Origin of the sequence: Emergencia sp., from assembly GCF_048465375.1 — a bacterium.
In the GTDB taxonomy this organism is placed as follows: Bacteria; Bacillota; Clostridia; order Peptostreptococcales; family Anaerovoracaceae; genus Senimuribacter.
In genome coordinates this window covers 170,718-228,388 of the sequence record NZ_DBFWLQ010000020.1, presented here as the reverse complement: position 1 = coordinate 228,388, position 57,671 = coordinate 170,718, and the positions used below count along the sequence as shown (strand labels likewise).

General features: G+C 45.8%; 56 protein-coding genes and 1 pseudogene (1 of these 57 only partly in view). 49 read left to right on the top strand and 8 right to left on the bottom strand.

Features of this window, described 5'->3' with window-relative positions:
* Positions 1–264: 264 nt before the first annotated feature.
* Positions 265–1,017 (bottom strand): gamma-glutamyl-gamma-aminobutyrate hydrolase family protein, encoded by a 753-nt coding sequence (locus ACMQ5W_RS14020; RefSeq protein ID WP_419025702.1) that lies wholly within the window; start codon positions 1,015–1,017, stop codon positions 265–267.
* Positions 1,018–1,165: 148 nt separating this feature from the next.
* Between ACMQ5W_RS14020 and ACMQ5W_RS14015 the strand changes: the two genes are divergently transcribed.
* The 4 genes from ACMQ5W_RS14015 to ACMQ5W_RS14000 all read left to right on the top strand — a co-directional run bounded on the left by ACMQ5W_RS14015 (position 1,166) and on the right by ACMQ5W_RS14000 (position 3,014).
* Positions 1,166–1,453, top strand: a complete 288-nt coding sequence (locus tag ACMQ5W_RS14015; protein ID WP_419025701.1) for a Mor transcription activator family protein — start codon at positions 1,166–1,168, stop codon at positions 1,451–1,453.
* Positions 1,450–1,815: a hypothetical protein gene (locus ACMQ5W_RS14010; RefSeq protein WP_419025700.1), complete on the top strand. Its 366-nt coding sequence runs from the start codon at positions 1,450–1,452 to the stop codon at positions 1,813–1,815. Before ACMQ5W_RS14015 ends, ACMQ5W_RS14010 begins: the two co-directional genes overlap by 4 nt.
* 198 nt (positions 1,816–2,013) lie before the next feature.
* Positions 2,014–2,430, top strand: coding sequence for a helix-turn-helix domain-containing protein (locus tag ACMQ5W_RS14005; RefSeq protein WP_419025699.1), 417 nt, complete (start codon positions 2,014–2,016; stop codon positions 2,428–2,430).
* Positions 2,427–3,014, top strand: coding sequence for an ATP-dependent Clp protease proteolytic subunit (locus ACMQ5W_RS14000; protein WP_419025698.1), 588 nt, complete (start codon positions 2,427–2,429; stop codon positions 3,012–3,014). Before ACMQ5W_RS14005 ends, ACMQ5W_RS14000 begins: the two co-directional genes overlap by 4 nt.
* Positions 3,015–3,117: 103 nt before the next feature.
* Here the strand turns inward: ACMQ5W_RS14000 and ACMQ5W_RS13995 are convergent, their stop codons facing one another.
* Positions 3,118–4,086, bottom strand: a complete 969-nt coding sequence (locus tag ACMQ5W_RS13995; RefSeq protein ID WP_419025697.1) for a hypothetical protein — start codon at positions 4,084–4,086, stop codon at positions 3,118–3,120.
* Positions 4,087–4,842: 756 nt separating this feature from the next.
* Here ACMQ5W_RS13995 and ACMQ5W_RS13990 point away from each other — a divergent pair.
* From ACMQ5W_RS13990 to panF, 21 genes are all read left to right on the top strand, one after another.
* Positions 4,843–6,213: a helix-turn-helix domain-containing protein gene (locus tag ACMQ5W_RS13990; protein ID WP_419025696.1), complete on the top strand. Its 1,371-nt coding sequence runs from the start codon at positions 4,843–4,845 to the stop codon at positions 6,211–6,213.
* Between the two features lie 183 nt (positions 6,214–6,396).
* Positions 6,397–7,521: a hypothetical protein gene (locus tag ACMQ5W_RS13985; protein ID WP_148492343.1), complete on the top strand. Its 1,125-nt coding sequence runs from the start codon at positions 6,397–6,399 to the stop codon at positions 7,519–7,521.
* A gap of 13 nt (positions 7,522–7,534) precedes the next feature.
* Positions 7,535–8,329, top strand: coding sequence for an SDR family oxidoreductase (locus tag ACMQ5W_RS13980; protein ID WP_148492344.1), 795 nt, complete (start codon positions 7,535–7,537; stop codon positions 8,327–8,329).
* A 17-nt stretch (positions 8,330–8,346) separates the two neighbouring features.
* Positions 8,347–9,591 (top strand): aminotransferase class I/II-fold pyridoxal phosphate-dependent enzyme, encoded by a 1,245-nt coding sequence (locus tag ACMQ5W_RS13975; protein WP_419025695.1) that lies wholly within the window; start codon positions 8,347–8,349, stop codon positions 9,589–9,591.
* A 76-nt stretch (positions 9,592–9,667) separates the two neighbouring features.
* Positions 9,668–10,774 carry a pyridoxal phosphate-dependent aminotransferase gene (locus tag ACMQ5W_RS13970; RefSeq protein WP_419025694.1) on the top strand — a complete coding sequence of 369 codons (1,107 nt, stop codon included), beginning with the start codon at positions 9,668–9,670 and terminating at the stop codon, positions 10,772–10,774.
* A gap of 142 nt (positions 10,775–10,916) precedes the next feature.
* Positions 10,917–11,186, top strand: a complete 270-nt coding sequence (locus ACMQ5W_RS13965) for a type II toxin-antitoxin system Phd/YefM family antitoxin (protein ID WP_419025693.1) — start codon at positions 10,917–10,919, stop codon at positions 11,184–11,186.
* Positions 11,176–11,487, top strand: a complete 312-nt coding sequence (locus ACMQ5W_RS13960; protein ID WP_419025692.1) for a type II toxin-antitoxin system RelE/ParE family toxin — start codon at positions 11,176–11,178, stop codon at positions 11,485–11,487. The genes ACMQ5W_RS13965 and ACMQ5W_RS13960 overlap by 11 nt, the downstream gene beginning before the upstream one ends.
* Before the next feature lie 90 nt (positions 11,488–11,577).
* Positions 11,578–11,916, top strand: coding sequence for a cyclic-di-AMP receptor (locus ACMQ5W_RS13955; protein ID WP_148492348.1), 339 nt, complete (start codon positions 11,578–11,580; stop codon positions 11,914–11,916).
* Between the two features lie 204 nt (positions 11,917–12,120).
* Positions 12,121–12,720 carry a TetR/AcrR family transcriptional regulator gene (locus ACMQ5W_RS13950; protein ID WP_419025691.1) on the top strand — a complete coding sequence of 200 codons (600 nt, stop codon included), beginning with the start codon at positions 12,121–12,123 and terminating at the stop codon, positions 12,718–12,720.
* The gene (locus tag ACMQ5W_RS13945; RefSeq protein ID WP_419025723.1) at positions 12,707–13,567 is read left to right on the top strand and encodes an ABC transporter ATP-binding protein; all 861 of its coding nucleotides are present in this window, start codon (positions 12,707–12,709) and stop codon (positions 13,565–13,567) included. The genes ACMQ5W_RS13950 and ACMQ5W_RS13945 overlap by 14 nt, the downstream gene beginning before the upstream one ends.
* A complete protein-coding gene (locus ACMQ5W_RS13940) occupies positions 13,564–14,265 on the top strand; it encodes a hypothetical protein (protein WP_419025690.1) in 702 nt (233 codons plus the stop codon). The genes ACMQ5W_RS13945 and ACMQ5W_RS13940 overlap by 4 nt, the downstream gene beginning before the upstream one ends.
* Complete coding sequence (locus ACMQ5W_RS13935; RefSeq protein ID WP_148492352.1) at positions 14,262–14,969, top strand: hypothetical protein; 708 nt, start codon at positions 14,262–14,264, stop codon at positions 14,967–14,969. The genes ACMQ5W_RS13940 and ACMQ5W_RS13935 overlap by 4 nt, the downstream gene beginning before the upstream one ends.
* 109 nt (positions 14,970–15,078) lie before the next feature.
* Positions 15,079–15,729: a TetR/AcrR family transcriptional regulator gene (locus ACMQ5W_RS13930; RefSeq protein ID WP_148492353.1), complete on the top strand. Its 651-nt coding sequence runs from the start codon at positions 15,079–15,081 to the stop codon at positions 15,727–15,729.
* 84 nt (positions 15,730–15,813) lie between these two features.
* Complete coding sequence (locus tag ACMQ5W_RS13925; RefSeq protein ID WP_419025689.1) at positions 15,814–16,668, top strand: ABC transporter ATP-binding protein; 855 nt, start codon at positions 15,814–15,816, stop codon at positions 16,666–16,668.
* A complete protein-coding gene (locus ACMQ5W_RS13920; protein WP_419025688.1) occupies positions 16,655–17,419 on the top strand; it encodes an ABC transporter permease in 765 nt (254 codons plus the stop codon). The genes ACMQ5W_RS13925 and ACMQ5W_RS13920 overlap by 14 nt, the downstream gene beginning before the upstream one ends.
* Before the next feature lie 316 nt (positions 17,420–17,735).
* Positions 17,736–18,155, top strand: coding sequence for an Hsp20/alpha crystallin family protein (locus tag ACMQ5W_RS13915; RefSeq protein WP_419025687.1), 420 nt, complete (start codon positions 17,736–17,738; stop codon positions 18,153–18,155).
* 212 nt (positions 18,156–18,367) lie between these two features.
* The gene (locus ACMQ5W_RS13910) at positions 18,368–19,096 is read left to right on the top strand and encodes a YczE/YyaS/YitT family protein (RefSeq protein WP_419025686.1); all 729 of its coding nucleotides are present in this window, start codon (positions 18,368–18,370) and stop codon (positions 19,094–19,096) included.
* Positions 19,097–19,195: 99 nt separating this feature from the next.
* The gene (locus tag ACMQ5W_RS13905; RefSeq protein ID WP_419025685.1) at positions 19,196–19,537 is read left to right on the top strand and encodes a nucleotidyltransferase domain-containing protein; all 342 of its coding nucleotides are present in this window, start codon (positions 19,196–19,198) and stop codon (positions 19,535–19,537) included.
* Positions 19,530–19,943, top strand: a complete 414-nt coding sequence (locus tag ACMQ5W_RS13900) for a HEPN domain-containing protein (RefSeq protein ID WP_419025684.1) — start codon at positions 19,530–19,532, stop codon at positions 19,941–19,943. Before ACMQ5W_RS13905 ends, ACMQ5W_RS13900 begins: the two co-directional genes overlap by 8 nt.
* 101 nt (positions 19,944–20,044) lie before the next feature.
* Positions 20,045–20,329: a YhdT family protein gene (locus ACMQ5W_RS13895; protein ID WP_419025683.1), complete on the top strand. Its 285-nt coding sequence runs from the start codon at positions 20,045–20,047 to the stop codon at positions 20,327–20,329.
* A gap of 2 nt (positions 20,330–20,331) precedes the next feature.
* Entirely contained in the window at positions 20,332–21,822 is a 1,491-nt protein-coding gene (gene panF / locus ACMQ5W_RS13890) for a sodium/pantothenate symporter (protein ID WP_419025682.1), read from the top strand.
* A gap of 66 nt (positions 21,823–21,888) precedes the next feature.
* Here the strand turns inward: panF and ACMQ5W_RS13885 are convergent, their stop codons facing one another.
* Positions 21,889–22,392: a hypothetical protein gene (locus tag ACMQ5W_RS13885; RefSeq protein WP_419025681.1), complete on the bottom strand. Its 504-nt coding sequence runs from the start codon at positions 22,390–22,392 to the stop codon at positions 21,889–21,891.
* A gap of 247 nt (positions 22,393–22,639) precedes the next feature.
* Here ACMQ5W_RS13885 and ACMQ5W_RS13880 point away from each other — a divergent pair, with 247 nt between their 5' ends.
* Positions 22,640–24,784 (top strand): hypothetical protein, encoded by a 2,145-nt coding sequence (locus tag ACMQ5W_RS13880; protein WP_419025680.1) that lies wholly within the window; start codon positions 22,640–22,642, stop codon positions 24,782–24,784.
* Between the two features lie 76 nt (positions 24,785–24,860).
* Here ACMQ5W_RS13880 and ACMQ5W_RS13875 read toward each other — a convergent pair whose 3' ends face one another.
* On the bottom strand, positions 24,861–25,703 hold the full coding sequence (locus ACMQ5W_RS13875) for a nitroreductase family protein (protein ID WP_419025679.1): 843 nt from the start codon (positions 25,701–25,703) through the stop codon (positions 24,861–24,863).
* 144 nt (positions 25,704–25,847) lie between these two features.
* Here ACMQ5W_RS13875 and ACMQ5W_RS13870 point away from each other — a divergent pair, with 144 nt between their 5' ends.
* Positions 25,848–26,372, top strand: a complete 525-nt coding sequence (locus ACMQ5W_RS13870) for a hypothetical protein (protein WP_419025678.1) — start codon at positions 25,848–25,850, stop codon at positions 26,370–26,372.
* A 59-nt stretch (positions 26,373–26,431) separates the two neighbouring features.
* Here the strand turns inward: ACMQ5W_RS13870 and ACMQ5W_RS13865 are convergent, their stop codons facing one another.
* Both ACMQ5W_RS13865 and ACMQ5W_RS13860 read right to left on the bottom strand, forming a co-directional pair.
* Entirely contained in the window at positions 26,432–27,820 is a 1,389-nt protein-coding gene (locus ACMQ5W_RS13865) for an MATE family efflux transporter (RefSeq protein ID WP_419025677.1), read from the bottom strand.
* A 4-nt stretch (positions 27,821–27,824) separates the two neighbouring features.
* Positions 27,825–28,244, bottom strand: a complete 420-nt coding sequence (locus ACMQ5W_RS13860) for a MarR family winged helix-turn-helix transcriptional regulator (protein ID WP_419025676.1) — start codon at positions 28,242–28,244, stop codon at positions 27,825–27,827.
* Positions 28,245–28,436: 192 nt separating this feature from the next.
* Here ACMQ5W_RS13860 and ACMQ5W_RS13855 point away from each other — a divergent pair, with 192 nt between their 5' ends.
* From ACMQ5W_RS13855 to glsA, 10 genes are all read left to right on the top strand, one after another.
* Positions 28,437–31,967, top strand: coding sequence for an ATP-binding protein (locus ACMQ5W_RS13855; protein WP_419025675.1), 3,531 nt, complete (start codon positions 28,437–28,439; stop codon positions 31,965–31,967).
* Between the two features lie 19 nt (positions 31,968–31,986).
* On the top strand, positions 31,987–32,688 hold the full coding sequence (locus ACMQ5W_RS13850; RefSeq protein WP_419025674.1) for a B3/4 domain-containing protein: 702 nt from the start codon (positions 31,987–31,989) through the stop codon (positions 32,686–32,688).
* Positions 32,689–32,830: 142 nt separating this feature from the next.
* Positions 32,831–33,274 carry a GtrA family protein gene (locus ACMQ5W_RS13845; RefSeq protein ID WP_419025673.1) on the top strand — a complete coding sequence of 148 codons (444 nt, stop codon included), beginning with the start codon at positions 32,831–32,833 and terminating at the stop codon, positions 33,272–33,274.
* On the top strand, positions 33,267–33,833 hold the full coding sequence (locus tag ACMQ5W_RS13840; RefSeq protein ID WP_419025672.1) for a TetR/AcrR family transcriptional regulator: 567 nt from the start codon (positions 33,267–33,269) through the stop codon (positions 33,831–33,833). Before ACMQ5W_RS13845 ends, ACMQ5W_RS13840 begins: the two co-directional genes overlap by 8 nt.
* Positions 33,830–35,323: an aspartate aminotransferase family protein gene (locus ACMQ5W_RS13835; RefSeq protein ID WP_419025671.1), complete on the top strand. Its 1,494-nt coding sequence runs from the start codon at positions 33,830–33,832 to the stop codon at positions 35,321–35,323. Before ACMQ5W_RS13840 ends, ACMQ5W_RS13835 begins: the two co-directional genes overlap by 4 nt.
* Before the next feature lie 12 nt (positions 35,324–35,335).
* On the top strand, positions 35,336–36,877 hold the full coding sequence (locus ACMQ5W_RS13830) for a xylulokinase (RefSeq protein WP_419025670.1): 1,542 nt from the start codon (positions 35,336–35,338) through the stop codon (positions 36,875–36,877).
* Positions 36,867–37,505, top strand: a complete 639-nt coding sequence (locus ACMQ5W_RS13825; RefSeq protein WP_419025669.1) for a hypothetical protein — start codon at positions 36,867–36,869, stop codon at positions 37,503–37,505. The genes ACMQ5W_RS13830 and ACMQ5W_RS13825 overlap by 11 nt, the downstream gene beginning before the upstream one ends.
* Positions 37,506–39,455: an aldehyde dehydrogenase family protein gene (locus ACMQ5W_RS13820; RefSeq protein WP_148492373.1), complete on the top strand. Its 1,950-nt coding sequence runs from the start codon at positions 37,506–37,508 to the stop codon at positions 39,453–39,455.
* A gap of 12 nt (positions 39,456–39,467) precedes the next feature.
* A complete protein-coding gene (locus ACMQ5W_RS13815) occupies positions 39,468–40,211 on the top strand; it encodes an NYN domain-containing protein (RefSeq protein WP_148492374.1) in 744 nt (247 codons plus the stop codon).
* 4 nt (positions 40,212–40,215) lie between these two features.
* Entirely contained in the window at positions 40,216–41,127 is a 912-nt protein-coding gene (glsA, locus tag ACMQ5W_RS13810) for a glutaminase A (RefSeq protein WP_419025668.1), read from the top strand.
* Between the two features lie 178 nt (positions 41,128–41,305).
* Here the strand turns inward: glsA and ACMQ5W_RS13805 are convergent, their stop codons facing one another.
* Positions 41,306–41,638 (bottom strand): reverse transcriptase domain-containing protein, encoded by a 333-nt coding sequence (locus tag ACMQ5W_RS13805; protein WP_419025667.1) that lies wholly within the window; start codon positions 41,636–41,638, stop codon positions 41,306–41,308.
* Between the two features lie 895 nt (positions 41,639–42,533).
* The gene (locus tag ACMQ5W_RS13800; protein WP_419025666.1) at positions 42,534–43,184 is read right to left on the bottom strand and encodes a Crp/Fnr family transcriptional regulator; all 651 of its coding nucleotides are present in this window, start codon (positions 43,182–43,184) and stop codon (positions 42,534–42,536) included.
* A gap of 139 nt (positions 43,185–43,323) precedes the next feature.
* Here ACMQ5W_RS13800 and ACMQ5W_RS13795 point away from each other — a divergent pair.
* From ACMQ5W_RS13795 to ACMQ5W_RS13740, 12 genes and pseudogenes are all read left to right on the top strand, one after another.
* Positions 43,324–44,445, top strand: a pseudogene (locus ACMQ5W_RS13795) (acyl-CoA dehydrogenase); the annotation flags it as partial.
* An 81-nt stretch (positions 44,446–44,526) separates the two neighbouring features.
* Positions 44,527–45,249 (top strand): FAD-binding protein, encoded by a 723-nt coding sequence (locus ACMQ5W_RS13790; protein ID WP_419025722.1) that lies wholly within the window; start codon positions 44,527–44,529, stop codon positions 45,247–45,249.
* A gap of 1 nt (position 45,250) precedes the next feature.
* Positions 45,251–46,447, top strand: coding sequence for an FprA family A-type flavoprotein (locus ACMQ5W_RS13785; RefSeq protein ID WP_148492378.1), 1,197 nt, complete (start codon positions 45,251–45,253; stop codon positions 46,445–46,447).
* A gap of 366 nt (positions 46,448–46,813) precedes the next feature.
* The gene (locus tag ACMQ5W_RS13780) at positions 46,814–47,428 is read left to right on the top strand and encodes a GNAT family N-acetyltransferase (protein ID WP_419025665.1); all 615 of its coding nucleotides are present in this window, start codon (positions 46,814–46,816) and stop codon (positions 47,426–47,428) included.
* A 63-nt stretch (positions 47,429–47,491) separates the two neighbouring features.
* On the top strand, positions 47,492–48,343 hold the full coding sequence (locus ACMQ5W_RS13775; protein WP_419025664.1) for a metallophosphoesterase: 852 nt from the start codon (positions 47,492–47,494) through the stop codon (positions 48,341–48,343).
* 306 nt (positions 48,344–48,649) lie between these two features.
* Positions 48,650–49,123 (top strand): complex I 24 kDa subunit family protein, encoded by a 474-nt coding sequence (locus tag ACMQ5W_RS13770; RefSeq protein ID WP_419025663.1) that lies wholly within the window; start codon positions 48,650–48,652, stop codon positions 49,121–49,123.
* A gap of 2 nt (positions 49,124–49,125) precedes the next feature.
* On the top strand, positions 49,126–51,012 hold the full coding sequence (nuoF, locus tag ACMQ5W_RS13765) for an NADH-quinone oxidoreductase subunit NuoF (RefSeq protein WP_419025662.1): 1,887 nt from the start codon (positions 49,126–49,128) through the stop codon (positions 51,010–51,012).
* 11 nt (positions 51,013–51,023) lie between these two features.
* Entirely contained in the window at positions 51,024–52,718 is a 1,695-nt protein-coding gene (locus tag ACMQ5W_RS13760) for a [FeFe] hydrogenase, group A (protein WP_419025661.1), read from the top strand.
* A gap of 254 nt (positions 52,719–52,972) precedes the next feature.
* A complete protein-coding gene (locus ACMQ5W_RS13755; RefSeq protein WP_419025660.1) occupies positions 52,973–53,659 on the top strand; it encodes a B3/4 domain-containing protein in 687 nt (228 codons plus the stop codon).
* A 683-nt stretch (positions 53,660–54,342) separates the two neighbouring features.
* Positions 54,343–54,825, top strand: coding sequence for an NADH-quinone oxidoreductase subunit NuoE (gene nuoE, locus ACMQ5W_RS13750; protein ID WP_148492390.1), 483 nt, complete (start codon positions 54,343–54,345; stop codon positions 54,823–54,825).
* A 112-nt stretch (positions 54,826–54,937) separates the two neighbouring features.
* A complete protein-coding gene (locus ACMQ5W_RS13745; protein ID WP_419025721.1) occupies positions 54,938–56,677 on the top strand; it encodes an NADH-ubiquinone oxidoreductase-F iron-sulfur binding region domain-containing protein in 1,740 nt (579 codons plus the stop codon).
* A gap of 21 nt (positions 56,678–56,698) precedes the next feature.
* Positions 56,699–57,671 carry the 5' portion of an NADH-dependent [FeFe] hydrogenase, group A6 gene (locus tag ACMQ5W_RS13740; RefSeq protein ID WP_419025659.1) on the top strand. 788 nt of this gene lie beyond the right edge of the window, so only the first 973 of its 1,761 coding nucleotides appear in the window; the start codon lies at positions 56,699–56,701; its stop codon lies off the right edge, out of view.

Here is a 57,671-nt window from a genome sequence, read left to right as displayed (position 1 = left end):
AGACAGGGGGGTATCTGATGAATCCGGTTATTTTCTCGCGGAAAATGACTCCTTCTGAAGCTGAAAAACCAGTTAGAAAGTAACTAGAGAACTGAGATTCTGTTATTTTTAGTCAATCTGCAAATACTTGATCGCGTATGACTGCCTTTAATCGTCTAATTTTATGGCAGAGTTACGCGAGAAGTCAAAAAAACGGTCAAAAAGTACAACTCTATTGTAGAAATTCAAAGCATATACCCCTATACCGTACATCTGGCGAGGCTGTTATTCTGCGTTTCTATAGCGGCAGCTTTGTACAAAGGCGGCAATCAAATTTTGCTGGGCTTTGTCTTGCTGCATATGTTCAGGATGCCACTGTACGGCAAATCCAAAGTCATAATCGGCAATTTCCAGGGCTTCAACAAAACCATCCTCGCTCTTTGCGATTGCCCGCAGTCCTGATCCAACACGGTCCACTGCCTGGTGGTGAAGGCTGTTGACAAAAGCAATGTCGCTGCCCAGAATAGCAGCTAACTGTGATCGGGAATCCAATTTGACATGGTGAGATCCGGAGTTTTTGCGCAATATATCAAAATGTTTCTCCTGCTGCATCTTGCGAATATCCTGTGTCAGTGTCCCGCCAAAGCAGACGTTGATCATCTGCATGCCTCGGCAAATCCCTAGAACCGGTCTGCCCGTATTGAAAAACGCTTTTAATATCAGCGGTTCAGCCAGATCCCGTATGGAATCTGGTTTTCCACATTTTTGCTCTCTTTGCCTGCCATATAGGGCAGGGTTGATATCTGCTCCGCCTGCAAGTAATAAGCCGTCTGCGTCCAGAGCCTCTTTGACCGCCGCTTCTGGATCGGTCAAATCGATCCATCTTATTATAACATCGGAACTATCGTCCGAAGGGCGGACTTCTCCCACGTTTTTTACAGCGACAGCATCAAGCAGGCTCTTTGTATACTTGCTCTTTAGATATTTTTCGAATAGAGTAGTTCCCGTCTCCGGTATGGCAATTACGACTGGTTTCATATGGTACTCCTTATTGTGTATTTCTATCATTCTAACACTCTTGTAAGCAAATGCAAAGGGTAGTGAATTTTACAAGGAATAATTCTATGATTTCTTCGAATTGAAGATTCATTGTAGAAAGGTGTATGATTTTGTCGAAAGAGGTGAGATGATGAACAACATGAAGCTAAACACAAATATGGAAAATCTCAGGGATATCTATAAGGAGATTGCAGAGAGAACAGATATTGATACGGCGCATAAGATTTACTGCGCCTTTGCGGGCGTTCAAGTGTGCTTTCCGAAAAACTTCTACACATCGGAGTATGTCAAATCACAAATCCGTACCCAATACGCTGCCGGAACCAGCATTAAAGAGTTGACCAGACGGTACAACTATTCAGAGCGATGGATCAGAAAAATTCTGAGTGAAGGCAGATTGGAAGATACAAAATGAAAAAAGACGTAGCTTTGATCATTGTCGCTATGCTGGTTGTATTTTCCAGCTGTGCTTGTTCCATTGGGGGAAAAGTGCCTGCTGAAGAAAATCTGGGCGCACAGGAAAGAACAGAGGGAAATTACATAAGCACAGCCAAAAAATTTACAAAAGATCTTGGAAACCAAATCTTGACTCGCATGCGGAAAGCGCTAGGGGTACGGGCTTTCCAATCTGACAATCTCGGTGAAGCCAGTGGAGGCTGTCTGAAAGATTTGACAGATGCTATTTGTAAGAAAGGGCGTACATTCGCTGGCGATATAGGCTTCGATTTTCTGTATCGCGGCTTTTGCTTATATAGTCCGTTTTCCCTGCTTCTGTAGGGCGGAACAATTCATTCGCTGCTTAACGCTGGATTACAGCGTAATTATAATACAATAAAGGGGTTTTATCGTGATAATACAAAAGCAGCGAATTGTAATTGAATAAGCGGGTGTTCTTTTATAAAATATAGCAATTTATATTAAGACCGTCTTGGTAAAGCATGTTATAATGATACAGCATTGTGAACGGGGAGTGTGATGATGGAAAACAAACAAATAATCAAAAAAGTTATTGACTATATAGAAAACAATTTGGATAGCCGACTAAATTTGGACGATATCGCTAAGGAAGCCGCGTATTCTAAATTTCATTTGAACAGAGTGTTCTTAGAGTGTGTTGGCTGCACTATCTATAAATATATTCAGATGCGCCGGCTTACCGTAGCTGCTGAAAAACTTGTTTATACAAAAGAGCCTATCATCGAAATTGCGTATGAGGCAAATTATAGCTCGCAGGAATCATTTACCTTTGCATTTCGGCAACTATACGGGTGTCCCCCGCAAGAGTACAGAAAGCAGAAAATCTACATTCCCAAAATTAATAGATTTGAGTTGAAATGTAATTTTGCTGTGCTTAATAATTGTTCAACGAAATGTGAGGTCAACGCTGCATGAGTACAGTACCGTATGTAATAGAAGAAACAAGCAGAGGGGAAAGAAGTTACGACATCTATTCCCGGCTGTTATCTGATAGAATTATTTTTTTGAGTGAGGATGTGAACGATACAATTGCCAGTTTGATCACTGCGCAGCTGCTATTTTTAGAGGGACAAGACCCGGATAAAGACATCAAGCTTTATATCAACAGTCCCGGTGGTTCGGTGACAGCAGGGTTTGCGATATTTGATACGATGAATTATATTCAGTGCGACGTATGTACGATCTGCATTGGACTTGCAGCAAGCTTTGGCGCTTTTCTGTTGGCTGCTGGTACAAAGGGCAAGCGATTCGCGTTACCAAATGCCGATATTATGATTCATCAGCCAGCTATATCCGAGGGTATGAAAGGCCCGGCTAGCGACATTAAGATCATGTCAGATTATATGCAAATGAATAAGCAGCGTTTAAATCAACTGCTTGCAAAAAATACTGGAAGGACAATCGCAGAAATAGAGCGTGATACAGAGCGGGATCATTTTATGACGGCAGAGGAAGCCAAAGCATATGGCTTAATCGATGCGGTCATTTCAAAACGATAGCAGAAGGAATACGGCAAACAGAAAAAAGGGCATCAGCGATGCTATGACAATGCAATAGAAACGCTGACGCCCTTCTCGTATTTTTAAGAAATGTCGGATGCGGTTAATACAGCTCTAATAGTTTCTTGTATTTATTAAACACTGCCAGCCAGTTCTTTCTTGCGGAATCACTCAGCTTCCAGGTTATATAAGAGTCCTTCTTTCCTACTATCTCAACTTTTACAGTCTTTTGTTTGAAAATCTTGATCAGCTTATCTAGCTGCGCAGTGTCTTTATCCTTGTAATTTGCGAGGTCGATCTTCCAATATTTATAATCCTGATATATATTTGTCGTGTAGTCTTCTTCACCGGAATCACTTGTGAGATAAGCATTGTAACCAGTCGTCATGCCTCCGCCGGTAAACCAGACAGCCTTTGGATAAAAAGTGCGTCTGCCGTAAGAAACAATCGAAGTTTTTCCCTTCATTGCCAGGCGAACTTTCCCTAGGTCACCCGTCCGGGTTATATCGATATAGGGCTGTGCACTGGCAGTCATAACATAACTCTTTTTCTCTAGGCCGGCTTTGTATGATTTTCCTGACAGTCTTGCATGCTGGCCGGAGGTTATGGTTTTGTAGGGAATGTTTTTCGTGCTGTATTTCTTAGCCTCTTTAATCAGCCTTTTGTAAGATAGTCTGGTGTCGAGATAGCCGTTTACCTCGATTTCCAAACAAGAATTTGAGGTAAAGGACAGCACATAATTGCCGGCGTCTAAATCCATCGAGATAGTCTCTTCACAATAGTCGTTTCTCTTGTATTCCTTTTTGTATATCAGCGTACCATCATCTGTTTTAAGCATGAGCGTAAAACGCCCCTCGGCGTAGAAACCCTCCATATCCAGATATAAGATACCGTCTTTCTCAATAGTGAAAGCTTTTTCATAGGTGCCGCTATCTTCGTGATCTTCCTGCCAACAAAATATGGAATCACCGTTGGTAATGCCATAGGCAGAGATTGTGAAGCCGCTGCAGGTAAAGGTAAGCGCCATAATTAGTATCAATAATCTGCTGGCATAACGTCTATATCTTTTCATATGCTCTTTCTCCTCGCTAAAACTACAATTTAACTTTATATATTAATTATACTTATTAATGCATGTAATGTAAATAGAATAGTATATATGCGGATGGCTATTTTTATAACATAGGAAATATCAAAGAACGTATTTTATGAAGGCTGATTTTTTTATGCCAGAGAGAAGGATTTATGGTATAATGAACGCATCGATTTTACAGCGTGGCTGCAAGGAAGCGTTCATTGAATCATGACGTCCGATTCTAATTTTAAAGGAATCGTCATGGTATAATAGTTCCACAATCCTACGGCGTTGCCGTTCTGCCCCAAGCTTGCTTGGCTAGGCAGAACGGACAGCGGAGTGAGCTATGCGAGCGTAGGAATATTGCGAAGCAATATGTTGCCGAGTAGCAGGAACCATTGAATCATGTGCTGCAATTGTGTTTTTAGTGGAATGCACGTGGTATAATGAACGCATCGATTTTACAGCGTGGCTGCAAGGAAGCGTTCATTGAATCATGACGTCCGATTCTAATTTTAAAGGAATCGTCATGGTATAATGGTTCCACAATCCTACGGCGTTGCCATTCTGCCCCAAGCTTGCTTGGCTAGGCAGAACGGACAGCGGAGTGAGCTATGCGAGCGTAGGAATATTGCGAAGCAATATGTTGCCGAGCCGTAGGAACCATTGAATCACGTGCCTCTATTCTATGTGCAGAGGAATCGTCATATTATAGTTTAAATAAAAATTTATTGTATTGAAATGAGGTGTTTCATGAATAATCTATTCGGAAAATCGCTGCGGTCTCAAATGGAGAAAGCGGGAATTAAGGAAAGTGAATTGGCTGATGCGCTCAGTTATGATACGACCTATATCAGCAAATGGATTAACGGAAGCAAATTGCCATCGACCAGGAATGCGGAACGAATCATCGGACAGATGGCGGATTTTTTTGCAGATCATCCCTCAAACAGCGATACTGCGGATAGAGAAAGCCAGTGGCAGAATAGTTTTAAAGCATTGAAAGCGGCGTACGCCAGTGACAGCAGTTATCTGACCTTTCAGGCACATAGCAACAATCAGATGTCATTCCTCAGCGACCAGAAGAGATTGGTGGAGCTGACACGGGATGCCTTTGTGCAGGCTATGGAAAACTACGACCACAGCATATCCATAACAGCTACTTTTGACCTCTTCCGTCTTTACGGCGGTGAATTTAAACGTTTGATGCAGGAATTACACGAAGCCGGCGTAAAGCGGGTAGAACTGAAATTGGCATTATTTCCGGAAGAACTGAAAGAGCAGTATTATTTTTACGCCGCGAATATTCTGAACATCATCGGCTATCTTGACTATATCGAAATGTCTATCGTATGTCAGAAACCAGAACAGCCCCATATTTTGGTCATCAACAATCTGCTCTGCATACAAGTCCTGTGGAATATTCAAGGAGAGTTAGCGGCGGTGTTTTCCATGGATGAAAAGATTATCGAGCAGTTTTCTCTGATGTGCGGGCAAATCCTCGAGGCATCGGAAAAACTCCTTGACCCGGCGGAACCGGAAAGCCTGAAACGGACCAATGTGCAGTTGGACTCTTATTCTGACAAACGGCAGTGGCTGTTCTTTAATGAACCGCCCGCCATGCTGTTCCCGGAAAACATCATGGACCAATTCATCAACGAAGCGCAAGACGAGGCTTATGCCAGCTATCTGATTAAACTAAAAAATATTTTTATGAAGCGCACCTGCAAATCGGAAATCGATCTCGTCCTCTATTCTTCCATGATTAACAAATACCTTTCCGACGGTAATGTCAGCGTGGGTAATGTCAGCCATCACTTGAGTGAAGAGCAGACCCGCAGCCATCTTCAACATCTCAGCGAAATCATGAAAAAGAATCCTGCCTTTGCAATTTATTTGATTCGTGATACCGTCGTACTCAGCGAAGAACTGAGAAACTGTCCTTCTATCTTTATCGACTCTTATTCGCTATATATCGAAAACTCAAAGAAGGGCTCTAATGATAATTTCCATATTTCTATGGATCCACGAATGCGCAGTGCATTCCAGCAGTTTTTCGAACGCATGCTGGGGCAGCCTTATTGTACCCGATTGACCGCAGAGGACCTGCTCAGATACCTGTAGCCATTGCAGGCACCTTTCCTCAGAGTACCATAGTTTCTTCTATATTACAGACTTGAATTTCTTGAATTCAAGTCTGTTTTTATTTTAACAAATGCATTCAAACTGGTTCAATTGAAAAGAACCGGTTCTGCACATATACTTTAATTAGAAAATTTAGAAATTTAAGAAAGAGGAGGATACGACATGGAAGACAAGAAAGTAAGTATTAGCCAAGTCATTGCTATCGGCGGGGCCTTCATGGGCTTTGTCATCGGTTCCAGCTTTGCATCAGGACAGGAATGCATGCAGTATTTCACTGGTTTTGGTCTGTTGAAGAGCGTGGGCGCAGGAATTATCGCACTTATTCTTTATGCATGGTTTGTCAGTGTGATTGTCGAAGATGGAAGATATCTCAAATTAAACAACTCAGGAAAGATGTTCAATTTCTACCTGGGAAAGTATCTCGGATTTGTACTGGAGTGGTTCACACCGATTATGCTGTTTTTCGTTTACTCGATGATGATCTCAGGAGCAGGCTCTACCTTTGAGGAATATTACGGCGTTGACGGCAACATCGGCCGCGCTATCATGATCATCGCTTCACTGGGAACTGTTTTGCTGGGACTCGACAAGCTGGTCAAAATCGTCGGCTACATCGCACCGGTTCTGCTGGTTGTCACCATGGTCATCGGCATCATGTCCATTGCAAGCAATCCAGAGGGTATCGCACAGGCGGATCAAAATCTGACAGAAGTGACAGTGAACACCAACTTCAACTTCTGGGCATTGTCAGGACTCATGTATGCAGCCTATACCGTTACGGGCGTCGTACCGTATCTGGCTGACATCGGCAAATCCACAGCGACCAACAAGAAGAACTCCATCCTGGGCGGACTCTTTGGCGGCGGCGCATTTTTAATCGCAGTCATGATTCTGAACTTCGGATTATTAGCTAACATCAAAGACGTTTACAACTTGGAGATTCCATCCCTGTTTGTAGCAGCTACCATCAGCCCGGTATTCGGAAACATCTTTTCCATTCTGCTGCTTCTGGGAATTTACACGACGGCAGTTCCAATGCTGTACACCGTCTGCAACAAAATTTCATCTAATTCAAAGAGCATGGCTTATAGAATTACGGCAGTTGTAACAGCAATCGTCAGCATTTTCGGCGGACAGTTATCGTTCTCCACGATGATCAGTATCATCTATCCGATTTCCGGATATGCAGGCATCGTCATTTTCGCTGGCATGATTTATACAAAGTACATCAAAAAGAGAAAATACGAGGACTTTGATGAAAACGACGTTCTCATTAAAAACATTTAACAGGAGGTTCATTATGAAAAAAGTATTAGTAACTGGCGGCACACAGGGTGTCGGCCTTGAAACTGTAAAGTTATTGCTGGAGCAGGGATATGAAGTACATATCACTTACCGCAAGTCCGCAGGAAAAGCAGAAGAACTGATGAAAGAAAATCCGGGAAGAGTATTCGCTCATAAACTGGATCAGGGGAATTTGGAAGAAATCGAAAAAGCTGACTTCCTCACAGAACATGAATGGTATGGCGTCATCTTCAATGCAGCGCTGGGTTCTGGTACGGTCAAAGACTATGCGGAGCAGGGCGATCCACTGAAGGCGGCCAACGATATCGCCATGATGACAGTAAACGCTCTCGGACCTCTATGGATTTACAAGAAGATTCAGCCGGTCATCGAAGCAAAGACAGAAAAAACAAAATTAGTATTCATCTCATCCGTCGGCGGCGGCATCGCATGTTTCCCAAAATTCACTTTGAGCGATGGCATGAGCAAATGCGCAGTAGCCTATCTGGCAAAACAGCTGGCGGCTGAAAATACTCATACGCCGATTGACGTATTCTGTGTCAGCCCGGGTGCCATTGAGACACCGATGTTCTATTCCAGCACTCTGAAAGGAATGTCACCAGAAGAAAGAGCTGCTTTTGATGCGGCACAGGCAAAGCAGAGACTGATTCAGCCTGGAGAAATTGCAGAACTATTAACCTTCCTTCTGAAAGATGAGTCCACGATTCTTCATGGCGGAAACATCGACGCAACCATGGGTCTGGGCACACGTCCTGGCATCCAGACAGAAGCAGGACTGGAGCATAATTAATAGGAGAGAGGTGCGAAATGTTAGAATACTTATCTGAACGTGGACGGAAGTGGGTCAGAACACTGCCTCCACTCGTAAAAGCCCATTTTGACAACTTTTATAATATGTACGACAAAGAGAAGAACCCTAATGGCTTAATCAACATGGGGACGGCAGAAAGTCATCTGGTCAATGATGAAATCTGTGATCTTCTCAGAAAGTCAGCAGAACGCATGGATCTGACAGGATACAACATCCACTACAACAAATTCGAAGGAAGCGACGAATTCCGTACTGCCATCGCAGACCACTGGCAGAAGATCATCTTCGGCGATGATGCAGATGTCACTTTGACGAAAGACAACGTGGCCACCTGTGCGGGATGTACGGTGGCGCTGGAGACACTGGCTATGCTTTTAGCGGAGCCGGGCGACGTTTTTCTGATTCCTGCTCCATACTATTCCAGCTTTGTGGACGACATCAACGAGCGTGCAGGCGTGATTCCTGTAGGCGTATGGTGCGATGAAAAATTGGATCGCAATGCCTTTGAAGAGGCTTACGAAAAGGTTACGAAAGAAGGCAAACGAGTAAGAGCCGTTCTCTTCTCTTCGCCGAATAACCCGATCGGCACTGTATATAAGAAGGAAGCTATACAAAATGTAATCGACTTTGCTATGGATCACGATATCGATGTGATTTCTGACGAAATCTACGCCCAGACTGTCTTTGATCCAGAGGCTGAGTTTGTCAGCACCATGAAACTGGTTCCGGCATCCTACCGCCACAGAGTACATGTGACCAGCAGCTTTGCCAAAGACTTCTTGTTATCCGGATTCAGAACAGGAATGTGCTTCTCCTTTAATGAGTGTATCATACAGGGATTTGCCTCCATCACCTATTATTCGTGTGTTTCTTCTCATACACAGTCACTCTTGACTGCAATGCTGAAGTCACCAGAACTTTCCAGTATCATGGATCTTTCCAGGCAGCGCCTGGCCAAGGCATATCATATTTTTGCTGACGGTCTCGCAGCAATCGGTGTACCAACCATGAAAGCACAGGCGGGAATCTTCGTTATGGCTGATTTCTCCACCTACATGGAAAAGGACGAATTTGAAGTGGAGCACGTACTGTGGGAGAAGATTTACAACGACTTGATGATCAATGTTTCCCCGGGACAGCTGTTCGGCTATAACAAGCCGGGCTGGTTCCGCGCCTGCTACGCCTTTGACGAAAACACGGTGCATGAAGCGTGCCGCAGACTGGCGACATTAAAGAAATAGAAAAAGATAGAATTAAAGAAAAGCTCTCTAGGGGAATGACTCAGGAGAGCTTTTTCTGTTAAAAGGAGAGAGACCTATGCAAATTAAGATGAACGACTATGTGGCATTGGAAAACAAACAGACATATATTACAGAAAATCCTCTGGCAGAAGTGCAGCTTCTCATCGACTGCGGCGAGGGTATCAATATCCTGCAGATTCCGCCGCACTGGCTGGAAACTTTTGCGGATTTGGATCTGGAGCGCATTAGGACTTATCCTCATACACCGAAACTGAAGGCGGAACTTGTGAAATATTGGCGGGACTGTACGGCTGTGAACCAGACCAATGTCTTCATTACAGAAGGCTCCATGGACGGTATCCGTATCGCTTGCCGCCTCTTTTTGGAAAGGGGCGATCGGGTTCTCGGAAACATTCCGACCTTTAATGCCGCAGAGAGCGAGATCAAATTAAGCGGTGCCCTCTACGATGGCGTACTGCTGGCGGCAGAAAATAATTATGTTTTTAATTGCGATGTTTTTTTGCAGAGATTGGACAGCAGGCATAAGATGGTATTTATCGACAACCCGAACAATCCGACAGGTCAGGTCATCCCCCTTGATCAGATCAGGCGGATTGCCGCTGCAGCGGCGCGGCTTGGCATCGGGGTCGTTATCGATGAAGCCTATGGGGATTACATGGCAATGGAGAATTCCGCAATCAATCTCTTAGACAGCTTTGAGAATATTGTGGTTCTGCGTACCTTTTCGAAAGGGTTTGGACTGGCGGGCATGCGGATCGGGTATCTGTTTGCCAGCGGCAGCGAGCTGGCGCAGAGTCTCTCAAAGGTGACCGATGCCTACAGCGTATGTGTATTCTCCCGTTTGATGGCGCAGGCGGCGCTGGGAGATTTGGATTTTTTGCAGCAGGTAAATGAGAAAGCAAAGGAATTGAAAGACAGATTGCGAGCGGAACCTTGGCAGAATCTGACCATTTCCGCTACAGGAGAAAATGTGCCGATCATGCTGCTGAGCCACCGAGATTCTGCGGTGGATCTGGCGGCAGCACTGGCGGAGCGTGGCATCAAAGCTATCTCTGGAAAGGAGTTCAGCGGACTGGGTAAAAACAGCGTCAGGTTCCGCATCCCGCAGGAAAAGGATTTGGCTGAAGTGATAGATGGACTGCAGGAGGTTGATGGAGAGTAGGATCTTTATTGTGGGATACTGTGGATGACTCTGCTATATACAGGCGTACCGCTATGAAATAAAAGAGCGGTTGTCGTGAGTAGTACATTGACTTGTATCAAAATAATGATATAATATTTGTATAGAAGAGGAGAGTATCATAATGCCAAAAATAAGACCGAGTGCAGATTTAAGAAATAAATATGGAGAGATATCAGACTTTTGTCACAAATATGGCGAACCTGTATATATCACAAAAAATGGAACTGGTGATTTAGCCGTAATGAGCATAGAAACTTATGAAAAACTGATTGGGAGGTATCAGCTTTATCAAATGTTGGATGCAGGACTTGAAGATATCAGGAATGGGAATACGCATCCAATGGAAGAAGTTTTTGATGATCTAGAAGAGAGAATTAAGCATGAGTTATAATGTGAATTTTTCTGACCTTGCTAGAAAAGATCTTGATAATATTGCAGATTATTATATTTTTGATTTGAAATCGCCGGATATTGCACTTAGCAAAATTCAGATGCTCAGACAAGCCATCAGCTCGTTGACAACGATGCCAGAGAGACACGGTCTCGTGGATGATGCCTATTTGGCGGCACAGGGTTATCGGAAATTTCCGATCGGTAAATATATCGTTTTTTATATCCTGGATGTAGAATGTCACAGTGTCTGGATTTCCAGAATTGTTTATGAACGAAGACAATGGCAGGATTTGCTGTAGAAAATATTATTGGACCTAGGAAAACTTGATTTAATTCTACGGCAATAAGTAGTATAATAACCTTATACATACATAAGGAGGAATTAGAGAATGAAACTGCTATTTGTCATTATATCCAAAGAAGATGTGGACCAGGTGATTTCTGGATTAAATAAAGAGGGGTTCAGAGCGACAAAAATCGCCTCTTCCGGCGGTTTTCTAAAAAAGAAAAACGTCACTTTGATGATAGGCGTACAGGAGGATCAGATGAATGCGGTCATTGATATTGTCAAGGGCATCTGCCACGAACGCCAAACCGTGGAAGTCAATATGCCGATTTTCTTCCCGAATGGAATGAACGAAGCCAGCTTTTCCGGTTATCCGGAGACAGTAGAAGTGGGCGGCGCGATCATCTTTGCCGTCGATGTGTCCCATTATGAAAAAATCTAAAAGAGGATTATAAGAGAACACCTTGGATACAAGCAAGGTGTTCTTTTGTTTTATGTCATGAATAAGAGGTGATGTTTTGCAAGTAGATCCTATTGACAGAAGCGGTTTCTCCTCCACTTGATTACATGTATTGACAAGAGTAAAATAAATGTTATAATCTATATGACTAAATAAATATAATTAGTCATATAGATTGGAGGGATTATGATGCCAAGATTTAGTAACATGGAGAGAGAAAAAATCAGGGAAAAACTGATGCAGGAAGGCGAGCGTTTGTTTACTTCATTCGGATTAAAGAAAGTGTCCATCGATGAAATCGTTCAGGCTGCCGGAATTGCAAAAGGCTCATTCTATTCATTTTACACAAATAAAGAACACCTTTACATGGATATCTCGGGAAATCTGCAGACGAAGATGTGGTGTGAAATGGATGAATTTCTAAATGAACATCGCGAATTGCCGCCAAGAGAACTCTGCAAGCAATGCTTTCTCTGGATGTTTCGTCAATTGGAGCGCTATCCCATGTTGAAACAAGTAGACAGCGAAACAGCAGAGCACCTATATCGCAAACTTCCGCCAGAAGTGCTTGAGGCACATACCCGGGACGACAGCCATGAACTGATTAAATTAGAGGAATATGGCGTTCATTTCACGTGTGGGATTGATATTGCAGCAAAAACACTGCAGACTCTTGCTGTCAGTTTGCTGAACCTGCAGCAGAATCAGACCGAGGATCGACAGATTATCATGGAAATTATTTTGGATGGCGTGCTAAAGGAGATTGTAAGTGATGAAAGTAATTGATGTGCAGGATGTATATCTGAAATACAGGGCGTCGAAGCAAGATACCATTCGGGGCATCAGCTTTGATGTCAGGGAAGGAGAAATCTTCGGCTTTCTGGGACCATCTGGGGCAGGAAAAAGCACCATGCAAAAAATATTGACAGGAACTCTCCGCGATTATCGCGGCAGTGTCCGCATTTTTGATACAGAAATGAAGTACAGGACGAGAGATTATTACGAGCATATCGGTGTGGATTTTGAATTTCCTAATTTCTATGGGAAGTTTACCGCCTTAGAAAATTTGCAGTATTTTGCTTCTCTATATTCGGGTAGAACAGTGAATCCATTGGAGCTTTTGGAGAAAGTAGGACTACACCTTGACGCTGACAAAAAAGTTTCCAGCTATTCAAAGGGCATGAAAATGCGGCTTGGATTCATACGCGCCTTATTGCATAATCCTCAGCTGCTCTTTCTTGACGAACCGACCAGCGGTTTGGACCCTGCCAATGCAAGGATATTGAAGGACATGATATTAGAACAAAAAAAATTGGGCAAAACCATCATCTTAACGACCCATAACATGCATGATGCAGAGGAACTTTGTGACCGTGTTGCATTTATCGCCGCTGGTACAGTGAAGGCTGTTGACTCGCCACATGCTTTGCGCAAGAGCAACGCGGATACACAAGTGGAATACAGCTATTTAGCTGATGGAAAAGAGCAGCTGAATGTCTGTCGGCTGTCCAAGCTGGCCTGCGCAGCGGATTTTCAATCTGCCCTGAAAGAGGGTACGCTGACGAGTATTCATTCAAAAGAGCAGACCCTGGAGGATGTATTCATATCGCTTACAGGAAGGGGATTACAATGAGATTTTTAAACGCCTTAAAAAACGATTTTCGCTTTCAAATCAGATACGGCTTTTATTTTCTATATGCCTTCTTCAGTGTGGTTTATATTGTTGTACTGCTGATAACCCCTGCAGAATATAAGCATATGACAGCATCCCTCATCATATTGACCGATCCTGCTATGCTGGGCATCTTCTTCATAGGCGGTATCTGGCTGCTGGAAAAAGGAGAGGGGCTGCATGGGTTTTGGAATATCTCACCTCTGCGTCCCCTCGAATATATATTGGCCAAGGCCATATCGCTGGCAGCTTTGTCGACCGTATCCGCCGACCTTATCGTTTTGATCGGCATGGGAAGTATGGCTCACTTCGTGGACTTGTCTTTCAGCGTCTTTCTCGGTGCAGTTATTTTTAATCTCATCGGTCTGATGATTGCATCCTATGCCCACTCAGTAAACCACTATATGCTCATCGTCTGCCTTCCTACGGCTTTTCTATCGATACCTCCGGTGCTGACTGCCTTTGGAATCACACATCCGCTTTTAGAACTTTTTCCGGGGACGGCATTGTGGCATATGATTGCAGGCGCCATTGGCATGACGAGAAGTGTAAATGACCTGACGGCAATGGTTCTTATTATCTGGCTGGGGCTGCTGTCTTTCCTTACAAATAAACGTATCGGTGCGGCTCTGCAGTCAGAAGGAGGTCAAGACGCATGAAACATACAGTAAGACTCTTTGTCATCGGATTGAGACAAATAGCAAAAGACGGGATGCTGGCTGTCATGCTTCCGGCACCGTTTCTTGTCGGGCTGTTTTTTAAGTTTGTTGTCCCATTCATCAACACGATATTGATAAGGGAGTTCTCTTTTTCTCTAACACCTTGGTATGGCCTTGTAGATGGGCTGCTAATTTGCCTGACTCCCATGTTTGCCGCAATGATTTCCGCATTTCTGCTTTTAGAGGAAAGAGACGAAGGGGTGCAAGAATTCTACCAGATTACTCCGGCAGAAGGGTACTCCTATCTGTTTGCCCGCATTGGACTGCCGATGATAGGGGCGTTTATCATCACGATAATCGTTGCGGCCCTTTTCAATCTTTCTACCCTATCGGCTGCTGTGATTCTGTCAAGTTCGCTTGTCAGCAGCTTAACGGGCGTTTTCTTAGCCATGATGGTTGTTTCCATTGCCGGAAACCGTGTTGAAGGGCTTGCAGTTGCAAAGTTGATGGGGATTAGCTTTGCAGGACTTCTTCTCATCTGGTTTGTCCCTGCGCCATATTATTATGTGATGGCTTTCCTGCCTTCCTTCTGGATTGGAAAATTACTGATAGGCGGGACGGATGTTATTTCCTTTTTGCTTGGTTTGCTTACCTGCCTGCTGTGGATTATTTTATTCACAAGAAAATTCTTGAAAAAGGTGTGACAATGTAATCATGCATTTCAATAAAATTGACAAAATCTTTAATTGACAAAAGCAAATCTGAAGGTTATAATCAGAGTAACATACATGCGTATGTACAGGAGGTGATTAGATGCCGCGACACGACCCGGACCAAAAAACCAAGCAGAATATATTGGAAACCGCTATGCGTCTTTTTGCTGAAAAGGGGCTGGAAAATGTGAACATCGAAGATGTTGTAAAGGAAGTCGGTGTAACACGGGGCGCATTTTACCATTATTTCAAATCTCGAGAAGAATTAATTGGCAGTGTTATGTATAAGTCTTTTGAAGAGGATAACCCATACCTGCTTGCTGACAAACAAGAGGGTCTGAATGCTCTCGAAAAGCTTCGCTTTGCAGCTAAACTCAGTCTACGCTCCCATATGGATATCAGCGACAGTATGAGGGCACAGATGGAGAAGCTAGCAAACAATCCTGTTGTTTTTAAGAACGAGATGGTTTTCCAAATAAATGTCATGGCTCCATATATGGAGAAGCTATTGCATGAGGGAAATAAAGACGGTTCCATGAATGTGGTTTTCCCCAAACAGGCATCACAGACGATTGCGTGGCTCACTGCCTCGTGGCTTACCCCCTATGCATTTGAAGTGTCCTATGAGGAATATGTCGATAAAGTTCTGTTCTTTGATCAACTCTCCACATCGCTTGGTGTGCCTGTAATGGATGAGGAAATGAAAGAGATTTATCTGGCAATCGGTAGGCGCGAATTTAAAAGTGAATAAGATTTCTAAAACTACTGCCTTTCTATAGGCAGTAAAATTTACACTATTTACATACATACGTATGTATATAAAAGGAGGATAATCATGACAGAAACAATAATTGAAGTATCCGGGCTGCAAAAATCCTATAAGGCAAACCATGTTTTAAAAGATGTCAGTTTTACGATTGACAAAGGTAGTATCTTTGCTCTGCTCGGCTCAAATGGTGCAGGAAAAACAACAGTTATCAAAATTCTCTCCACACTGCTGAAATCAGATGGTGGCAGTGCTGTCATTAACGGATTTGACGTAGCGGTAAATGGCGACAACGTCCGTCAGTGCATCAGCCTGACAGGGCAGTTTGTAGCGGTAGATGAAGTTTTGACAGGCAGAGAAAACCTAACGCTGATCGGACAGCTGAAACGTCTGTCAAACCTTAAAAGCACCGTAGACGAGTGGCTGTCTTTTTCCCGATTAGAAGATGCTGCCAATAGAAGGGTGTCTACCTATTCGGGAGGTATGCGGCGCAGGCTCGATATAGCGATGAGCCTTATGGGGAACCCCGATGTGCTTTTCCTTGACGAGCCGACAACAGGACTTGACCCACAGAATCGTATCGCCATGTGGGGCTTGGTAAAGGATTTAGCAAAGAAAGGGACAACTGTGGTTCTCACAACACAATATTTAGAAGAAGCTGAATATCTCGCTGATCATATTGCTATTTTACATGACGGTAAAATTATTGCAGAAGGCACACCAAAGTATTTAAAAGAAATAATGCCCGAAAGAGGGGTGCGGCTTACTTTTGACAGCGAGATAAAAGCCAATACAGCGATAAAGCTCTTGAAGGAAAATGGGATTTCTGCCGACAGCATAGAACAAAACCTGCCCTCATTAGAGGATGTATTTTTAACACTAATTGATGAAAAGAAGGAGAGAAATCAACATGAAAAAATCTAACAAAAACATATTCCTTGACACTTGGGTTATGTTTAAACGCTGTTTAACGATCTCTTTGCGAAATCCTGAAACACTCCTAACGGCAACACTAATACCATTTTGCTTAATTTTTTTATTTGGTACGATATTCGGCAGCATATCCGATGTAGGAGACTATAATTACATTGATTTTATCGTGCCGGGAATTATTTTACAAAGTATCGCGCAGGCATCTCAATACTCGGCAATGAATGTTACCGCTGACATGACAAAGGGTATCATCGACCGTTTTCGCTGTATGTCTATTTCAAAATCTGCTGTGCTGATCGGTCATACAGGTGCCGGAGTGATACGAGGTATCATTTCAAGTGTCATCATTGTGGTAACAGCGCCCATTCTCGGCTTTAGACCGCAAGCAGGGCTTTTCGGATGGCTTTTGTTTGTAGCACTTCTTTTGCTGATAAATATTACATTTACACTAATCGCTGTACTTTGTGGGACGATTTCAAAGTCAGTAGAAGGAGCAACCGGACTACTATTCCCCCTCTTTATTCTGCCTTTTATGAGTTCGGGATTTGCTCCCGTTGACACGATGCCAGGGGGTATTGGTTGGTTTGCTGCAATACAGCCTATGACATCGATGATCGATAGTTTGAGAGCCCTGACCCTTGATTTGCCTTTAGGGAATAGTATATGGCAGGCACTCGCATGGTGCACGGTTTTAAGTATCGTAAGCTTTGCTGTTTCAATGGGGACATACAATCGTAAATAAGCATAAAGGTACATCTATGGCTAATCTATGATCAGTAAAAAGAAAAATATAAAAAAATTAGCACTCACCTCTTGACAGTGCTAACAAAAGTGGTATAATAACAATTGTCAAAGGGATATAGAGTTTATAGAAAACGTGGAAATGACGGAATCAAAGATTCCTATTTCCACATGTCGCCCACAAGGGGCGACTCTTCGCAAGGTGCGTTTTTTGAAACATACGGAAATACGTCCTTTAGACGGTATTTCCTATGTTATAACAAGACGGCAGGTGCCTTTGGGGGACGCCCGCCACAATATAAAAGGAGGTATATGTTATGTTATTACCAAGCATTTTTGGAGAGAGATTATTTGACGACTTTATGGATTTTCCGTTCAGAGGGAAGATGGAAAATCAGATGATGAAAACCGACATCAAGGATGCAGGCGATCATTTTGAACTGATGATGGATATGCCAGGATTTAAGAAAGAGGATGTGAAGGCACAGCTGAAAGACGGTATGCTTACCATCGACGCCAACACCAGCACAGCTAATGATGAAAAAGACGAAAATGGCAGATATATCCGTCGTGAAAGATTCACAGGTTCCTGCAGCAGAAGCTTCTACGTTGGCGAAAATGTAACGCAGGAAGACATCAAAGCCAAATTTGAAGACGGCATTCTGAAAATCTGTGTGCCAAAAGTTGAGAACAAGCCGCAGATTGAGGAAAACAAATATATTGCCATAGAAGGCTAATCGCCAGGGGCAAGAGATTAGAGATTTAAATTTAGGGGAACCATAGAGAACAGCGCGGACCATCGCTCATCAACAAAGATGAAGGGTGGTCCGTTTTCTGTTTCTTCGAACCAAAACCAGGACGAATATGTCCTCTGTAACAAGGCGGCAGCCCCATTGAATAGAATGAATATATGTGATAGAATAAATGACAGAAAGCAGGTGATAGATTAATGAAAAAAGCCATCGTTTACAGGGCTTTCTTTTATGTTCTTGGCCTTCTGGTCATGGCCCTGGGAATTACTTTGAACACAAAATCAGGTCTTGGCGTATCACCGATTATCTCGGTATCCTACTCGATATCAGATATTTGGAATTTTAACTTCGGCAACGCCACCTTTGTTCTATATGGAACCTTTATCATCACAGAGATGGTCGTCCACCTACTTCATCATAAAAAGGTGGCGGCCTTGGAAGAGAATCCTTCCTCTCGCCTGAAGCTGGTCTTATTGTTGGATTTGCTGCAGTTCCCATTGAGCTTGGTATTTACCAGGTTTATGAACTTATTTGCAGCTGTGATTCCCGATTTCCAAACCGCATACCCTGATAGCTTTGCCGGCAGTTTCTGGGCAAGGCTGATTGTATTGCTCGTAGCCATTGTCTTTACAGGCATCGGCGCGGCGATGTCTCTGGATATGCGCCTCATACCAAACCCTGCCGATGGGCTTGTGCAGGCGATCGCAGATTTGAGCGGCAGGACTTTGGGATTCATCAAAAACTGTTTTGACGGATTCAACATCCTTTTGACTGCTGTAATCAGTCTGATCTTTGCCGGACATCTGATCGGCATCGGGCTGGGAACGATTTTGACTGTTATCGGCGTAGGACGTGTCATCGCACTGTTTAACCGCCTATTGGAGTCCAAGGTGACCAGAATGGCACAGGTCAACAAAATAGAGTGAATTATGATAGATAACCTAGCTGATTATAAGGTGTATACTTTCTCATTAAATTGGGATATAATTAATGGAAGAAAAGAAGAAAACCGGGAGGTGAGGTTTATGTGTTCATCAGATCAACTTGACATCCTTTTGCAGCAGATAGCACAAGTGTACCGGCAAGTATATGGAGAAGAAATTGTAAAAATTCTCATGTATGGTTCTTATGCAAGAGGAACCTTTGACGAAGAGTCGGATATCGATATTGTGGCAATCGTAAAGGGTGAAAGAGAGTCTCTTCAGCAGGGATTGAAACTGGTCTGGGAGCGGTCAGCTGAATTAGAACTAGAGTATGAAATCATCCTGTCACCGACAGTTATTCCCTATGATGAGTTTGAAAGATTTAGAGACGATCTTCCATATTATCGTAACATCGAGCGCGAGGGGGTTGAAATTGTTGCCTGATAATAGAAGAGAACTTGCGAAATACAGGCTTGATATGGCTAAAGAAAGGCTGTCTTCTGCAAAATTACTTTTGGATAATCGTAATTATAAAGACTCGATTGGGAGATCATATTATGCTATTTTCATGGCGGTCAGAGCGTTACTGGCAATTGATGGTGAAGACTTCTCAAGGCATACCGGAGTTATTTCTTACTTCCAAAGGACATATATTAAGACCAAAATTTTCGATGTAAAGTATTCAAAATATATTAGCGAGGCCTTTCAGATTCGGAACAACACTGATTATGCTGATTTTTATATTGTCTCAAAAGAAGATGCTGAAGAACAGTACCGAAGAGCGGTAGAGTTCTATGAGCTTATTGAGAAATACTTGACCAGTCTTGTACAAGTCAACAAAATAGAGTGAATTTCCTCTGTCCAAACGCATAAAAACATGTTACAATAGTTCCGACAAAATTTTAGAGTGTACGCCCCAAAGGGGTGACGCTACTGAAGGAGGAATGAAATATGGCTCCGAAACTGACGGAGAAAGAAAAGAACCAGCAGATCAAAAAGGAGGCGCTGATTTCAGCAGGCCTTTACATTGCCTTTTTTATCTGGTGGTATTTTACTGGGTACGGTATCGCAGAAAAGGGAACGCCAGAGACTTACACCTATGTTCTGGGACTTCCAATGTGGTTTTTTCTGAGCTGTATCGTAGGATACGTGCTTTTTTCCATCGCTACAGTCTTTGTCGTCAAGAAATTCTTTAAGAATTTTGATCTCGGCGAAGAAGAGAAAGAGCAGGTGTAACCATGTCGTATACAGCAATTTTGATCACCGTTCTGGTGGTATATCTGATTTTTAATCTGGTGGCCGGACTGTGGGTCAGCAACAGGCAGGCCAAGGCCGATGCCGGAAAGGGATTTATCAATAATTATTTTATAGGTGGACGGTCTATGGGCGGCCTGGTCTTGGCTATGACCCTGGTGGCCACCTTTACCAGCGCCAGCAGTTTCATCGGCGGGCCTGGCGTGGCATATGAGAAAGGCCTGGTATGGGTATACCTGTCCATGATTCAGGTGCCGACAGCATTTATCATTCTAGGTATCCTGGGCAAGAAGTTCGCCTTGATTTCCAGAAAGACGGGAGCCGTGACGGTGACCGATTATCTGAGGGCGAGATACAAATCGAAGGCGGTAGTTTGGATTTCTTCCATCTGCCTGGTGCTGTTTTTCGTAGCGCAGATGATGAGCCAGTTTATCGGCGGAGCGGTACTGTTTCAGTCCATCACAGGATTGCCATACATATACGGCCTGGTGCTGTTCGGCGCGGTGGTCATCATTTATACCACCATCGGCGGCTTCAAAGCGGTGACCACGACGGATACTATTCAGGGTATCATCATGGTCATCGGGGGTTTTATCATTCTCGCAACCATCGTGACGACTGCCGGCGGTTTCGACTCCTTGATTGGAAAACTCAACGTGGCAAATCCGGATTGGGCGGACATCACCAGCGGCGGTTCTACGGCAAAAGCTTACGTCATGTCTTTCTGGGTCCTGGTCGGTGTCGGTGTTCTGGGACTTCCTCAGACAGCAGTGCGGGGTATGGGCTTCAAAGATACCAAAGCACTGCATAACGCCATCATCTATGGAACCATCGTGGTCGGTTTTTTAATGCTGGTCATGCATATCTCCGGCGTCTTTGCCCCAGCGGTGCTGGCTCCGGGCGAGTTTGAGACGACAGATTATGTCGTGCCGGCGTTAGTGCTGAAGTATATGAACCCTGTGGTAGCGGGTCTCTTTATCGCAGCGCCTTTGGCGGCAGTCATGTCCACCGTTTCATCACTGCTGATTCTGGCGTCAGCCGCTATCGTCAAAGATTTGTACATGAACTACATTGCAAAGCCGGAGGTCAAAAAGGAACCGAAGTTTAACGGCAGAATTAAATGGATGTCCATCGGAACAACCTTCCTGATCGGCGTCATCGTGTTCATCTTTACCGTCTATCCGCCGGATTTGATTGTGTGGATCAATCTCTTTGCCATGGGCGGGCTGGAATGTGCGTTTTTCTGTCCCATTCTCTTCGGGCTGTACTGGAAAAAAGCGAATGGGACAGCCTGTATTCTGTCGGCGGTCTGCGGTGTCACATCTTTTATTTTAATGAACACCTACGGTGTGTCCGTCTTGGGGACATCGCCAATCGTGCCGTCTATCATCATTTCGGTGGCGGCATTTGTAATCGGCGCCTATGTCGGAAAGCCGGTAGAGCAAAAGACCTTGGATTTGTTTTTTGCGGAATAGACAAAAAAGAGCCCGCATCTGCATTCATTTCTGAATTTGGATGCGGGTTTCTTTTATTACTATTTATTACAGATATTTGCGTGCCATAGTCCAAAACCAGAGGCTTCCATCTGGATTGAATGTATAAACGATATACGGACAATCCAGTTCATCTGCTTCGGTTTCTGATACGATAACAATGTAGATTCCCTCTGTCTGGCGGCACAATGCCATAATTTCATAGTCTTCCTGGAAGAACTTCCCGTCCTTGTCATAGACCGCAAAATAACCTGGCACACCGACAGCTTCATAACGAATTTGATTTACGCCAAAGTCATTTACCTGTTCTTTTAATTCCTCAATGACGTCCTCCTGTATACTTCCGTTCACAGAGAATGCATATACCTTGTACAGAAATGAACCATTGACAGCCTCAGTCAGCAGTACCGCGTCTGCGACTCCTTTGCGTACTGCATTGTCCCAGGTTTCCTGCGCATCTTTTCTCTTTCCTTTTCGCAGCATACCAGGAAAGACTTTCTTATAAAACTCGGGTGTCGCTAATTGCTGTTGCAGAGCTTGTTTATCTAACATATTGTTTCCTCCGATTTCAGTATTGAAATTTCTAGTTATTGGAATTATAGCATGATTCAGAGGTACTGTCACTTTTTTTTATGTCGAAGTTTGTCGTATACAATTTTTGATATGATAGCCATGCACAATTAGGAATTGGATTTTCAAGGTGATTCGTGCTAATATTCAGAATACAAGTAATATTACTAAGTTATTCAGCAGACAGGTTTGCGAACATTCTATTTATCATGCAGAGGAGAACTTTCAAATGAATAAGAGCATAAAAACGACTTGCAAGAAAACTCTTGTAATTCTTCTCGCCGTAATTACCATGGTTGGCTTTGGAATGCCTGGACTGTCCTATTTTGATGGTTCCGGCGACACTGGAATATACTCATACGCGGCAGTGAAGTCTGGCGGCGAGTACATCAAATCCATCAAGGGCAGCACAATTACAACTAAAGACGGGCAGAAAGAAAAGTACAATTCAGGAATGACATTTGTGTCAGGCGGATCGGAAATTACCTATGCCAGCGCAAAGACTAAGGTCAAAGCTGGTAAATCAGTAAAAGTTTACAAACAGTATTTCAAACCGTATAAGAACATTGTCGCTGGTTCAGATGACGGCGACGCTGGCGGCGCTCCAGGCGGCGGCACAGATACCGGGAATAAGTTCGGCAGCAGCACCAGCAAAATTGGCACGGCGAAATTCCGTATCGGTTATTATATCACCAATGGTGGAATAGACGGCGATCTTTCTCTCGTAAAGGCGAAGAACAAGAGCGGAATATCCAGCCTTGTCGGAAAGACTTTGTCTCTGGGTAAAGGTGTCGTAGGCGGTACTGTGAAGACGAGCAAAAGCGGCAGAACGACAACCGTAAATAATCTTAAAGTCAACTCTTACAGCGATAATCTGAACCCGATTGTCGTGCAGGGAACCAATTCCGCGAAGAAGACTTATGCGAAAATCAACAACGCCAAGATCAATTTACTCGGTAAGAGTGACGGCAATGGTACAGTATGCGACTTCAGCGCATGGGGTGCCGCGATTTCAACTTTTGATAATTCCAGCACAATCATCGACAAGGCGAACATTCATACCACCGGTGTTGCCAGATGTGCGGTGGAAGGCGACGATGGTTCTGACACATTGATTAAGAACTCTAAGATTAAAGTAGACGGCGGGACACTCTATGACGGATATGTCAATTCAGCAGACACCGAGACCATGGTAGCACCTCCGTGGGTGCTGGGTATCGTTGGGAACGCCAGAGCGACCAACCTTCTCGGCGACAACTCTACTATGACTGTGTACAATTCAAATGTATATGCGGCAAAGTGGGGCGTATTATCTACAGACGGATGCAGCAACGTCGTGCTAAACGCCATCAACAGCAAAATCAACATGGATCTCAGTGGAGACGACTTGACAGAAGATAGCGGTTATGGCGCTTATGCAATCGGAAGCGCAACGGAAAACTTCTACGGCTCAACCTTTAACGTACCGACCTATGCAGTCATCTGTGCAAATGGAGATAATGTTGTCAACTTTTTATCATCTAAAGGCAACATCCAGACCATGAAGTACAGTGATGCGAAAAAGACATACGTCAAAGGCCAGTATTCCTTCAAGGATTCACAGGTCAAAGACCAGAAGACCACAGTCAACTCAGAAAACTTTGGTGTCAGCGTCTGGGGCGGCGGAACGGTTAATGTAAAAGACGGCACTACCTTTAACACCGGCTCTACAGCATTCCTGTTTAAGACAGGCGGCCAGCACACAGGGGCTGCGGTAAACATCGACAATGCGAAGATCAATGCAGAAAACGACACCTTACTTCAGGTTCTTGACAACGAGGATTCTGCAGCCACCGACCCAAATAACGAAGGCATGGTATTTGTAAACAAATACTACGAAGAAAAAGAGGGCTGGTTAGGACTTGAGAACGACACGCTGTATAAAGCAGGAGAAAATGATAAGGCGACAACAGAGGCAATCAATGTCACGAATGCAACTCTCAGCGGCGATATCTACAACGGTTCTGGCTACAAGCAGATGGCGGCTGAATTGAATGTAACTTTAGGAAAAGGTGCCAACCTGACTGGAGCCATCAGTGCTTCCACGATCAAGCACACGACAAACGGGGGTAAGACACAGAATACCAATATTCCGATGTCAAAATACTATCAGTTCGGTCACGTGATCAACAAGGCCTACTACAATGGGGCAAACGATGTCAACCTGACATTGACAGACGATGCTGTTTGGAACGTAGACGATGAGTCTATCCTTACGTCTCTGACGGTGGGTGCGAATGCGAAAATCAACGGTACTGTCTATGTAAACGGAACAAAGACTGCAGTTGAGGCGGGTAAGACTTATACTGGAACAATTACAGTAAAACCTTTATAATCATAAAAACTAGACAGGGAAACCCTCTGGGAGCGGATGAAACTCCGGTGCCAGGGGGCTTCTTTGCTGTGTCTGTTTATTTTTTCTTGTACCCTGTCATCTCCTGTTCTTCCAAGAATTTTATGTGATCCTCTGCTGTCATCATTCCTTCGTGATTCGGATAGTAATAGCCGTACCAGAAAGAGAAGGGATCAACCCAGTCGTTTTCACGGATGAACCTGGCGCCGTCGGCGGCGTAATCGTCTCCGAAGTATTCTCTTGTAATCTCTCCGATGCGGGTCATCAGCTTTTCATTGGGTTTGATATTCCAGTCGGCATACTTCTCTTTCCAGGCTGCCTGCAAGTCAGCGATATCCTGTTCCTGATAAGTCTCTTCGTGAACCATGACAGAAGGCGGGTATTTTCCGGAGATGGTGCCTTTGTTCTTGCGATGGCCCAGAGAGACCATGATGACAGGCAATACCTGCTTCGGCAGGTTCAGCAGTTCGGCCACCTGCTTTTGATTTGTGACGATGTTGCCGATGAGAACGCAGCCCAGTCCCTCGGCCTCTGCGGCTATGCATAGCGTTTGGGCGGCGATGGCAGCGTCCATGATGAACATGGAGAGACTTTCGTAATCGAACTGGATGTTGGGCAAAACGGAATAGGACTCGGCGATGCGCTTCTCGCGGTGCAGATCGACACAGAAAATCAGATTGACTGGTGCTTTGCCAATAAAACCTTGATTTCTGCAGAGCTTGGCCAAAGCTTGTTTTCTCTCTGGCTCCTTGACCTTGATGATAGAATAATTTTGAAATCCGCCTGACGTAGGCGCGCAGACTGCTGCCTCCAGGAGCCGCGAGAGCACCGTTTCGTCTACGGGCTGGTCGCTGAAGTCACGGCAGCTATTTCTATTTTTCATGATATTCAGATAATCCATATGTAACCTCCATCTATAATTCTTTCTATCTATCATAATGTTATTTTGCATAGATGTCACTATATAAATGATAAAAGATTGCGACAAAAACATATCATATCAACCCGCTTTCCGAATAGGATAGGATAGCGGGGGGCAAGTAGGATGAAAAAGTCAATTTTAATGATTATGATGATGGGCGTAATATTTTTTGGCACAGCTTGCGGCGGTGCAGGTGCAAAATATGCCGATTATGGCATGAAAACTTTGATGGAGGCTTCGACGGCGGATTGGGTAAAGACGATTGAAAAGGACTGTAAGATTACTGGGTTTGGACGACCCTACGGAACGGTCAAGGAAACACTGGACAAAGATGAAAAGAAGATGGTTTGGAAAGTGACCTTTGAGATTGATGAAGACATCACGCAGGAGATGGTAGACGGTTATGCGAAGGCCGTATGGGATGCCTGTGTAAAAGCTGACGGAGGCAAGATGCACAGCTGCAACGGGTATTTATATGATGAAGCCTGGGATGCGGAGCGCAGCCAGGTGCCGCTGAACTATTACATCTGGTATTATACGGTCAAACATAAGGAATTTCGTGTCGGCATTTACCCAACAAATATGGAAGACGGTATACCAGGGGGCATCGTGCTGAAATTAGAACGATGGAACTATATTAAGAAATAGAAATAATCTAGGCAGGTATTCCTACCTGCCTAGATTGTTTTTTGCCAGGAACATCGGTGTTACTGTGGATTATCAGGCAGAGCTTCGGTGTATCTGGTTGTTTTCAATTCTTTCACTGCCATGACGATGGCGGTGACCCCAGCCATGAAATCGGCGATGGGACCAGCATAGAGGATGCCGTCGATGCCGATTAACATAGGCAATCCGATGATCAGAGGCAGAAGGAAGATGATCTGTCTTGTCAGCGACAGGAACATTCCCTTTGTCGGTTTGCCGATGGCAGTAAAGAAATTAGAGGTTATCGGCTGTATGACATTGAGAAAAGTGAAGAACAAAAAGATCCTGAAGTAACTGACTGCGAATTTGTAGTATTCCGCTGATCCGTCGCCGAAGATGGAGATAATCTGCCTCGGCAGCAGCTGGAACATGAGAAAGGCGAAAATTGCAATCCCAAATCCATAGGCAATGGCTTTCAAGTATGCCTTTTTTACCCGCAGGTAGTTCTCAGCGCCGTAGTTAAAGCTGACAATGGGTTGTAATCCCTGTGATATACCGATAGGGAAGGAGAAAAAGACTTGATTCACCTTCATGATGATGCCGGCACAGGCCAGGGGAATGGCTTCTCCGTAGATGGACAGGGCGCCATAGTAGGCCAAGGATTTATTGAGCACAATCTGCACTACCATCATGGCAATCTGATTGGTGCATGGTGCAGCACCGAGAGAAAGCACTCTCTTTACGTACTGCCATCTGATCTTCAGATGTTCTTTGGTGAGTTCTATCGTCCGGCAGTGGCGCAGATAGTGAATGGCCATAACTCCGGAGAGAACCTGACCGATGATCGTAGCCGCAGCAGCACCGGCCATGCCCCAATGAAATCCGAAGACGAACAGAGCGTCCAAAACAGTGTTGACCGCGGCACCCACCAGATTGCAGATCATGGCAAAACGCGGGTTGCCGTCAGCGCGGATCAGATGGCCGCCGCCGGCTGCCAGAATCAAAAAAGGGAACCCTAAAGAAGTAATTCGTGTATAAACCTTCGCATATCCAAGGACATTTTCCGGTGAGCCGAAGAAACGCAGCATCGGTTCCAGGAAAAGCTGGGTGATCAGGCAGAGCAGGACGCCGCAGATCAATATCATCATCACCGAGTTGCCCAAGAAATAAGCCGCCTCCTCTTTTCTCTTCCTGCCCATGGCCAGATTAAAAGCAGAGGCACCGCCGATACCGAACATCAAAGCGATAGCGATGCAGGAAATGGACAGCGGGAAGGCGATGTTCGTCGCCGCGTTACCCAGCTCGCCTACACTGCGGCCGATAAAAAATTGGTCGACAATATTATATAAAGCGCTGACCAGCATGGCGATGATGCTGGGAACGGCAAATTTCTTCAGCAACTGACCGATCGATTCTGTCCCCAAGGGATTTTTTACAATTGTTTCTTCCATTAACTCATCTCCTTTTTACGTTATCCGTCATGCGAATCAGCACTTGATAAGCCGCATCACGTTCTTCTGCATTCATGCCTGACATCAAAATTTCATTCCACTGATCCAAAGCTTCCATAATGCGCGGTCGAACCTCAAGACTGCGGGGCATCAGTGAAATCCGATTGCATCGTTGGTCGGCGGCATCCTTTTCTTTGTGTATAAAGCCTTTTTCTTCCAGAGAGTGGATTGCCCTTGCCACAGCAGATTTGTCCAGATGAAGCCGGCTGGTCAGATCTTCCTGCGTTAAGCCGTCATCATCGTATAGCACCAACAAGATGGGATACTCCGATGCGGAGAGGTCCAGCGGCTTCAACACGGAACTTAAAAAAATCTGATTCTTTCTATATAGAATCGATATAAATCGTCCAATTCTTATTTGCATAAAACAGCATACGCTCCTTTTGAAAAATTAGTTGACTATGCAACTAAAATAGTATACTATTTTTCTCTTTGAAATACAACCGTTTTTTTCTGAGGACATAATGCACAATTGTTTTTATGACGTTAATGTGATAAAATAAGCAAAATGAAGGAATTAGGAGTAAGTGGTGAAAGCAGTCATCATAGTGGGTTTATGTCAACGAATCTTGTAACCAATGTAGTAGATACTAGCAAATTAGAGCTTACCGCTGAAGAATTATACGAGATGATTCCCTGTGGAATCATCTGGTGTTCTGTAGAAGAAGAACCGAAAGTCTTATTCTGTAACACAAAGGCTGCTTCCTATATGGATTTGGCAGACAAGGATGTGACAGGAGACAAGATCGGACTTCTTTCTTTTATCGATCCCAACGACCGTGTGCAGCTGCTGCAGAGCATATGTGGAAACAGAAAGACGGCTGAAGGCGGTTTAGAAGTGAGAATGATTGGTGCCAGGGGAAGCCGGCGATGGCTTTCACTGACGTTTCAGCCTTTTGCCGCAGCAGAGGACAGGCAGTTTGTACAGATTTGCCTCAGTGATATAACAGAGAGAAGGCTCTATAAAGATATTGCCAACGAAGTCGCAGACGGGATCTACATCATCGACCGTGAGAATTATGACCTGCTGTATGCCAATGAGTCAGCAGGCCTTTTTTTAGAAGAAGAAGCGACGACCTTAGGAAAAAAATGCTATAAAGTCCTGCAGGGAAAGGACAGCCCCTGTGAATTCTGTACCTTGAGCGCTGGTGTTGCAGAAGGAGAAATCCACGAGATGTATGCGCCCCATACGGGCAAAACTTACGCGACGAAAATCAGACATACAGAGTGGAACGGCGCGCCGGCGTTTGTCAAGTATGTCACTGACATCACAGAAGAAAAAGAGAGCCAAAGAGAGAAGGAACGACTGGAAGTCTATTATCAAACATTGATTAAACATCTGCCGGGCGGACTGGTGGTAACCACCTTCAAAGAGGGTACTATTTATCCAGAATTCTTTTCTGAAGGATTTGCGGCAATGATGGGAATGACCGTCGAGGACGCTTTTGTCTTCTACAAATTCGGCATTGAGTCGAGGATTCACCTAGAGGAGAGGAAAGAAGCCCTGCAGGTCCTATTTCAACACATTGAAGAGAAGACGGACTCTTGGGAGAGCGTACATCGTCTGCAGAAGGCGGACGGCAGTTACATATGGGTGAGAAATATCTCCAGCTTGATTATTGAAGAAGATGGAATGGTGAAGATTTACGCTGTCTGCAGTGATGTGACCCACGACATGAAGAGCCAGCAAGAACTGAGACAGAGATATAACGACATGCTGTTCAACCATTACAAATCCATTGCACCCAATGAAATCATCTCCGGGCACTGCAATGTGACAAAGGATGTCATCATCGACATTACAGATACCACGAAAAATGACTTGCTGAACCACTTCGGCTACAATCGAGACGACTTTTTTTCGGGAGTTGCAGGTTTTATCGTAGATTCGCAAGAACGAAGACAGTTTTTAGAGCGGTTTCTGACCAAACCCATGGCACAGGCTTATGCGAGAGAAGAAACGAAACACGAATTAGAGTGCTTTGTAAAGCTGCCAAACGAGAGCAGAGGCCGATATGTTCATATCAGCGTAATTCTCATCAGTTCGCCAGAGACGGGGGATATCATGGGATTCTTGTCTGTACTGGACGTTACAGAGATGAGGATTTCCAGTAAGCTGTTTCAGCGGTTGGCCGAGGTCAGCTATGATTTTATCGCCGACGTGGATTTAAAAGCTGATCGATATAAAATGGTCGCTGTCAACGAAAAATCCAGCTCCATTCCTTTTGAAGAAGGCAGTTTTATAGAGGTAGCCAGAGCCTCACTTTACAAGGAGGTGCTGCCAAAAGACTTAAAAATCTGCAAGGCTATGCTGGATTATGCCTATATAAGGAAACGGCTGCAGGAAGAGGATTCTTACTCCTTCCACTATTCTCTCATGGATGAGAGTGGCAACGTGAGAACGAAGAACATGCTGGTGTTCTCCACTGATAGGAAGCTGGACAGGATCTGCCTGGCACGGGTGGATGTGACGGAATCTGTCAGGGAACAGCAGGGTCTGCTCAATATGCTTGCCTATACTTTCGAGCTGGCAGGATTTCTCGATGTGACGACGGATCACTTTGTCATGTATACCAGAAAAAGCGTACTGGAGAATCTGGCACCATATAGTTCGGGCAGTTTTACAAAGCTGATCGACCGGGTCATCGAAAAATACTGCGAAAAAGAAGACCAGGAGGAGATGCACAGGCAGTTGTCGAAAGAAACCATGCTGCAGAGACTTCAGCAGAGTACGGAAGGATATGATTTGACCTTCCGATTTCATCACAAAGAGAATGTACAGCATAAACAGTTCAATATTCTCTGGGGTGACGAAACGCACAAGACGATCTGCCTGGTACGCGCAGATGTGACAGACGTCTTGACCAGGGAACAGCAGTCTAAAGAAGAATTAAAGAATGCTCTGGTCCTTGCGCAGGAAGCGAATCGCGCGAAGAGCGATTTCCTGTCTTCCATGAGCCACGACATTCGCACGCCGATGAATGCGATTATCGGCATGACCGATCTGGCTATCGCAAATAGAGCAAATTCGGAGCAGATAGACGAGAGCCTTTCCATCATCAAAAACTCCTCGGAACATCTGCTGAGACTGATCAACGATATTCTCGATATGAGCAGAATTGAAAGCGGCAGAATGGTCCTTGCCAAGGAGGCCTTCAATCTGAGAAGCGAGATGGATAAACTGGCGGTCCGCTCCCGCGCACTGGCAGAGAAGAAAGGGCTGGTATTTACCTACTTTGTGAATATCTGCCACGACCACTGCATCGGGGACTTGCTGCGCTTGACGAAGATTTTGGAAAATCTTCTGGGCAACAGCATCAAGTTCACTCCGCCGGGCGGCAGGGTCTCTCTCACCATTACAGAACTGCCATCGGGCGACGGCAAACGGATTGGCTGGTATCGCTACGAGATCGCCGATACCGGAGTAGGGATAGAGAAAGAAAATCTGACCCATATCTTTGAACCATTTTATCGCACGGAGAGTTCTACCATCAGCCGTACAGAAGGCTCAGGCCTGGGACTTTCCATTGTGAAGAATATCATAGATTACAAAGGCGGTACTATCGACGTCAAAAGTACGCCGGCAAAGGGAACCACCTTCTATGTAGAATTGCCGATCCATTTCGACGATGAACAGGCGGAATCGCCGTCGGCTGATTTGAGAAAAGAAGCGGCTTCTGCTGACTTTTCCGGCATCAAAATCTTACTGGTGGAGGACAATAAAATCAATCAGCTGATTGCGGTGAGGATTTTGGAAAGCGCTGGAGCACAGGTTTCTGTCGCCGCAAATGGAAGAGAGGGTCTGGAGCGATTCGAAGCCAGTGAAAAGGGCCGCTTTGATATCATCATGATGGATATTCAGATGCCTGTGATGAACGGGTATGATGCCGCCAGAGTGATTCGCAGCAGTGCACATCCGCAGGCCCAGACTATACCGATCATCGCCATGACGGCCAACGTCTTCGCCGATGATGTGAAAAAATGCCTGGATGCAGGTATGGACGCTCATATAGCAAAGCCGATAGATACAAAAAAACTCTACGGCGTGATCAATGAATACTGGGAAAAAAGAAAAGGTAAAGAATAATAAAAAGGAGATAGATATTATGAGATTTGAAATTGCAAAAGAAGTGTTTGATTTGCTGCCAAACGGTTATTTTGGCGTTGTCGCCGTCAAAGGGATGGATAATCGAAAGGAAATTCCAGAACTGGAACAGATGCTGCAGAAGAATATCGAAATCTGTGAAAAAGATTTTGAAGGAATCAAAGTGAAAAATGCGGAGGCCATCGCACCGTATCGAGACGCTTTCAAAGCAATCGGCATCAACCCCAACCGATATATGTGTTCGATAGAAGCGCTGCTGGATCGTATCGCCAAAGGGAAAGGCTTTCCGCATATCAACGCTGTGGTAGATCTGGGCAATGCGGTATCCATCAAATATCGCCTGCCTATCGGTGCCCACGATATGGCGACGATAGAAGAGGCACTGGAAGTGCGCTTTGCTGGCGCTGAGGACACCTTTATCCCTTTCGGCAATGGAGAAATGGAGAATCCGGAAGAGAAAGAGGTCGTCTATGTGTCGGGAAATCAGGTGAGGACCAGACGCTGGACTTGGAGGCAGAGCGAAATCGGCAAAATCACAGAGGATACTTCCGACGTGCTGTTCCCAATTGACGGATTTACAGACTTCAACAAAGACAAGGTCATCCAGGCGGCAGAAGAATTGGCAGCTCTTGCAGAGCAGTATTTTGGCGTAAAGGCCTCTATCGGTTATATCGACAAAGACAACCGCGTATTTGAAGTGTAAGCATAACATCCTATAAATTGGCCATATCGTATTGACAATTTACGAAATTATGAGATAATTGTACTGTAGTACAGAATTGTATTGCAGTACAATTTTTATTTTGCGTTCTGGGTAGTTATAAAAGAAGGATTAGGAGGCGTCTATGGCAGAAAAGAATAACAGACTCAGCAAGAAAGAAAACAGGATTCAGGTTCTCAAATTTGCAGTATTTTCTATATCAGCAGGTGTCATTCAGACGATTTCCTTTACACTGCTGAATGAATTTTTAGATTGGCCCTATTGGCCTTGCTATTTGATTGCTCTGATTCTCTCGGTTCTTTGGAATTTCACGCTGAACAGAGAATTTACCTTTAAATCGGCTAACAATGTTCCGCTGGCCATGGCAAAGGTCTTCGGTTTTTACTGTGTGTTCACCCCCCTCTCGGTGTGGTGGGGCAGCGCACTGACGGACGCGGGCTGGAATGAATATCTGGTCCTCTTTGGAACCATGGCAGTCAATTTGAGCACCGAATTTTTGTACGACCGTTTCTTTGTATTTAGGAACAGCATCAACACCAACAAGAGGGCACAGAAGAAAAATGGATAACAGAAAGATAACAGGAAAAAAAGAGAAGAGCAGGCGCAAGATCATGCATGCCGCCAAATATCTCTGTGAAAAGAATGGCATCGAAAATGTGACCTTTCACGATATTGCCGAGGAAGCTGATGTCTGTCGAACCACGGTATTCAACCACTTTGCTTCTACAGACCAGTTGATGATCGCCCTGTTTTGTCAGGAGATCGAGGATATAGACGAGTATTGCAGTGAGATAAACTGCAGCGGGATGGCTTTGATTGAAGCGGTCTTTGATAAGCTCATAGAGGATACGGCTTACTACCCGGTTCTGACTTATAAAATTGCTTCCAGTACGATTCTCCGGGGAGGAGGAGAAGAAAAATCACTCAGTTATATAGAGAAGATGATTGCTGACAATCTTCCTAGGCAGTACAGAGAACAGAAAGAACTTTACACGGTCGCAATTATGGGAGCTTATTATGGACTAGTCAATCATTATCACTCATTGCATAAACATTTTGACGCAGAGCAGATGAAAGAAGAATTTCATCAATTGCTCAGATTGATTTTTGGAGGTGGAGAAAAATGAACAATTGCGGAATCAGCAGATGGGACGATCCGGATCTCATCAACAAACAGCTGGAAGATTTAACGCAGCAGCCGATCTGGGAAGTTTCAGACGATTACTATGAGAACGAGATCCTCAAATTTTATGAGGAACGATGTAAAGGGTCTAAGGCCATCTTTGAAGAGGCGAAAGAGTATATTCCAGGAGGCGTTCAGCACAATCTGGCGTTTAACAAGCCGTTTCCTGTCTGCTTTGACAAGGCAGAGGGCGCCTATCTCTATGACAGAGACGGAAACGAGTATATCGACTTTCTGCAGGCTGGCGGACCGACAATTCTGGGCAGCAACTATGGACCAGTCCGGGAAGCGGCGATCGAACTGCTGCAGACCTGTGGACCGGTGACGGGTCTGCTCCATGAAGCGGAACTTTTAATTGCCAAAGAAATCCACAGGCATATGCCCAATGTAGAGATGTTCCGCATGCTGGGCAGCGGCACGGAGTCAGTTATGGCTGCCATGCGTATTGCTCGTATTGCCACTAAGAAAAAACACATCATCAAAATCGGAGGAGCTTATCACGGCTGGAGTGACCAGGTGGTCTACGGGCTGAAGATACCGGGCAGCAGGGCGCTTTTGGAGTCTCACGGCATTCCGGGCAAAATGTTTTCCCTGGTTGATGAGGTGAAACCAAACGACCTGGAAATGCTGGAGGAGATGCTGAAGAAGAATCGGACAAAGGGCGGCACAGCCGGCATCATCGTAGAACCGGTCGGTCCGGAGAGCGGAACCCGTCCTGTGGCAAGAGACTACAACAAAGGGGTCAGAGAACTCTGTGATAAATATGGTGCCCTGATGATCTTTGATGAAGTGGTGACTGGTTTCCGTGTAGCATTGGGCGGCGCCCAGGCCTATTTTGACGTGATACCTGATCTGACCATATTCGGCAAGATTGTGGCGGGCGGATATCCGGCGGCTGGCGGCGTAGGCGGTAAACGGCAGTATGCCGGCATCATGGCGGCAGGTCTGGGTAACGCGGGACACAGAGCCTATGTGGGAGGCACCCTGGCGGCAAATCCTCTGTCAGCGCTGGCAGGGTATACAGCCATTAAGGAAATCGAAAGAACCAACGCCTGTGAAGTGGCAGGCAGGGCAGGTGACAGGCTGGCCGACGGGCTGAAAATGCTCCTGGACAAATACGGACTGCCATTTGTGGCGTATAACCAGGGCAGCATCGTTCATTTGGAATGCACGGGGGCTATGAGCTTTGACTTCTCCTCCTTCTCTTTTGTCAAATCAGCGGTGGGTCTCTTGGCGCACAAGAAGATGATGTACGAAAGAAAAGATTCCATGGAGAGAATGGGCGCCGCCTACATGGCAAACGGCATCGTGACCCTGGCTGGAAGCAGGTTATACACATCTCTAGCGGATACGGACGAAGTTATCGACGAGGCACTGAACAGATTTGAAAACGTGTTCAAACACGTTGTGAAGACGGAGAAGTGCAAGCTGTAAGGGAGGCACCTTATGGGAAAATATATTTTATCACATGACATTGGAACCAGTTCGGACAAAGCCGTGCTGGTAGATTTTAAAGGTGACGTCATCGCCACCAGCAGCGAAGCCTATCCCACCCTCTATCCAAACCCGGCCTGGGTGGAACAGAAACCAGAGGACTACTGGCATGCTGTCACGGCTTCCAGCCGTGCTCTTTTGGAGAAGACAGGAATCGACCCGGCAGAAATCAAGGGTATCGTCTTCTCCACCCAGGCCCAGGGTGTGATTCCTGTGGATAAAGATGGCAATGTGCTGTATAATAATATTACATGGGTGGACGGCCGTGCACAGAAGCAGGCGGAATCCATCATGAAACATCTGGGCGGCAAAAAGGTCTTTTCTCTGGTGGCAGGAACACCCATCATGGGCAAGGACTGCATCGCAAAGATTATCTGGCTCAAAGAAGAGAGACCGGAAATTTATGAAAAGACCCATTTGATTTTGGACGTCAATGGGTATCTTAAATATCAGTGCACGGGAAAGATGGTGACGGAACTGTCAGGCGCGTCCTCCTACGGACTGGATCTGAAGACGAAGCAGTGGCTGTCCGTCATCAAGCTGACGGGTATCGACATGGAAAAGCTGCCGCCTCTGGTCTGCAGTACCGATCTGGTCGGCGGATTGACTGATCAGGCAGCATGTGAAATGGGACTTCTGGCAGGCACGCCGGTATTCGGCGGCTGCGATGATGTACAGGCGGCGGCTGTCGGCTCTGGAATGTGCGGTGACGGCGATATCCACATCTATCTGGGCACATCTGCCTGGGTGGCGGCTACCAGCAAAACTGCCGACAAGTTCAGACATGGGGCGGCGGCTATTCAGAGCGCCGACCGGGAGATGAACCTGATTGCGGGCATCACGGAATCGGCGGGAGCCAATATTCAGTGGATCTGCGACCAGTTCTTTGCCAGCGAAAAAGAAGAATACGGAGAAAATATCTACAAGTATATGGATGATGTGGTGCAGAGCATTCCTCCAGGCAGCGATCATCTGATCTGTACGCCGTGGATGTTAGGCGAGCGCTGCCCGGTTTCCACTACCACGACCAGAGCGACTCTCTTCAACATGACCATGGTACATACTAGGGAACATTTGATGCGGTCGGTCTACGAGGGTATCGGCTATAACCTGAGATGGATTTTGGAAAATTACCGGGACGACTATGGATTTGCCTGCGACAATTTCCGGATTATCGGCGGCGGTGCTTTAGACGACGGCTGGATGCAGATTATCGCGGATATCACTGGCAAAAGCTTTTCCATCGTGAAAGACCCCCGCAATGCAGGTGCCGTCGGTGCCGCCGTAGTGGCTTTGATCGGACTGGGGGAACTGTCCGGATTCAGTCATGCCAAGGATTTTGTACAGATAGACAAGGTATATCACCCGGACAAAAACAACAAGGCGGTCTATGACCAGCTCTTCACAACTTACAAAGAGGTATACAAATCCTTGGAGCAAGCCTATAAATTTGCCAATGGAGAAAGGTTCAGGACGGAAGAAAATGGACAATAATATATATGAAATCATAGAAAAATACGCTGGCGAGCTGGCAGCCATGGAAAGCTATGACTGCAATACATGGAAGATTCTGGTAAAGCTTGGCGGCAACTGTTATGAGACGATAGATGGTGCAGACTTTGCTGCCCTAACGCAGGATGATATCGGGACTGCCTGTGGGGAGGACAGTGTTCATCCTATCGAAAGACAGATTTTGCAGGCAGACAACGGAATCAACGCTTTGGTCTTGTCAAGAACGCCTTACTGCCTGCAGGCGGCAAAACAGGGAAGACCGCTGGCGGCGGCCTTAGATGATATGGCGCAGATCGTAGGCTACCAGGTACAGACCGTATCCTATGAGAAGGAAGCTGTGGACACGGCTTTGAAAAAAGCGACAGGCTGCTTTATCAAGGAAAAGGATCACGCAAAGAAGGGCTTCACCATCACTACGGGACGAAATCTGTACGAAGCTGTCGTGGCGTTGACTGTTTTGGAAAAGTCTGCGGAGGTCAATTTGAAAGCCGAAGCGCTGGGTGGGGCGAAGCCGCTGCCGAAAATTGAAGCAGACCTGATGCGGATGATCTATAAGAAAAAATATTCTGTGGCAGAGCAGGAAGTGAAGTCCAAGGAGGGCGATGCATAAATGAACGAAATGGAAATTAGAGAAAAACTGGTGGACTATGGAAAGCGGCTGGTTGCGGCGGGACTGGTGCAGGGCACCTGGGGAAATCTCTCTATGCGGCTGGACGAAGGCCACATGTTGGTCACGCCTTCGGGTCTTGACTACAACAGGCTGACTCCTGAGGATATGGTGAAGGTGGATGTGACTACTCTCGACTACGAAGGCGAGCAAAAACCGACTTCTGAAAAAGGACTTCATGCAGAGATTTACAGGCGCAGACCGGAAGCGGGGGCGGTAATCCACACCCACTCCAAATATGCTTCCGTCTTTGCAGCGGCCAGGCGGGCTGTGCCCGTAGAGCGGCCTGATTTGAAAAAAGTCTTCGGCGGTCAGATCGCAGTAGGCAAGTACGGCCTTCCCGGTACAAAGACCTTGTGGAAGCACACCATCGAGGCCCTGGGCAATAACCAAGGGTGCATCATGGCTGCCCACGGCATGATCTGCTGCGGCAGGACCATGGAGGATGCATATGACCATTGTCTGAAGTTGGAGGAGTGCTGCAGGCAATATGTCGAAGACGGCAATGAAAGGGATGAAGAGAAGATGGATATCAAAGAAGTTTTGGTCAGGCAGAGAGCTTTTTTCAATGAGGGTGTAACGAAGGATCTGGCTTACAGGAGGCGCGGTCTTTTGAAGCTGCGGGCGGCGGTCAAACATCACGAGGACGAGATCTTTGACGCGTTATATCGCGACTTGGGGAAATCCACCTACGAGAGCTATGAGACAGAGGTAGGGCTGGTATACAGCGAGATTACCTATATGCTGAAACACTTGGACAGATTGGCAAAGCCAAAACGTGTGGCGACACCGCTTGCCAACTTTCCGTCAAAGAGTGTAATCTTCAGAGAGCCTTTCGGTTCAGTGTTGATTATGTCGCCATGGAATTATCCTTTCCAGCTGGCTATGGTGCCTTTGATCGGTGCTCTGGCAGCGGGAAACTGCGCTGTGGTGAAACCGTCAAATTATTCGCCGGCCGTTTCTGATGTCATCGCCAAAATCATCAGCGAGACCTTCAGCGAAGCTTATGTTCACGTTGTGACCGGAGGACGGGAGGCAAATCAAAATCTTCTGTCGCAGAAGTTCGACTATATCTTTTTTACTGGCGGAAAAGTCGTGGGAAGACAGGTCATGGAATCAGCGGCAAAGCATCTGACGCCTGTTACTTTGGAACTGGGCGGCAAGAGCCCGTGCATCGTCGACGAGAGTGCCAACATCGCTCTGACAGCCAGAAGAATCGTCTGGGGAAAATTCCTCAACTGCGGACAGACTTGTGTCGCGCCGGATTATATCTTGGTGCATAAATCCGTGAAAAGCAAACTGCTGACAGCGCTGGTGAAAAACATCGAAGCGCTTTACGGCGAGGATCCTATCAACAGCAAGGACTACTCGCAGATTATCAATGAGAAGCACTTTGACCGTCTATCCTCTTTGATCGAAGGCGAAGATCTCTATTACAGCGGCGGATTGGACAGAGCGCGCCTGAAGATGGGACCGATCATCATTGAAGATGCCTCGTGGGAAAGCAAGTCCATGGCTGAAGAAATTTTTGGACCGATTTTACCGATCATCGAGTTCGACGATTTGCGCAGAGTGAAGAAAGAAATCGAAGGAAGACCAAAGCCGCTGGCTCTCTATCTGTTTACAAGATCAAAGGCTTCCATCAAATACGTTACGAAAAATATTTCCTTCGGCGGCGGCTGCATCAACGATACCGTCATGCATCTGGCTACGTCCAACATGCCTTTTGGCGGCGTGGGAGACAGCGGTATGGGAAATTATCACGGCAGCTACAGCTTCAGAACTTTTACTCACGAAAAGAGTGTATTACACAAGAGCAATCTGATTGACGTACCGCTTAGGTATCCGCCTTATGGCAGAGATACCAAGTGGCTGAGAATATTTTTAAAATAAGGGCGGGGGATTATGACAGACGATAAAAATATAGACAAGAGATATGCGGTGCTTATCGATGCGGATAACATCGCTGGAAAATACATCAAAACCATCATGGACGAGGTTTCTAATTACGGTACAGCTACCTATCGGAGAATTTACGGTGACTGGACCAGTCCTAACCTGGAGGGATGGAAGAAATACCTGCTGGAAAACTCCATCATTCCTGTTCAGCAGTACGGTTATACTACGGGTAAAAATTCTACCGATGCGGCAATGATTATCGACGCCATGGACATTCTCTATTCGGGGAACATCGACGGATTCTGCCTGGTCACCAGCGACAGTGATTTCACCAGGCTGGCGGCGAGACTGCGGGAATCGGGCATGGATGTCATCGGCATGGGAGAGCAGAAGACCCCGAGGGCCTTTATCGCTGCCTGCAACAAGTTCAAATATTTGGATCTGATTTATTCAGAGAAGAGAGAGGTGGCAGAAGCGGCAAAGAAGCGGGAAAAAGAGGCCAGCGTCCTCAGCAGCTTGGACGAACTGAAAGAAACCATCGTAGATCTGATGGAGGAGAATTCCGACGAGGATGGCTGGATGTTCACCGGCAATCTGGGCAACATCCTCTCCAAGCGGTATCCGGATTTTGATGTGAGAAATTTTGGCTATACCAAATTGACCCCGTTCCTGCGTTCGCTGGATCTCTTTGAGGTCAAAGCCCATAAAGTAGGAAACAATAATAAATTAATCTATATTAGGAAAAAGTAGGCTTATGAATGAAACACTAAAACGGATATTGGAGAATTGCAGAAGGTATACCTTGAATGGCCATGTAGCCGATTATATACCGGAGCTGGCAAAGGCCAACAGAGAAGAAATCGGTATTTTTGTTGCCACGGCGGAAGGCGATTATTGTGCAGGTGACTGGGATAAACCCTTTACCATCCAGAGTATCGTAAAGCCCATTTTCCTGATGCTGGCGGCAATTGACAACGGCATCGACTTTGTCAAGGATCATGTGGGCGTGGAAGCCACAGGGAAGCCCTTCAACGCCATCGACTATGCGGAACCTCTTTTGCTGAAGGAGCACATCAATCCTATGGTCAACATCGGCGCGATCGCAGTCTGCGGACTGGTGAAAGCTTCGAGTAATGAGGAGCGTTTCCAGCGTCTTTTGGATTTTACGAAGAAGATTACTGGCAACCCTTTGCTGGAAATAGACAAGGAAGTCTATGAGTCGGAGAAAAAGACGGGCAACAAGAATCGAGCGCTGGCTTATCTGCTGAAAAACTCCGGTATGATCTACGGCAGCGTAGAGGAATTGCTGGACGTTTACTTTGCCATGTGTTCGGTCAAAGTGACCTGCAAGGATTTGGCCAATATGGGACTCCTGCTGGCGAATCGAGGCGTGGACTTGTGTGGGGAGCGGATCATACCGCGGGAAGATGCAGTCTTTCTCAACGCAGTGCTGACCACCAGCGGTATGTACGACGGCTCAGGAGAGTTCGCCACCACGGTGGGAATACCGGCCAAAAGCGGTGTAGGCGGCGGCATCATGGCGGATTGCCCGGGCAGAATGGGCATCGGCATCTATTCGCCGGGCCTCGACAAGAAGGGCAACAGCGTCGCCGGCATCAAAATGCTGGAAAAACTCAGTGCGGAGCTGGAGTTGAGTATTTTTTAAATGGTATGGATGGAGTTGTTGAAGTAATGAAGAAACGGCGTAAAGTATTGGTTTTTTGAGTGCTTTACGCCGTTTTCAGCAGATTCATGGAGGGGGATTGGATTCGTTTATATAGCCTCAAGCGATAGTTCCGTCCATTTTACTTTGTTACTACGCCCAATGGTACGTGGCCGTATTTTTATATTCTTACCGTCGAATAGAAAACCAAGGTAGTTTGTTCATATGGCAAGGCAATAATAAAGTCATCAGAATAGCGCATGTAAATACCTTGTTTATTTGCCACATGACGTTTAATGTATTTGTCAAACTCAATCATATAGATATTGGTTAAAATGGCGCTAATTGGTGCACCTTGTGGAATCCCAACCCCAGACATATTCTTCTTTATATCTTTCTTATTTTTCAGGAATTGCTCTATGGTAAGAATTGTATCTTTACTGTTAATTTTTGTGCGAACACCGCGTTCGGCAATGCTTTCCTCGGCGGCTCTACAAGCTGCTTCCAGTCCCAACTTGAAAAACGGGTGATGTTTTTGAACACAGAAAAATAGTCTTGAGGCAAACGTTCAACATCAAGCACTGTTTAAAGCCCTGTATGGCATAGCTAAAGACACACGTTAATCAAAATGAGTATAGGACTTAATGTCACTATGATGCTTTACCAATTCCATCCATGCTTGGCAAATATTATTTGAATTACAGCTTTGGCAAAGCATAGGTTGTTGACATTGATTATATTGTTTTGAGTTCTCATAATCACCTCACTCATAGAAACATCAATTCGGCCAGATTTGACAGAAATACCCCGCCCTTACATCCAAACGTGTAAGGTAATCTGCTTTAAAAAAGATAATGTCTTAAGTAAACGAAGCGAAAATGTCCTGAAGCGGGTGCATTCTAGTTACTAGATTCGTTATCATTGAACTGAATCACTATACTAGAACTGTAATAGCTTGCTCAGTTTATATGAAAGAAAGAAGGAGATGCTTCTGCTGCACAGCCATTAGGGAGGTCAGCACGCCATGTTTGGGTTCTATATCCCTAGGTGCCTTGCGCGAGAAGTGGATTTTGAAGGCGTTTCTGCCATGTTAGGGCAAAATAAGCAGTTAGCATTGCGCGACTCCCTTTGCAAAACTGGGCAAAATCTAGTGATTTTACAAAAAACTTCCAAATAGGTGCAAGTGACCCTCCGGAAACCGAAGAAACATGGTACTTTTATACTCAGGTTTGATAATTCGTGCACGTGGCAGACTTGAATTCGGGAGAACATGGCGCAAAGAATCGATTTCCGCAAGTGGCAGGCTGTATTCCCGGAGAACATGGCGCGGCGGGTTCCTACCTCGAGTTTAAGAGACGGATGAATACTATTTATTGCTTTCAGCCGTCTTTTCCTATTCACATTTTCTATCACTGGCAGAGCCGAAACCGTCTCCGCTGAGAATCCACCAGTCCGTCCTGCTTCAGCAGGCGAATTTCCCGCATCATGGCCGATCTGTCCACTGCCAGATATTCACTCAAATCTCCCAGTGTAAAGGGGATTTCAAAATATTCTCCGTCCTTGGCGCCGCATGCGGTCTGGGCATAACGGAGATAGGCCAGCAGCTTTTTTCTGGTAGTGTGCTGGTTAAGGATGGTGATATGCAGGGACAGCTCCTGGGATTTCTGCGCCGTCATGAGAAAAAGATTGCTGATCAGCTGCGAATGGTGCTGGCAGGACTTCTCGCAAGGGGTGATGATGTGCTGATAGCTGATAAAGACCGCATTACAGTCGGTTTCCGCAGTGACGATGTATTCGTAGTCCTCTAAAGGGAGGGAAAAAACGTCGCCAAAGAGGTCATCCTTGGCATAGTTCTCTAAAAGGCTGGTATCGCCGTTTTCATCGATGTAATAAAGCCGTGCGCGGCCAGACAACAGAATTGCCACCTTTTCCAACTGGTCCGAATATGCCAATATCGTCTCACCAGCTTGGTAAGACTTGAATTGAGGCTCGAAACAAACGATCATTTTTTGAATGGATTCTGAGGATATGTTGTCTGTAAAATACCTTTTTTTCATCATTGCCTCCTGTAATTTTTTTCTTTATGATAATTTTATCATAAAATTGTTGCATTTACCACAACTTCATAATTTTCAGAGAAGTATAATACATATATAAAGAAGAACGAATAAGCAGTCGTTATAAACAGGAGGTAGAGGTATGTTATATAAACTGACGGATAAACATGAAGATTTGCGGGCAAAGATCAGAGCTTTTGCGGAAGAAGAAGTAAAGCCGATTGCATTTATGCTCGACAAGAATAACGAATTCCCCCACGATATGGTGAAGAAATTAGCGGAGATGGGACTGATGGGAATTCCATATCCGACCAAATATGGCGGAGCAGGCATGGATGTTCTCAGCTACGCTATCGCAGTGGAAGAACTGGCGAGAGTAGACGGCGGCGCAGGTGTCATCCTGTCGGCCCACGTGTCCCTGGGTTCCTACCCGATCATGGCTTTCGGCACAGAAGAACAGAAGCAGAAATATCTGGTACCTCTGGCAAAGGGAGAGAAGCTGGGCGCTTTTGGCCTGACAGAACCTAACGCAGGCAGTGACGCAGGCGGAACAGAGACGACTGCTGTTTTGGAAGGCGACCATTACGTGCTCAACGGCGGTAAGATTTTCATCACAAACGCGCCGATTGCAGATACATACGTTGTATTTGCTGTGACGACACCGAACATCGGTACTCGCGGCATCAGCGCCTTTATTGTAGAAAAAGGCTGGGAAGGCTTTGACTTTGGCGATCATTATGATAAAATGGGTATCAGATCTTCATCCACAGCAGAATTGATTTTCAACGACGTCAAAGTGCCGAAGGAAAATCTGCTGGGCAAAGAAGGTGAAGGTTTTAAGATTGCAATGGCAACACTTGACGGCGGCCGAATCGGTATCGCTTCACAGGCACTTGGTATCGCCCAGGGAGCTTTTGAGCACGCTGTTGAATACGCCAAAGAGAGAGTGCAGTTCGGCATTCCGATTGCTCATCAGCAGGTCAACTCCTTCAAGATCGCCGACATGGCGACGAAGATCAGATGTGCGAGATTCTTGATTTACAGCGCTGCTGAACTGAAGGAACACCACGAGCCTTACGGCATGGAATCTGCGATGGCCAAACAGTATGCATCGGATATCTGTCTGGAAGTAGTCAACGACGCACTGCAGATTTTCGGCGGCACTGGCTATCTGAAGGGTATGGAAGTAGAACGGGCATACAGAGACGCGAAGATTACGACGATCTACGAAGGCACCAATGAGATTCAGAGGGTAGTTATCGCATCCCACATCATCGGCAAAGCGCCAAAACGTGACGCTGCACCGCTGAACCAGAAGGGACCGATCACCGGCCATAGAAAAAAGATGATCTTTGCCAAGGGAACAGCGCAGGAGAAAGTAGACGCTTTGGTAGAAGCGCTCAAGGGAGACGGCTTTGACTTTACTGTCGGCATCGACCCGATGACGCCGATTACTCTGGCAGACAGGGTTGTCAGCGCAGGAAAGGGCATCGGCGGCAAAGAAAACATGAAGCTGATCGAAGATCTGGCATATCAGGCTGGCGCAGCCATCGGCTCATCGAGACCTGTGGCAGAAACTCTCAAGTATGTGCCTCTGGACAGATACGTAGGCATGAGCGGACAGAAGTTCACTGGCAACCTCTATATCGCATGCGGCATCTCCGGCGCAGGCCAGCACCTCAAAGGCATCAAAGATGCTACGACCATTGTTGCAATCAATAAAAATAAAAATGCTCATATATTTAAGAACGCTGACTACGGCATCGTAGGAGATCTGATGGAAATCCTGCCACTGCTGACGGCTGCCCTGGACAATGGAGAACCGAAGAAACAGGCGCCTCCAAAGGTCAAGATGAGAAAGCCAACAATCAAAAAAGAAGCATCACCTTGGACGACTTACGTATGCAACGGCTGTGGTTATGAATACGATCCGGCGGTAGGTGATCCAGAAAACGGCGTAAGCCCTGGAACGGTGTTTGAAGCACTTCCGGAAGAGTGGATTTGTCCGCTGTGCGGAGAAGAACAAGACAGCTTTGTCGTAGTTGAAAAGGATAAGGAGGAAGAATAATATGCAGTGTGTTAGAAAAGTCACAGAAGATTTATATTGGGTAGGTGCAAACGACAAGAGACTGGCTCTCTTTGAAAACATTCACCCTATTCCAAGAGGAACTTCCTATAATTCATATGTCATGCTGGATGAAAAGACTGTGCTGTTCGATACTGCCGACTGGTCCGTATGCAGACAGTTTATCGAAAATGTAGAATATGTATTGGATGGACGTCCGCTGGATTACATGGTCATCAATCACATGGAACCGGACCACGGTGCCTCCATCGAAGAAATCCTGCTCAGATATCCGAAGGTCAAGATCATCTGCACAGCAAAAGCGACGATGATGATGAACCAGTTTGGCTTCCCTGTAAAGAACATTCACGAAGTCAAAGAAGGGGATACTATGTCTTTCGGAAAACACGAAGTGACCTTTGTAGCAGCACCGATGGTACATTGGCCTGAAGCTATGGTCACCTTTGACACGACTGCAGGCATTCTGTTCTCTGCAGACGCATTCGGCTCCTTTGGCTCCCTGGACGGCAAACTGTTCGCTGACGAGGTCAACTTTGACAGAGACTGGATTGACGATGCCAGAAGATATTATACTAATATCGTAGGGAAATACGGTCCACAGGTACAGAAGCTTCTGAAAAAGGCCGGCGGCTTGGACATCAAATACATCTGCCCGCTTCACGGTCCAGTTTGGAGGAAAGACATCGGTTACTTCCTGGAGAAGTATGATAAGTGGTCAAAGTATGAGCCGGAAGAGCAGGGCGTACTGATCGCATATGCTTCTATGTACGGAAACACAGAAAGCGCGGCCCACATTCTGGCGACGAAACTCTGTGAGAAGGGCATGACCAACATCGCTCTATACGACGTGTCCTGTACCCATGTATCCTACTTGATTTCAGAGGCTTTCAAATACAGCCACATGGCTCTGCTGTCCGTAACTTATAACCTGAAGATATTCCCGGTTATGCAGAACTTTATTGAAGACATGGCTGCCCTGAACCTGCAGAAGAGAGTGGTCGGCGTCGTTGAAAACGGTTCCTGGGCTCCGCAGGCAGGCTCGCTGATTGCAGAAGAACTCGACAAGATGAAGGAGATGACTGTGCTCAACGAACAGATGACAATTCTATCATCATTAAACGATGCAACTTATGATCAGTTGGATGACCTGGCTGAGAGCATTATTGAATCCATGAAATAAATCTATATATCAAAACGGGTGTCCGCTGGGCACTCGTTTTGTCGTGCTCGGACAGGCGGCGCTGGGTAAGGTCAGTTCTATGCCAAGGCCAGCCGCCGGGTTCAGGCCAGCCGCCGTTACGCAGAATCAGCCGATTTGCCGGAAATCGTTAAGCAAAAAGAACCGGCCAGATGTGAAATGCGTAACAGCCCGTTGCCAGGCAAGCCGCCGTTACGCAGAATCAGCCGATTTACCGGAAATCGTTAAGCAGAAAGAGCCAGCCAGATGTGAAATGCGTAACGGGCTTCGCGCTAAATGACAGCATAGACAAGAGCGCATTGCATATGGTACAATTATTTCACACCAGACAATGTGGAGGGGCTATTGATGGGGATAGAAATCAGAGAACTGCGAAGAAGAGATTACGGCAGAGCGATACAATTTGCAATTACGGGAATGCATTTTAACCTTTACTTAGACAACAAACTGCTGTTAAACTTATATGGCAGATATTTTTGGTACAGCGAACTGAACAGCGCCAGTCAGGTCATTGCTGCCTACGACGGAGAGAAACTGGCAGGCGTTTTATTGGCCGATATGCAGGGCGAGGAGAAAAAGTACAAGACCACCGGGCAGACGGCTTATGTGAAAATATTTGAGTTCTTGCAAAACACTTTTTACAGGGGTGGCGTCGGCATTTACGATGAGGCCAACAGAGAACTGCTGGATGCGTATTTGAAAGAGAATAATCCCGATGGACAAGTCGTATTTTTGGCTGCCGATCCAGATGCGAAGGTAAGAGGAATTGGTAGCAGACTTCTGGAAGAACTGGAACGAAGAATACGCGGGAAGGAAATTTATCTGTATACAGATGATGCCTGCACTTATCAGTTTTACGAGCACAGAGGGTTTCAGAAATCGGGTGAAAAGGAAATCCTAATGGATTTAACAAGTAAAAAAGTACCCCTTAAATGTTTTTTGTATAGTAAAAGAATTTCTTAACATGATTATCACAATTCTTTAGTATACTAAGCTGTATCTGCAAAAAGGAGAATTAGGCATTTAATGAGAATACTGAAAAGACTATTGATTATTTTTATATTGCTGATTTTAGCTGTAGCGGGGTGTATTTATTATGCCTTCAAGATCGAGCCGTTTCGTGTTACGCTGAATGAGTTTACCCTCAATGAAGAAAGTTCTGACAGGGAGCATTTAAAAATTGTACAGATTTCTGATCTGCATATCAAAGCGGATTTCACATTCGAAAATTTGGACAAGGTCATTAAAATGGTCAACGCGCAAAATCCGGATATCGTTATCTTTACAGGTGATCTGTACGATAACTACGCGATATACCGCGACGACGAAAATGTGACGGCTGCCCTGCAGAAGATTAAGGCAGGCTATGGGAAAATCGCCCTTTGGGGAAATCGTGATTATGGCGGCGGAGCGGAGCGGGCTTATGCCTCTATAATAGAAGCGGCGGGATTTACTTTGCTGAAAAACGAGAATTATCATCTCACACTTGACAATGGTAAAAGAATTTTGTTCACAGGCCTTGATGACGCTTTGCTGGGTCATCCTGTTATGCCGGCTGGAACGGAAAAGGACGGTTCGGATTACAAGCTGCTCCTGTCCCATGAGCCGGATAATGTAGACCATTATCTGGATTATGACTATGACATCGCACTGAGCGGCCACAGCCATGGTGGACAGATCAACGTTCCGTTTCTGCCATTTATCAACGAAAGGGCTTTGACGACTTCCGCGCTGTCATCAAAATACGGCGGCGGCATGTATGACTTTGATGATGCAGCGTTGAAACAGTTGTACGTCAACACCGGCATTGGAACGACCCACATTTCCGCCAGGTTCGGCGTGGTACCAGAGGTCACGCTGTTTCACGTCTATGTTTAGGCATCAAAATAAAATACTTTGACTGATGTGCCGGCTGAGAAATATCTCAGCCGGTTTTGTGTTAGCAATCACTTTATTATTCGTGTAAAAAATCATCAACAGGTATATCAAAGAATGATTTTGCTGAAAAACTTCCAAGTTATAAAACGATAGAAAAACAAGAATATTTTGATAACGGAAATAGTGTCACAATCATATTGACAGACTTGTAACAATCCGATAAAATGAATTGAATACATTATACAGAAAGGAGCGCATTAGCATGCTCATGCAATAAATGCAAGGAGCGCTGATGCAAGATGTAATATGCTGGAACGAGAATATTATGATAAAACCGACGAAATTATTGCATCTCATGGATCGGGACAGGCGGCACTGATACCTATTATTCAGGACATTCAGGAAGAATACCGCTATTTACCTCCTGAGTTATTGACCTACGTTGCTGAGAAGCTGAAGATTAGTGAATCACAGGCTTACAGTGTAGCCACCTTCTACGAGAATTTTTCTTTTGAACCGAAGGGGAAATATATTATCAAGGTCTGTGACGGAACTGCTTGTCACGTGCGCAAGTCTATTCCGATCCTGGAAGCTCTTTATGGAGAACTGGGTCTTTCCAAGGAAAAACAGACAACCGAGGATATGATGTTCACTCTGGAAACCGTATCCTGTCTTGGTGCCTGCGGTCTGGCGCCTGTTTTGACTGTCAACGATAAGGTTTATCCGAAGATGACGCCAGAAAATGCTATTGCGTTAGTTCACGAGTTGAGAGGAGTTTAGAGATGAGCAAGATAGAAAACAGAGAGTCTCTCGAACAGGTTCGTGAGCTTTCTAAAAAAGAAATTGACAGCAATAAATGCAGAATTCTGATCTGCGCTGGCACAGGCTGTATCGCAGGCGGATCAGGCGAAATTTATAAGAAGATGTGCGATCTGGTCAGTTCCAATCCGGACATCGAAGTCTGTTTTGAACCTGAAGTCGCCCACGGAGACGGGGAAATCGCTGTCAGGAAGAGCGGCTGCCACGGATTCTGTGAGATGGGTCCGCTGATGAAGATCGAACCACAGGACATTTTATACACCAAAGTACAGTTAGAGGATTGTGAAGACATCTTTTACAGAACCATTGAAAAAGGCGAGTTGATTCCGCACCTGCTCTTTAAGCAGAACGGTTCGGAATGTAAGAAACAGGAAGACATCGCTTTCTATAAAAAGCAGCACCGTAACGTGCTGAAAAACTGCGGCCGTATCGATGCTGAAAACGTAGAGGAATTTCTCGCCATTGGCGGATATCGCGGGCTGGCTCACGCTTTGTTCGATATGACCAAGGAAGAAGTCATTGAAGAAATCACCAAATCAGGTCTGAGAGGACGCGGTGGCGCAGGCTTCCCGACAGGAAAGAAGTGGTCCCAGGTGGCCAGACAGCCGGAGAAGAAGCGTTACGTAGTCTGCAACGGTGACGAAGGAGATCCGGGCGCATTCATGGATAGAAGCATCATGGAAGGCGACCCGCATAAGATGATCGAAGGTATGGCCATTGCAGCTTATGCGGTTTCCGCTGATGAGGGATATATTTATGTCCGTGCAGAGTATCCACTTGCCATTGAACGTTTGAAAAATGCCATTGCGCAGGCAGAAGAAAGAGGACTTTTGGGAGACAACATCCTGGGTACGGATTTTAGTTTCCGCTTACATATCAACCGGGGTGCAGGCGCTTTTGTCTGTGGAGAAGGAAGTGCGTTGACCGCATCCATCGAAGGCAACAGAGGCATGCCGCGGGTAAAACCGCCGCGTACTGTAGAACAGGGACTCTTTGACAAGCCAACGGTGCTCAACAACGTAGAAACCTATGCCAACGTTCCGATGATCGTCGCTAATGGAGCAGACTGGTTCAAAGCGATCGGCACGGAGAACAATGCGGGAACAAAAGCCTTCGCCTTGACAGGAAGTGTTAAAAATACTGGTCTGATCGAAGTACCGATGGGAACGACCCTGCGTGAAGTCATCTATGATATCGGCGGCGGCATCAAAGACGACAGAGAATTCAAAGCCGTACAGATTGGCGGACCATCCGGCGGATGTCTGACCAAAGAACATCTGGACATGAAACTGGACTTTGACTCTTTGAAAAAAATCGGCGCCATGATCGGTTCCGGCGGCATGGTTGTCATGGATGACCACACCTGTATGGTAGAAGTGGCAAGGTTTTTCATGAACTTTACCCAGAACGAGAGCTGCGGCAAGTGTGTGCCATGTCGTGAGGGAACCAAGAGAATGTTGGAGATTCTTGAGCGCATCGTGGACGGAAAAGGAACACTGGAAGATTTGGATCTGCTGGAAGAACTATCGGAAACCATCACAGATACTGCCCTCTGCGGCCTGGGAAAATGCGCCGCTCAGCCTGTCATGAGTACATTGAAGTTTTTCAGAGAAGAATACGAGCAGCACGTGGTAGAGAAAAAATGTATTTCCAGAAACTGCGAAGCGCTGCGTAAGTTCATCATCGATCCTGATAAGTGTAAAGGCTGCTCCAAGTGTGCGAGAAACTGTCCTGCAGGTGCCATCGCCGGACAGATCAGAAAATCATATCATATTGACAATGAAACTTGTATCAAGTGTGGAGCCTGCCTGGCAGACTGTGCATTCGATGCGATACATATAGAGTGGTAGGAGGAAGAATTATGGGATTTATGACAATCAACAATAGAAAAGTAGAATTCACAGATGAGAAAAATGTTCTCACTGTGATTCGTAATGCGGGCATTGACATTCCGACCTTCTGCTACCATTCCGAATTATCTACTCACGGCGCCTGCCGTATGTGTGTAGTAGAAGATGACAAGGGAAAGGTGTTCACTTCCTGCTCAGAACATCCGCGTGATGGTATGGTGATTTTCACCAACACCCGCAGACTGCAGCACCACAGGAGAATGATTATCGAGCTGCTTTTGGCTGCTCACTGCCGTGACTGCACTACTTGTGCGCCAAACGGCATCTGCAACCTGCAGGAACTGTCAAAGCGTCTGGGTGTCAGCGAAGTCAGATTTGAAAATTACAAGGAAAGAGTACCTCTGGATGAAACTTCACCTTGCGTAGTGAGAGATTTGAACAAGTGCATTCTCTGCGGAGACTGTGTGCGTATGTGCCATGAAATCGAAGGCGTAGGTGTTTTGGGTTTTGCACAGAGAGGCTCCAAGATGCAGATTACGACACCGTTTAAGAAGGATCTGAAAGATACCATCTGCGTGGGCTGCGGACAGTGCCGCGTGGTATGTCCGACTGGCGCCATTGTCGTCAAGCAGGATATCAATCCAGTTTGGGATCTGATCGAGGACAAAAACGTCCGCGTCGTGGCACAGATTGCGCCAGCAGTCCGTGTTGCCGTAGGCGAGGCCTTTGGCATGGAGAAAGGCACCAATGCCCTGGGACATCTGGCAGCAGCTATGCGTTACATGGGCTTTGATGATGTCTATGATACTGACTTTGGTGCAGATTTGACGGTCATTGAAGAAGCAAAGGAGCTGGTAGAACGCCTGGAATCAGGCGAAAATCTGCCGCTGTTCACGTCCTGCTGTCCGGCCTGGGTGAAGTTCTGCGAAGAAAAATATCCACAGTTCAGAAAGAACATTTCTTCTTGCCGTTCCCCACAGCAGATGTTCGGCGCGTTGATTAAAGAAGAAGCCAGAATGAACAAAGAGAAAGATGGCAGAAGGACCGTGGTCGTCTCCATCATGCCTTGCACAGCGAAGAAGGCGGAAATCCTCCGTCCGGAGCATTTCACTGAGGGTGAACAGAATGTAGATTACGTGCTGACGACTACAGAAATCGCTGACATGATCAAGATGGCAGGTATTGACCTGGCAGAGATCACGCCAGAAGCGCTGAACATGCCGTTCGGCATGTCTTCGGGGGCTAGTGCTATCTTCGGTGCGACGGGCGGTGTAACGGAAGCAGTGCTGCGTTATCTGACCAACAGCAATAGAGCTGCCGAAATGGACGAAATCAAGTTCTGCGGCGTTCGCGGAAACGATGCTATCAAAGAAGCCACAGTGAATCTGAACGGCAGAGATGTGCGCATCGCCATCGTCAACGGTCTCGGCAATGCATCAAAGGTGCTGGAGCAGCTGGAAGCCGGCGAAGTCAAATACGATTTTGTAGAAGTCATGACTTGCAGATACGGCTGTGTCAACGGAGGCGGACAGCCTGTCCTGCTGGGAGTCGAAAACGAAACCAAGTTGGCCAGACAGGGAGGCCTCTATCGTTTCGACAGCCGTTCCCAGATTAAATCCTCCGGCCAGAATCCGGTTGCACTGAGTCTGTATGACGGCATTCTCAAAGGAAAAGAACATAAACTGTTACATAACGAAGAAGTATAAAAGTCTATAGAATGATATAAACCAGGACCGCCTGGTCAGCGATATGCTCATCGCAGACCAGCGGACCTGGTTTTTTTTGTTGGTGACAGATGCCTGGTCTGGGGCGGGCGGCGGCCTTTTGCAATTGATTTTGAAGCTCTGATAGTCTGGGAATGATTCTGTTGATATTAACTATTAGAATCAATTTCCCCTGGAAAAGTTGCAATTTGCATTTGGAGGTTTATAATCAAGGTAAAGAAAGAGAGGGATGGTCCATGAAAAAGTTTATCATTGAAGACGGTGTATTTGATATTTTTCCCCATTTGGAAATCGGCATTGTGACGTTGCATGGCGCTGACAACAGCGGACAGGGCAGAGGGGATCTGCTGCAGGCTGTCTGTGAGGAAATCGCCCAGGCAGGAGAGGTCTCCCCTTATGTCACTGAGTACAAAGAGGCCATGAAACAGATTAAGAAGAAAAAGGGCGCGGCAGCTTCCATCGACGCGATGACAAAGCGTATCTTGAAAGGCGGTACAATCGGTTCCATCAATAAAGTTGTGGATATCTACAATTTTGTTTCACTAAAGCACCTGTTTACCTGCGGCGGCGAAAACCTGGATAAGATTCAGGGAGATATGGTTTTAGGCTTTGCCCGGGGCGACGAGCCGTTTGTTCCTTTAGGGGAAGAAGAGAGCGCTCCACCCCGCGAGGGAGAGCTGATCTATTACGACGAGGCAGGTGCCATCGTCAGAAGCTGGCTGTGGAGAGAGGCGGATCGAACAAAAATCACGGAGGAAGCCGACAACATCTTGCTCTACATGGAGTGCATCAATCCACAGCGCCATGAAGCTTTTTCGCAGGCTGTGCGGGAATTGTCCCAGATTGTTATGGATAACGTGGGCGGGGAGGCATCTATTGCATTTCTTTCGAGAGAGCAGCCGGAGGCCGTTATCGAGAAATAAAAAAGACGCAAAGGTTCTTGCCATCCTTGCGGACAACACGAGTGCATTCCGCCATGCACTCGTGTTTGATTTTACTGGTGGATGATCATTTTTGTACGCTGGTCACTTTTTCTGTATTTATGAACTCTCATGGCTTTATCGTGTAATTCCCTGCACGAATATTAATATAATGTTTATAAAAAGTATGATATATGTTAAAAACGATTCTCTTAGGGCAATGGAAAACATGCTTTTTTGCCCAAAGGGTCATTTGCAGCCAAATTTGAAAAAGTTCTTTGAGCAAGTTTTTGCAAGGGTTATAGGTGACAATTTTAGAAAACAGCAGTTAATTTTTGCAAGAAATGGCTAAGTTTCAACGGGTAGAGGATTTTTTTCAAAAACAACCTTTTTGACGTTTTTTGCAAAAACAGCGCGGGACCCAAAATGAGCCCAGCGAGATTCTTGAGTGGGATTTGATGAGAATCCCTGTGCAATAAAAAGACTGAAATTTGTATACTGGATAATGCACAAAGTATTACCGAATAGTAACTATCTTTTTGTGTTCAAAAACAAAAAGCGCTGGCAACTGCTAAAGTCTTTTATTTTTTCTGCACAAATTATTGACAATTCAATTTTTTAGTAATAAAATTAGTTAAACTATTAACAAAAGTCACTATTTTCTGATTTATTTGAAGGAGAGCAAAATGTGTAACTGCAGCGAAATGACGAAAAAGTTCGAACAGCTTGACGAGATCATTGCCAAGCACAAGGAAGAGCGAGGCGCTCTGATTCCAATCCTTCATGAGGCACAGGAGGTCTTTGGTTACCTGCCTTATGAAGTACAGGAGAGGATTGCCGATGGACTGGGAGTTTCAATGGCAAAGGTGTACGGAGTTGTGACATTCTACTCACAATTCTCACTGAAAAAGAAGGGAAAATACAAGATCAACGTCTGTATGGGTACCGCCTGCTATGTAAAAGGCGCCAACGATATCATGGGAAAATTCCTGGAAAGACTTTCGATCGAAGTCGGGGAGTGCACGGCTGACGGCAAGTTCTCACTGGATTCTTGCAGATGTATCGGTGCATGTGGTCTTGCCCCTGTTGTAACCATCAATGATGAGGTATATGGACGACTGACGCCGGAACAGGTAGAAGAAATCTTAGACGAATATGAGCGTATGTAAATAGCAGGAGGAGAGAATGAGTAAGACAATAAAAGAGATCCGGGAAATCAAAGAGAAAACCCTCGAATCATTTGGAAACAGAATTGGAAACGATGACAATAAACTTTACATAATGACCTGCTGCGGTACAGGATGCACGTCATCAGGCGCAATTAAAAATAGAGAAAAGCTGGATGAGCTGATGGAAAGAGACAGTCTTCAGGATAGAGTACAGTTTGTAAAGACGGGCTGCTTCGGACTCTGCGCAGAAGGTCCGATTTTGATGGTCTATCCAGAAAACGTGATGTACACCAACGTAACACCTGACGACATCAACGAAATTTGGGAAGCTCATATCAAGAATGGCAGGGTCGTAGAGAGATTGAAGTCAGAAAACGAGCTGGACTTCTTTTCGAAACAGATGAGAATCTCGCTGAGAAACTGCGGCAGAATCGATCCTGAAAATATTGACGAATATATCGCTTATGGCGGATATGAAGCGCTGGGCAAAGTGCTGACGGAGATGGAACCGGAAGACGTCATCAAGACAATCAAAGACTCCGGCCTCAGAGGAAGAGGCGGCGGCGGATTTCCGGCAGGAACGAAGTGGCAGTTTGCGGCTGAGCAGCAGGTGAAAGAAAAGTACGTCTGCTGTAACGCTGATGAAGGCGACCCGGGTGCCTTTATGGACAGATCCGTATTGGAAGGTGATCCCCATGCCGTCATCGAAGCCATGGCCATCGCAGGTTATGCTATCGGCTCTGACCAGGGGTTTGTCTATGTCAGAGCAGAATACCCGATTGCAGTACAGAGGCTGACCATCGCTATTGAGCAGGCCAGAGCATACGGCTTGCTGGGTGACAACGTACTCGGTACTGGCTTCAAATTCGATTTGGACATCAGACTGGGCGCTGGCGCTTTTGTCTGCGGTGAAGAAACGGCCCTGATGACCTCCATCGAAGGAAACCGTGGAGAACCGAGACTGAAACCGCCGTTCCCGGCAGTGGAAGGTCTCTTTGGCAAACCGACAATCTTAAACAACGTAGAAACCCTGTCCAATATTCCGCAGATTATTACCAAAGGTCCGGAATGGTTCAGCGGAATCGGAACAGAAAAATCCCATGGAACAAAAGTTTTTGCTCTTGGCGGAAAGATCAACAACACCGGATTGGTAGAAGTTCCTATGGGTACGACTTTACGAGAAATCGTCTATGAAATCGGCGGAGGCATTCCGAAGGGAAAAACCTTCAAGGCGGCACAGACAGGAGGCCCTTCCGGCGGATGTATTTCAGCTGACTTCCTCGACACACCGATCGACTATGACTCACTGACTTCACTGGGTTCCATGATGGGTTCTGGCGGATTGATCGTCATGGACGAGGATACCTGTATGGTGGATATCGCAAAATTCTTCCTGGAATTTACCGTGGATGAGTCCTGCGGAAAGTGTCCGCCGTGCAGAATCGGTACCAAGAGGATGCTGGAAATCCTCACCAAGATTACAGACGGAAAGGGATCGCTGGAGGATCTGGATGAACTGGAATACCTGGCTATGAATATCAAGAAGGGCGCGCTTTGCGGTCTGGGACAGACGGCTCCAAATCCAGTGCTCTCCACGATGAAATATTTTAGAGATGAATATATCGCCCACGTAGTTGACAAGAAATGTCCTGCAGGCGTATGTGTTTCGATGCTCAGATACGTGATCATGGAAGATGCATGTAAACACTGTGGACTTTGTGCAAGAAATTGTCCTGCTCAGTGTATCACAGGCGACAAGAATACGCCTTATGTTATCGACAATGATAAGTGTCTCAAGTGTGGAGTCTGTATGGAAAAATGTCCATTCAAGGCTATCATGAAGAACGCATAAGAGGGAAAGTGAGGGCGAAAAATGAAAAACCAGAAAAGAGTACAATTAACCATAGATGGCATGGATGTCAACGTGCCAGAAGATTACACCATCCTCAAAGCAGCTAAAGAAGTAAACATCAAAATTCCTACGCTATGCTTTCTCAAGGACGTGTGTGAAATCGGATGCTGCCGTATGTGCCTGGTAGAAGTAGAGGGCATGAAAAACTGGCAGGCATCCTGTGTGCAGAAGGTTGCAGACGGTATGGTCGTCAAAACCCATACACCGGACATTCTCAATTTTAGAAAAAAGAACCTGGAACTGATATTATCCAATCACCCGGCAATGTGTCAGAGCTGTAACAGAGGGTCTTCGGACTGTGAGCTGAAAACTCTGGCCAACACCATGGATACAGAGTTTGCCAATTATGCAAGAAACCAGGAAGTGATCACAGCCAATCAGGTTATGGAAGTGGACGATGGTATTTCCATCATGCGTGACCCGAACAGATGTATCCTCTGCAGAAGATGTATCAGCATCTGTCATAACGTGCAGACCGTAGGTGCAATTGATGTAATAAACAGAGGCTTCAACACAGTAGTAGGTACCACCTTTAACAGACCGATTGATGAGTCAAAGTGCGTGAACTGCGGACAGTGTATCAACGTCTGTCCAACAGGAGCCCTGCAGGAACACGCCAATATGGATGATTTTTGGGAGCTTCTCAAGAATCCTGAAAAATATGTCATCGTACAGACTGCTCCGGCGGTCAGAGCGGCTTTGGGCGAAGAGTTTGGCATGCCAATCGGCACCGATGTAACCGGAAAGATGGCGACTGCCCTGCGCATGCTGGGCTTTGATAACGTATTCGATACGGATACTGCAGCAGACCTCACGATCATGGAAGAGGGAACGGAACTGCTGAACAGAATGAACAACGGCGGGAAACTGCCTTTGATCACCTCCTGCTCACCAGGCTGGATCAAGTTCTGCGAACACTACTTCCCGGATATGC

What these genes read in the sequence shown, in the direction of transcription:
- ACMQ5W_RS14020 (WP_419025702.1), bottom strand. Translation starts at nt 1,017, where the DNA reads ATGAAACCAGTCGTAATTGCCATACCGGAGACGGGAACTACTCTATTC.
- ACMQ5W_RS14015 (WP_419025701.1), top strand. Translation starts at nt 1,166, where the DNA reads ATGATGAACAACATGAAGCTAAACACAAATATGGAAAATCTCAGGGAT.
- ACMQ5W_RS14010 (WP_419025700.1), top strand. Translation starts at nt 1,450, where the DNA reads ATGAAAAAAGACGTAGCTTTGATCATTGTCGCTATGCTGGTTGTATTT.
- ACMQ5W_RS14005 (WP_419025699.1), top strand. Translation starts at nt 2,014, where the DNA reads ATGATGGAAAACAAACAAATAATCAAAAAAGTTATTGACTATATAGAA.
- ACMQ5W_RS14000 (WP_419025698.1), top strand. Translation starts at nt 2,427, where the DNA reads ATGAGTACAGTACCGTATGTAATAGAAGAAACAAGCAGAGGGGAAAGA.
- ACMQ5W_RS13995 (WP_419025697.1), bottom strand. Translation starts at nt 4,086, where the DNA reads ATGAAAAGATATAGACGTTATGCCAGCAGATTATTGATACTAATTATG.
- ACMQ5W_RS13990 (WP_419025696.1), top strand. Translation starts at nt 4,843, where the DNA reads ATGAATAATCTATTCGGAAAATCGCTGCGGTCTCAAATGGAGAAAGCG.
- ACMQ5W_RS13985 (WP_148492343.1), top strand. Translation starts at nt 6,397, where the DNA reads ATGGAAGACAAGAAAGTAAGTATTAGCCAAGTCATTGCTATCGGCGGG.
- ACMQ5W_RS13980 (WP_148492344.1), top strand. Translation starts at nt 7,535, where the DNA reads ATGAAAAAAGTATTAGTAACTGGCGGCACACAGGGTGTCGGCCTTGAA.
- ACMQ5W_RS13975 (WP_419025695.1), top strand. Translation starts at nt 8,347, where the DNA reads ATGTTAGAATACTTATCTGAACGTGGACGGAAGTGGGTCAGAACACTG.
- ACMQ5W_RS13970 (WP_419025694.1), top strand. Translation starts at nt 9,668, where the DNA reads ATGCAAATTAAGATGAACGACTATGTGGCATTGGAAAACAAACAGACA.
- ACMQ5W_RS13965 (WP_419025693.1), top strand. Translation starts at nt 10,917, where the DNA reads ATGCCAAAAATAAGACCGAGTGCAGATTTAAGAAATAAATATGGAGAG.
- ACMQ5W_RS13960 (WP_419025692.1), top strand. Translation starts at nt 11,176, where the DNA reads ATGAGTTATAATGTGAATTTTTCTGACCTTGCTAGAAAAGATCTTGAT.
- ACMQ5W_RS13955 (WP_148492348.1), top strand. Translation starts at nt 11,578, where the DNA reads ATGAAACTGCTATTTGTCATTATATCCAAAGAAGATGTGGACCAGGTG.
- ACMQ5W_RS13950 (WP_419025691.1), top strand. Translation starts at nt 12,121, where the DNA reads ATGATGCCAAGATTTAGTAACATGGAGAGAGAAAAAATCAGGGAAAAA.
- ACMQ5W_RS13945 (WP_419025723.1), top strand. Translation starts at nt 12,707, where the DNA reads ATGAAAGTAATTGATGTGCAGGATGTATATCTGAAATACAGGGCGTCG.
- ACMQ5W_RS13940 (WP_419025690.1), top strand. Translation starts at nt 13,564, where the DNA reads ATGAGATTTTTAAACGCCTTAAAAAACGATTTTCGCTTTCAAATCAGA.
- ACMQ5W_RS13935 (WP_148492352.1), top strand. Translation starts at nt 14,262, where the DNA reads ATGAAACATACAGTAAGACTCTTTGTCATCGGATTGAGACAAATAGCA.
- ACMQ5W_RS13930 (WP_148492353.1), top strand. Translation starts at nt 15,079, where the DNA reads ATGCCGCGACACGACCCGGACCAAAAAACCAAGCAGAATATATTGGAA.
- ACMQ5W_RS13925 (WP_419025689.1), top strand. Translation starts at nt 15,814, where the DNA reads ATGACAGAAACAATAATTGAAGTATCCGGGCTGCAAAAATCCTATAAG.
- ACMQ5W_RS13920 (WP_419025688.1), top strand. Translation starts at nt 16,655, where the DNA reads ATGAAAAAATCTAACAAAAACATATTCCTTGACACTTGGGTTATGTTT.
- ACMQ5W_RS13915 (WP_419025687.1), top strand. Translation starts at nt 17,736, where the DNA reads ATGTTATTACCAAGCATTTTTGGAGAGAGATTATTTGACGACTTTATG.
- ACMQ5W_RS13910 (WP_419025686.1), top strand. Translation starts at nt 18,368, where the DNA reads ATGAAAAAAGCCATCGTTTACAGGGCTTTCTTTTATGTTCTTGGCCTT.
- ACMQ5W_RS13905 (WP_419025685.1), top strand. Translation starts at nt 19,196, where the DNA reads ATGTGTTCATCAGATCAACTTGACATCCTTTTGCAGCAGATAGCACAA.
- ACMQ5W_RS13895 (WP_419025683.1), top strand. Translation starts at nt 20,045, where the DNA reads ATGGCTCCGAAACTGACGGAGAAAGAAAAGAACCAGCAGATCAAAAAG.
- panF (WP_419025682.1), top strand. Translation starts at nt 20,332, where the DNA reads ATGTCGTATACAGCAATTTTGATCACCGTTCTGGTGGTATATCTGATT.
- ACMQ5W_RS13885 (WP_419025681.1), bottom strand. Translation starts at nt 22,392, where the DNA reads ATGTTAGATAAACAAGCTCTGCAACAGCAATTAGCGACACCCGAGTTT.
- ACMQ5W_RS13880 (WP_419025680.1), top strand. Translation starts at nt 22,640, where the DNA reads ATGAATAAGAGCATAAAAACGACTTGCAAGAAAACTCTTGTAATTCTT.
- ACMQ5W_RS13875 (WP_419025679.1), bottom strand. Translation starts at nt 25,703, where the DNA reads ATGGATTATCTGAATATCATGAAAAATAGAAATAGCTGCCGTGACTTC.
- ACMQ5W_RS13870 (WP_419025678.1), top strand. Translation starts at nt 25,848, where the DNA reads ATGAAAAAGTCAATTTTAATGATTATGATGATGGGCGTAATATTTTTT.
- ACMQ5W_RS13865 (WP_419025677.1), bottom strand. Translation starts at nt 27,820, where the DNA reads ATGGAAGAAACAATTGTAAAAAATCCCTTGGGGACAGAATCGATCGGT.
- ACMQ5W_RS13860 (WP_419025676.1), bottom strand. Translation starts at nt 28,244, where the DNA reads ATGCAAATAAGAATTGGACGATTTATATCGATTCTATATAGAAAGAAT.
- ACMQ5W_RS13855 (WP_419025675.1), top strand. Translation starts at nt 28,437, where the DNA reads ATGTCAACGAATCTTGTAACCAATGTAGTAGATACTAGCAAATTAGAG.
- ACMQ5W_RS13850 (WP_419025674.1), top strand. Translation starts at nt 31,987, where the DNA reads ATGAGATTTGAAATTGCAAAAGAAGTGTTTGATTTGCTGCCAAACGGT.
- ACMQ5W_RS13845 (WP_419025673.1), top strand. Translation starts at nt 32,831, where the DNA reads ATGGCAGAAAAGAATAACAGACTCAGCAAGAAAGAAAACAGGATTCAG.
- ACMQ5W_RS13840 (WP_419025672.1), top strand. Translation starts at nt 33,267, where the DNA reads ATGGATAACAGAAAGATAACAGGAAAAAAAGAGAAGAGCAGGCGCAAG.
- ACMQ5W_RS13835 (WP_419025671.1), top strand. Translation starts at nt 33,830, where the DNA reads ATGAACAATTGCGGAATCAGCAGATGGGACGATCCGGATCTCATCAAC.
- ACMQ5W_RS13830 (WP_419025670.1), top strand. Translation starts at nt 35,336, where the DNA reads ATGGGAAAATATATTTTATCACATGACATTGGAACCAGTTCGGACAAA.
- ACMQ5W_RS13825 (WP_419025669.1), top strand. Translation starts at nt 36,867, where the DNA reads ATGGACAATAATATATATGAAATCATAGAAAAATACGCTGGCGAGCTG.
- ACMQ5W_RS13820 (WP_148492373.1), top strand. Translation starts at nt 37,506, where the DNA reads ATGAACGAAATGGAAATTAGAGAAAAACTGGTGGACTATGGAAAGCGG.
- ACMQ5W_RS13815 (WP_148492374.1), top strand. Translation starts at nt 39,468, where the DNA reads ATGACAGACGATAAAAATATAGACAAGAGATATGCGGTGCTTATCGAT.
- glsA (WP_419025668.1), top strand. Translation starts at nt 40,216, where the DNA reads ATGAATGAAACACTAAAACGGATATTGGAGAATTGCAGAAGGTATACC.
- ACMQ5W_RS13800 (WP_419025666.1), bottom strand. Translation starts at nt 43,184, where the DNA reads ATGATGAAAAAAAGGTATTTTACAGACAACATATCCTCAGAATCCATT.
- ACMQ5W_RS13790 (WP_419025722.1), top strand. Translation starts at nt 44,527, where the DNA reads ATGATCTTTGCCAAGGGAACAGCGCAGGAGAAAGTAGACGCTTTGGTA.
- ACMQ5W_RS13785 (WP_148492378.1), top strand. Translation starts at nt 45,251, where the DNA reads ATGCAGTGTGTTAGAAAAGTCACAGAAGATTTATATTGGGTAGGTGCA.
- ACMQ5W_RS13780 (WP_419025665.1), top strand. Translation starts at nt 46,814, where the DNA reads ATGGGGATAGAAATCAGAGAACTGCGAAGAAGAGATTACGGCAGAGCG.
- ACMQ5W_RS13775 (WP_419025664.1), top strand. Translation starts at nt 47,492, where the DNA reads ATGAGAATACTGAAAAGACTATTGATTATTTTTATATTGCTGATTTTA.
- ACMQ5W_RS13770 (WP_419025663.1), top strand. Translation starts at nt 48,650, where the DNA reads ATGCTGGAACGAGAATATTATGATAAAACCGACGAAATTATTGCATCT.
- nuoF (WP_419025662.1), top strand. Translation starts at nt 49,126, where the DNA reads ATGAGCAAGATAGAAAACAGAGAGTCTCTCGAACAGGTTCGTGAGCTT.
- ACMQ5W_RS13760 (WP_419025661.1), top strand. Translation starts at nt 51,024, where the DNA reads ATGGGATTTATGACAATCAACAATAGAAAAGTAGAATTCACAGATGAG.
- ACMQ5W_RS13755 (WP_419025660.1), top strand. Translation starts at nt 52,973, where the DNA reads ATGAAAAAGTTTATCATTGAAGACGGTGTATTTGATATTTTTCCCCAT.
- nuoE (WP_148492390.1), top strand. Translation starts at nt 54,343, where the DNA reads ATGTGTAACTGCAGCGAAATGACGAAAAAGTTCGAACAGCTTGACGAG.
- ACMQ5W_RS13745 (WP_419025721.1), top strand. Translation starts at nt 54,938, where the DNA reads ATGACCTGCTGCGGTACAGGATGCACGTCATCAGGCGCAATTAAAAAT.